We start from the raw sequence: 57671 nt of genomic DNA on the forward strand, positions 1-57671 counted from the left end.
CATGGTCCTCATCGTGATTCCACTCTTCCAGGGTGATATGATATTTGGGCGCGATATATTCAAAGATTTCTCGTGCGCGACCCGAGATCGGATCATTCAGGACCTTTTTCCGGTACTTTACGACCAGGATCAGATGATAATAGAGTAAAAATACTGAATGTGCATTATTGTCAAGTTCTCTCATATTTATCAGTCTTTCTTTCTATTTCGACTGATTTAATTATATCACAAATGAAATCATTTGTCTATTACATTTCAGAACATTTGTTCTGCTCAATCTGCAATCTATTTTCCCTTCAGGCTTCAGGCTTATTCATTGTATGCAGGATTGATGATATAGCACGACTGCAAAAATCAATATATGAGAAGTTTACAACACACAGCACAACTATGTGCAATAATCTGATATTTACATGCCAACTATGGCACTATGCAAGAGATGGCAATTCATCTCACCACCTATAGAGGTGGGAGAATTCTTGCTGATTCTTGTTAAATTTGCCAGAATGAAAATCCGACTGGCGGAACTGATACCTGTATCATAGCATAGATGGTGTCCTATAAAATCACCAGCCATCATGAAAAAGCAATTTTCTGCTACTCATTTTCTCAGTTTTATGTTAATATAAGGACAGTGTTTCGGGATGGAGCAGAATCATGGAGGAATGAGCAAATGGAACCAATGTATCTGTCAATCCGGCCAGTAGAAACCGGGAAGCGGATCAAACAGTTACTCTCGGAGCAGAACTATACGATCCGTGAAATCCAGGGAGCTTTTGGTTTTGAAAACCCGCAGGCGATCTATAAATGGATCTCCGGAAAATCTCTGCCGAGCCTGGATAACTTTATCATCCTCAGCAGACTGTTACATACCAGTATCGAAGATATCCTCGTCATTGACGGGGATATTTCTTTTTCACGGATCTTCTTAAACTACAGGTTCAATGACATTCCGGCTCGTCTCTCTTATAATCATACTATAAGAAAACGATACGGAAAAAGTGTAAGGAGAGAAAAAATTATGAAAAATTTTTTGAAACTGGGCGGACTTTCCATCCTCTCTTGCCAGTACATGTACGTCGACCATGAAGACTATCTTGCAGATGCTCTGTTTGCGCAGAATCAGGTTCCCGTACGATTCGGTCATGAATTTAAACGAAATGGTTCTCCGTACTGCATTATTACCTGCCGGGTATGGAAGAAGGACATCGCCGGTTTTGAGAGGACCATGGAATCACTGTATAACAAGATGCTCCTGCTCGGTCATAGCGATTATGCGGAATTCTGTGAAGAACTTATGGGAATGATCGAAAAGGAACGAGGTGCTGCATGATAAAAATTTACGAGTCCTTTTTAATTCTAAAACAATTGTGGATGGACTTTTTTAAAGAAAATATCTCTCAATTTAAGAAAATAGTGTTCTATAGCAAACTTTAAATTTCTTTTTGTATTTGATAGGACTAATTCACAATATTAACTCTACTATTACAATGCAATCGGCTATTTTTCTTTGAATTGACACTCTATTTCAATAAAAGTATAGTCAACTTGCATCTTCCATTGTTCTGTATCTCTCACCCCATATTATTGCGTAAAACTCGGGTTTTGCGAAATAATATGGGCCGTTTCGGCGGGTTATGAGCCAAATTGTTTTAATTGTGTGCGCACACCTTTGAATTTTCTGACGTTTTATCTGCTTTTTTACACCTTTTCCCTGTATTCAACTCTGTTCTCTCCGCTTTTGCCTGCTTTTTCTCTGGCTTTTGTCCTTTAATAGTTATGTATAGCAATATCTATGTATAACATGTATATCATTCGCATGATCAAGTTGACTCCTCTCCCATGCCATGCTATACTAAGAACAATTCAGGAGGTACGGTAAAATGAGCACAGAAAAGAATGAAAAAGAGATCCGGCAGGTCAATTTTCGTATCGACCAGGCATCTGCGGACGCGTTCAGGTCGTTCTGCACTGCAAATGGAATGAATCAGGCACAGGGATTCGATCATCTGATCCAGGTGTTGGAGTTAAATAACGCAAAGGCAGCGACCCCGGGGCGTGCCGTTGAGATAGAAAATTTTGAGCGGTTGACAAAAGATCTTCTTGCCGCATATCTCACAAGTCTTGAACTTGGAAACACGACGGAGGCCCGCGTGGCGGAGCGTTTTAAAACGGATCTGCAGCGGAAAGACCGGACGATCGATGAACTGCGGGAAAAGGCCGATCAGGCTGTGGACGAAAAAGAGAAACTTGCCGGATCGTTTGAGACGTTGACCAAGGAGAAAAAACAAATCGAAGAAAATGCTCTCAGTATGAAACAGGCGATGGAGGCTGCCCGGAAGTCGGCCAATGATCTGGAAGAACTGAACCATGTGCTGAGAGACCAGGTGGAACAGCTTCAGAAAAAGGCGGCCCATTATGACGAGATCGTTAAGATCAGTGCGGCGATCAAATCAGAAAATGAACAGCTGAGCAGGCAGCAGGAAGAACTCTCTCGTCAGCTCGCGAATGAAACTGCGGCAAAAAAGGATTACGAAGAGCAGATCGGGAAACTTACAGCCATGGTCCGGGATCTGGAACATGCGGCTGCTGAAAATAAAATGCAGCTTGCCGGGTTAAACAGCCAGTTAAAGGAACAAGAGACGGACTGCCAGAACCGTTTAAAGCAGGCACAGATGCAGGCGGATCTTGCGATGGAACGGGCTGTTGCAGCCAAAGAACGGGAAATGCAGGAAGAATTCCGCAAGCTTGACCGGGAAAATGCCCGCCTCATCGCGGAACTTGAACATTTCCGGGCATCTGCTGATGCTTCTTCCGGCAAAAATTCAGGGAATATTAAGGAGCAGACAGTATGAGTGAGTCGCAGTACTTTGCACAGCGGGATCAGAAAAATGAAGAAAAGCTGAAGGCAATGCTCTCTGCTCTCCCATCCTGCTGTACAGACTTTTTTCGCGGGATCGAGCCGTCGACATCTTCCATGACCCGGCTGTCCTATGCGTATGATCTGACGATGTTTTTTCATTTTCTGAAGGAGATAAAGGAGGAATGGAAAGAAATTCCGTTGGAGCAGCTGCAGACGGAAGCTCTCTCGCAGATTTCCGTGCAGGATATCGAGCGTTACCTGGAAGATCTCAAATACCGCCCGAATGATCCGGAACACAAGAATATGAACAGGGAACAGGGGATCAAACGGAAGTTCTTTTCACTGAAGAGTTTCTTTGGATATCTTTGCCGCGTGGGACTTTTAACGGTAAATCCGACACTTTCCATGCAGATGCCGCGGACTCATGCCAAAGAGATCGTCCGGCTCAATTCGGAGGAAATGAAGGAGCTGCTGGCGGAAGTTGACAGCGGATCCGGCCTGTCAGGCAGACAGAAAGCGTTTCATGAACGGACCAGACTCCGCGACAGCGCTCTCCTGGCACTGATGCTGGGAACCGGGATCCGCGTATCGGAATGTGTCGGACTGAATCTGGATGATGTAGACATGAAAGAAAGCGGGATCCATATCCGCAGAAAAGGCGGCAAGGAGACGACCGTGTATTTCAATGCGGAGGTGGCAAGGCGCCTGAATGAGTACCTGTCGGTCCGGACCGGCATCGAGACATTGCCGGAACAAAAAAATGCCCTGTTTCTCTCCCTGCGCAATCAGCGGATCACGGTGCGGAGCGTGGAATACCTTGTAAAGAAATACGCATCGATCATCGCACCGAAAAAGAAAATAACGCCGCACAAGCTGCGGAGCAGCTATGGCAGCGCTGTTTATAAGGAGACCAACGATATCTACCTGGTTGCAGATATTCTTGGCCATAATGATGTAAATATTACAAGAAAATTCTATGCGGCGATCGAGGAAGACCGGAGAAAGAGTGTGAAGAACCTGGATATTCTGTGAGTATCCGGGTTTTCCGTATTTCTGATCATTACGTCGTCTTTTAGACTTCTGTCTTTTTCGAGACCATTTCAAAAATCGAAAAGCGTCTTCGAGACGCATTTCAGAAATTGATACCGTTTTTCGGATATTCTCTACGCATCCTATACCAATGCCCCCTGCTTTTTCAAAACCTCCTGAACGTGTTTTATCTCTGCCGTTCCCTCCAGGGCATGACATGCGGCGGCAACTCCGGCGGCGTGTCCGGTTGCAAAGCAGGTTCCCATGACGCGGACTGCCGCAAATGCTGCTTCATCGGAAGAAATCATACGGCCTGCACCGTATAGGTTTTCGATGTTTTCTGACTGCAGTGCACCAAGTGGAATGTCGAAATAGCTTCCTTCCTTCACATCCAGATAAGTTGCCATCTTGTCAACATCTTTATGGATCTCCGGTTTCCACCCACAGCGGGCTACACTGTTCTGGCACTTTTTTCCGGTAAGCACATCATCCACGGTAAGGGTTTCTTTTCCGACCATTCTTCTCGTTTCCCGAAAACCGATGGACGGTCCGATGACCGCTAACTCTGCGTGCTCCATGCCAGGCATGTAGGTTTTTAAGGCCTGTACATAACTGAGCACCTGTTTTCTGGTTTCCCGCTCCATATGGGTAAGGTCTGCGGCTGTCAGTCCCTCCGGAATTACACTTGGAAGAAGCACACTGACAATATCAGAATGCTCTTTTTTCAGGATAAATCCCTTTTCTCTTGTAAGGTTCGGGATTCCTGCCTCCTTGGCCTTTCTTACTGCACGCCCCACAGCTTCAGGTGACATGTCACAGTTCGTGTTGACACCGCTTAACCGGAATGGCATGGTTGCCGCCTGCGGGTGTCCGTCGTCTCCGCCCCATATCAGTTTTGCCCCGGAGCGATGAGCGAGATTCGCATCTCCGGATGCATCCACAAAGGTTTTTGCCATTACGGTAAAGCTTCCCTCATCATCGGAACACTGAATAGAAACAATGGATCCAAGTTCCACCTTCGCACTGGTCATGTATGTATGCAAAAAGTAATCCACATGTTCTTTTTCCAACAGATTGTCCATCGCACATTTTAAGTATTCGGGCTGGAAATTGACATTGTAGTTTCCGGTCGCGGAAATGACATAGTCCACGGTCGGCCCAAGTGCCCCCATCTCATCTAACACGAGCTGCCCTACGCCCTCAACGACACGAACCGGATTCTTTCCGCAGGTAAAAAAGCCGCAGAAGGTGCTGACCCCGGAATGGGTCGCCTCTCCGCCAAGATAAGCATTTCTCTCGATCAAAAGTGTTTTCGCTCCGGTTTTCGCAGCGCCGACCGCAGCAGACACACCGGCTGTCCCGCCTCCAACAACAACGACATCATACTGATATAAACGTTCCATAGTAAGCTGTACTCCTTTTTCTGTCAATATCCTAATATTACATTGAAACATGCGATCATGCATGGATTTGAAATCAGCGGATAAAAAATGTGCCGCAGCACCATGAAAAGGTATCTGCGGCTTTTTTGAGCTGCCGGCGGCAGTTATACGTTTGGGCTCTTTTCTAATAAAAGCCGGTAAAGCGTCGGCTCCGCATGGATCGCCTCCAGGATCGCTTCGATCTCCTTCCGGTTCTCCTTCTTCTTTTCCTGCTTTACAGCCCGGATCAGGAGGTTCTTTGGCGTGTGTTCCATGTCGATGAATTCCAGGATCTGGACCCGGTACCCCATGGCCTAGAGGATCTCCGCGCGCAGGGCGTCTGTGTAGAGGGCGGCCATGCGCTCTTTGATGATCCCGTAGCGGAATACCGGGGCAAAGAGATCGCTCTTCATCTGCTTATTGACCTCATGCTGGCAGCAGGGAACAGATAAGATCACCTTTGCGTTCCAGCGGACTGCCTTTTCCAGCGCGTAGTCCGTCGCTGTGTCACAGGCGTGCAGTGTCACGACCATATCCACCTGGTCAGTGCCCTCGTAGGAAGCGATATCGCCGTGAAGGAATTCCAGGGAGTCATAGCCGAACTTCTTTGCAAGCTGCGAGCAGTGCTCGATCACGTCTGTTTTCAGATCCAGACCGGTGATCCGCACCGGGTATCCCTTTAAGACCTTGAGGTAATAATACATCGCGAACGTCAGATAAGACTTTCCACAGCCGAAATCGATGATCCTCGTCTCTTTATTCTTATCAAGCTTCGGGAGCACGTCCTCGATAAATTCGAGGAAACGGTTGATCTGGCGGAATTTGTCGTACTTCGCATGGACGATCGCCCCGTCCTTCGTCTGGACACCGAGCTCCACGAGGAACGGGACCGGGATCCCCTCTTCGAGGATGTAGCGCTTCTTCCGGTTATGGGAAAGTCCGTTCGCCCAGGCAGCCTGAAGAGCCGCGTCGGAAGCGTCGGAACCATTCGTTCCGGAAGCTGATGCCCCATTTCCGGAGGTATTCCCGGAAACCGGCTTTTTCTTTACCTTAACAGTCACCTTTCCCTTTTTGCTCACAAGAACGGAACCGCTCTTATCTCTCGCCTCGAGCTGGAGCTGGCGGAAACTTGTTTCCATGAGACCTTCCAGATAGGCAGCCGCTTCTTCGGCTGTCAGATTTTTGTGGAAAGCCTGTTTTCCGATAAATTCCTCCGCCTGAAAATGCAGGACGCCCTTTGCCAGTACCGGGCGGATCCGTGCCTTCAGAAAATCATTTTTCTCCGCCTGACCGCTGGCAGTCGCCTGGATCAGGTTTTCATTTAAAAAATCAGTGAGTACACTGTGAAGTTTTCTCTTTTCCATCACTTTTTCTCTCCCCAGCCGCCGCGCAAAAGTTCCGGATGATCCGTCAGATGGGCAAAATCGTTAAAACGGTTTAACAGCATTTCGCCGTCGGATTCCCGGTAATAAAATTCCGTGATGCCGCAGTTTTCCAGATGTCTCGCAAGAAGCGGAACATACGCCCCGTCCATGTGAAGATAGTGGGTCACAAGACTCCGGATCACGCCTCCGTGGGTGACGACAGCGACCGTCTCCGCGCCGGACTTTGCGATTTCGTCCATGACCGGAACGGCACGACGGATCACATCCGCCGCACTCTCTCCGCCCGGATATGGAAGATCCTGTTTCATGGACGCTCTCGCGGCGAAAAAGTCCGCGTAGCGCTCCATGATCACATCGTCCGAAAGTCCCTCAAGATCACCGAAAGAGATCTCGCGGAGTCCTTCCCGGATGATCCTCGGTGCACGGATCTTCTCATTGATGATATCAGCAGTCTCGCGGGCACGGATCAGGTCACTGGACCAGACGGCGTCGATGGATTCCTTTTTCAGTCTCTTGCCGAGGAGCTCGGCCTGCCGCCTTCCTGCATCGGAAAGCGGCACATTTACGTTGCAAAGCGGGCTGTTCTGCCTGCCGTGACGGATCAGATAGATTCTCATAGTTTCTCCTGTTTAGTTCTTAAAGCTGTGGATCGGTGCCGGGATCCTTCCGGTCCTGTTCACAAATTTCTCACAGCTGAATGAGTTGACCGGCATGATCGGCGCATGTCCTAAAAGACCGCCGAACTCGACCGTCTCGCCGACGCCCTTTCCAATCACCGGGATCAGGCGGACTGCTGTCGTTTTCTGGTTGACCATACCGATCGCCGCCTCGTCTGCGATGATGCCGGAGATCGTCGCTGCGCTCGTATCTCCAGGAACTGCGATCATGTCAAGACCTACAGAGCATACGCAGGTCATCGCTTCCAGTTTTTCGATCGTAAGAGCGCCCTCGTTGACCGCATCGATCATTCCCTGGTCCTCGCTGACCGGGATGAAGGCGCCGGAAAGTCCGCCGACGTAGGAGGAAGCCATAACGCCGCCTTTCTTTACCTGGTCATTTAACATGGCGAGAGCGGCTGTTGTACCCGGGGCACCTGCGCGTTCCAGACCGATCTCCTCCAGGATCTCAGCGACAGAATCGCCGACAGCCGGTGTCGGAGCCAGGGACAGGTCGATGATGCCGAACGGGATCCCGAGACGCGCGGATGCCTCTTTCGCTACGAGCTGGCCGACACGGGTGATCTTGAATGCCGTCTTTTTGATCGTCTCACATAAAGTTTCGAAATCAGCGCCGCGAACAGACTGGAGAGCCGTCTTTACAACGCCCGGTCCGGAGACGCCGACGTTGATGATCGCGTCTGCCTCTGTAACGCCGTGGAATGCTCCCGCCATGAACGGGTTGTCGTCCGGTGCGTTGCAGAAAATAACAAGCTTTGCGCAGCCTAAGCAGTCGTTGTCTTTCGTGTACTCTGCGGTTCTTACGACCATCTCGCCCATTAAGCGGACTGCATCCATATTTAAACCGGTCTTTGTGGAGCCGACATTGATGGAGCTGCAGACAAAATCGGTCTCTTTTAACGCCTGCGGGATGGAGCGCATCAGGTTCTCATCAGCTGTTGTCATGCCCTTGGATACAAGAGCGGAATATCCGCCGATAAAGTTGACGCCTACAGTCTTTGCCGCACGGTCCAGGGTCTTTGCAATCGTCACAAAGTCCTCCGGGCTCTTGCAGGCTGCTCCGCCGACAAGGGCGATCGGTGTCACGGAGATCCTCTTGTTGACGATCGGGATCCCGAAATCGCGCTCGATCTGTTTTCCGGTCGGGACCAGGTCCTTTGCGAGTGTCGTGATCTTGTTGTAGATCTTTTCGTTTAATTTTTCGAGATCGGAGTCACAGCAGTCCAAAAGGCTGATGCCAAGAGTGATGGTGCGGACATCCAGGTTCTCGTGCTCGATCATATTGTTAGTCTCGTTGACTTCCAGATGTGTAATCATAATTGTTTCCCTCTCCTCAAGCTGTCATTAGATACGATGCATTTTTGTAAAGATCTCTTCACGCTGGCACTTGATGTTGACGCCGATCCCGGCACCGATCTCATCGAGTCCGGAAGACATTTCATCGAAGGAAACGTTTGCTCCGCTTCCGTCCACGATCATCATCATGTTGAAGTATTCCTGGACGATGGTCTGGGAAATATCAAGGATATTAATTTTATGGTCCGCAAGATATGTACATACCTTTGCGATGATGCCTACGGTGTCTTTTCCTACTACGGTGATAATAACTTTATCCATGGAAATTTTCCTCCTTGTGTTGTGCCTTCCGCGTATTGTGATCCGGATCCGTCCGGACTGAGATCGTTGCCGGAACATATGGATCCCGGGGAAAGGTAGCTTTATGCAGTGATAAAGCGTAAAATTTTCTTAAAATATATCATTATAGCCGGTATGATGCAAGTGTTTTTTCGCAGCATCAGCAAAATCTGCTACAGACTGATGATCTCCGACATCTCATCTCTCTTTGCGACTGCCAGGTGAAAATCATCCGCATGGTATGGGCAGTCTCCCATGTCGATCTCCAGCCGGACGGTCTCATAGGCCAGCTCCGGCATGTTGTTCTCCTTGCTCAGATGTCCCAGCAGGATGTGCTTTAATCGGCCGCTCAGGATGCAGTTTAAGAGGCGTCCGGCGTTCTCGTTGGAGAGATGGCCGAAATCTCCCATGATCCGGCGTTTTAAGTAGTATGGGTACGGTCCCGTCTCCAGCATCCGAAGGTCATGGTTGGACTCTAAGAGCATCGCGTCGAGATCGAGGAGATGGTCGATCGTGTACTGGTTGAAATGTCCAAGGTCCGTTGCGACTGCCACAGACTTATTTCCCGACTGGATCCGGTAAGCGACCGGGTCGGCCGCATCATGGTCGATGTGGAACGGCTTGATCGTCAGATCCCCGAGGGAAAATTCGGTGTCCGGCAGGATCGGGTGCAGCAGCTCCTCCGGGTATTCGCCGAGGCCTTTGATCTTCCGGATCTCGTCGAGTGTCCCTTCTGTGGCGTAGATCGGGACTTCATATTTTCGCGCAAGGACGCCCAGCCCCTTTACATGGTCGGAATGTTCATGGGTGATGCAGATGCCGTCCAGTTCGCTCGTCTTTAAGCCGACCTCGTTAAGACCCTGCTCGATCCGCTTTGCGCTGATGCCGGCGTCGATCAGGACGTGGCTCTCCTCCGTCCCTGTGTAGATGCAGTTTCCGCTGCTTCCGCTGGCAATACTAACAAATCTCATGGTCAAGGATCTCCTTCAGCTGTCGTTTGATATCGGATTCGTCCCCGTTGTTGTCGATGACACGGCTGCAGAGCGCGCGGTATTCCTCCTCCGACGCCTGCCTTCCGATGATGTCCTCGCATTTTTCACGGCTGTAGCCGCGGTTTTCCATCAGGCGGACGATCCGGTTCTCTTTTGTCGTGTAGACGTACCAGAGCTCGTCAAAGAAGTTCTTCGGCGCAGTGTCAAAGACCGCTGCCTCGATGATCACGAGGTTTTCACTGGCGGCCTCCGCCTCTTCCTTCATCGTCTTCCAGACTAACGGATGGATGATGGAGTTCATCGTCTTTAATGCTTCTTTATCCCGGAAGATCAGGTCCGCCAGCGCTTTTCGGTCCACGGCTCCGTCCGGGGTGAAAAATGACGTTCCAAGCGCCTCTGTGACCTTTCTGAGTCCCAGACTTCCCGGCTCCATGAGATCGTGGGCCACAAGATCCGCGAGAATGATCTTCGCCCCGAAATCGTTCTTCAGTACCGCGAGCACACTGCTCTTTCCGGCTCCGACTCCGCCGGTGATCCCAATAATTTTCTTCTGTTTCATCTATTTCGCCTCAAACCAGTTTTTTCCGTCATGCATGTCGATCTCCAGCTCCACTTTTAAGGATGCCGCATGGTGCATTTCTTCGGAGAGGATCTTCATGACGATCTCTTTTTCGTCCTCCGCCGTCTCGACGAGGAGTTCATCGTGCACCTGCAGGATCAGTCTAGAACGGAGATTTTCCCTTCTTAACCGCTCGTCCACCCGGATCATCGCGATCTTGATGATGTCGGCAGCCGTTCCCTGGATCGGGGAGTTCATGGCTACACGTTCTCCGAAAGAACGCTGCATGAAGTTCGAGGACTTTAACTCCGGTACCGGGCGGCGTCGTCCGAACATCGTGGTGACATATCCCTGCTCCTTCGCGTGGGCAACAAGGCTGTCGAGGAAGGTTTTTACCTGCGGATATGTCTCAAAATAGCGAGCGATGTAATCCATGGCCTCTTTTCTGGAGATGCTCAGGTCCTCGCTGAGTCCGAAGGCGCTGATCCCGTACACGATCCCGAAATTCACGGCCTTCGCGTTGCGTCGCTGTAACGGTGTGACCTCATCAAGCGGGATGTGGAATACCTGGGAAGCTGTGATCGCGTGGATATCCTGGGCGGTCTTATACGCCTCGATCAGGCGCTCATCGCCGGACATGTGGGCGAGGACGCGCAGCTCGATCTGGGAGTAGTCGGCATCCAGGAAGATAAATCCATCGCGCGGGACAAAGACTTTCCGGATCTCTCTTCCGAGTTCCATGCGGATCGGGATGTTCTGGAGATTCGGCTCCGTGCTGGAAATCCGGCCGGTCGCCGTGATCGTCTGGTTGAACCGGCTGTGGATCCGTCCGTCTTCCCGGATATAGGTTCCGAGACCGTCCGCGTAGGTGGAATTCAGCTTTGTATACTGTCTGTAGTCCAGGATCTTCTGAATCACCGGATAATCCGGGGCAAGTTTCTCCAGAACATCGGCCGCTGTGGAGTAACCGGTCTTCGTCTTCTTTCCACCTTTGATCTGCATTTTTTCGAACAGGATCTCGCCGAGCTGTTTCGGGGAGTTGATGTTAAACTCCTGTCCGGTCATCTTCCAGATTTCCCTCTCGAGGACTGCAATCTGTTTCTTTAACTTTTCTCCGTAAGCGGCAAGTTCTTCCCTGCGGACTGCGATCCCCTCCGCTTCCATATGGAACAGGGTATAGATCAGAGGGAGCTCGATCGTGCGGTACAGCTCTTCCATTCCATCTGCCGTCAGACGCTCCAGGAGCGGTTTCCCGGCCGCAAAGGCTGTGTAGGCCATAAGTCCCGCCATACGGGTGAAATTCTCCGGTTCCTTCGCGTATGCGTCCTCACAGGACAGCTTTTTGATCAGGTCTGCCCTGGACGGGACCGTCATCCCGAGAAGATCTCTCGCAATGTCGTCATAGCCGTAGGAATCCTTTAACGGGTTTAAGAGATATGCCGCAACCCCGGCGTCATAGACCGTGTCCCCGTAGGAAAGATCCGCGAACGGCAGGGAGTGCTTGAGATCCAGGACCCAGGCATGACCCGTTCGGCAGAGTTCCTCATATTTTCCGGCGATATAGCTCTCCGTCATAAAGCCGCCGACCGGGAAGATATAGCTTCCGGTCTCCTCAAAACATAAGGCGAGGGCTGTCACGGAACCGTTTTCTGCAAGAAGTTCCATTCCGATGCGGTCCGCCTTTTTTGCTTTTTCAAAGAGCGCATCCGCCTCGGAAAAATCCTCCACAAGAACAAACTGTTTCTCCGGTCCGCTTTCATGTTTGATCTCCTCGCCGAATCTCGCCGCGATCGACTTGAATTCCAGGCGTTTCATATATTCATACGCTTCCGGCGTGTAGAGATTTTCCAGTTTCGCATCCGCCATGGAAAATTCGATCGGGGCGTCAATGCAGATCCTTGCGAGCTTTAAGGAAAGATCTGCGAGATCCTTATACTCTTCCAGCGCCTTTTTCGCGCGCGGCGGTTTCACTTCGTCGAGATGCGCGTAGATGTTTTCCAGGTTCTGGTACTGGACAATGAGGTTTGTCGCCGTCTTCTCACCGATGGACGGGACGCCCGGGATATTGTCGGACTGGTCGCCCATCAGGGCTTTCACCTCGATAAACTGTTCCGGCGTCACCTGGTACTCCCGGATCACGTCCTCCGGGTAATAATTGTGGACCTCCGTCGTTCCGCGGCTCGTCTTCGGGAGACAGATCCTGATATGGGTGTCGGAAAGCTGCAGAAGGTCCCGGTCTCCGGAGAGGATCGTCACCTCATAGCCCTCTTTCTGCTCCCGCTTTGCGATCGTTCCGAGGATATCATCCGCCTCATAGCCTTCTTTTGTGAGGATCGGGACACCCATGGCGGTCAGGACCTCCTTCATGAGCGGTACCTGTTCATGAAGTTCCTCCGGCATCGGTTTTCTTGTTCCCTTGTAGGCATCAAACATTTTGTGGCGGAACGTCGGGGCTTTCAGGTCAAAAGCCACCGCAAGGTAGTCCGCTTTCTCCTCATCGAGAACTTTAAATAAAATATTTAAAAAGCCATAGACCGCGTTCGTGTGGAGACCTTCCGAATTTGTCAGGTTCGGCACACCGTAGAATGCGCGGTTTAAGATACTGTGACCGTCGATCAATACGAGTTTTTCCATGTTCACTCCTCTAAAATCTATAGATATCCCATCGTTGTCCAGATGCGGAGCTGCAAAAGGATCATGACGATGAGTGCCATTCCGCACAGAGTCGAGATCGCGTAGGATGCGATCTGGAATGTGGAGATATGGCGCAGGGACCGGTAGGATTCCGCTACCTTTCGTTTCAGATCCCCCACGATGTCATATGTTCCATCCGCTTCATCCAGCTTTTTTAACCCCACATCCACCATGTAGTGGATCTCCAGTTCTTCCCTGCAGTTTTCACACGTTTTGATATGGTCCAGGAAATCTTCCAGCTCCGTCGGGGACAGTTCGTCCTTCATATACGGAACTACCATCTTTTCTGCTTCCATACAGGTCATGGAACACACTCCTTTCAGCCTGAATATACGCGGATCCCGGTTCATTGTCCGCGTAAACGCAAAAAGACACGACCATCTAATGAGAGTCATGTCTTTTCGTTTCTGCCGGCGGCCGGACTTGAACCGGCACGAAGTTACCCCCGTCAGATTTTGAGTCTGATGCGTCTGCCATTCCGCCACGCCGGCATATCTTCGCGGCTGTATATTTCAACAGCCGCATATAAGTTTATCATAAGAACATGAAAATTGCAAGCAGTTTTAGTGATGGAACAGACGGATGCCTGTGAATGCCATCGCCATTCCGTACTTATTGCAGACTTCGATCACATTGTCGTCACGGACAGATCCGCCCGGCTGTGCGATATATTTTACGCCGCTCTTGTGTGCGCGCTCGATATTGTCGCCGAACGGGAAGAAGGCGTCAGATCCGAGAGCCACATCCTGCATCTTGTCGAGCCATGCGCGCTTCTCTTCTTTCGTGAATACCGGCGGCTTCTCCGTGAAGACTTTCTGCCATTCGCCGTCAGCAAGAACATCCATGTACTCGTCTCCGATGTAAACGTCGATCGCATTGTCGCGGTCCGCACGTTTGATCTTGTCGATAAACGGAAGATTTAATACCTGCGGTGCCTGGCGGAGGAACCAGTTGTCCGCCTTCTGGCCTGCAAGGCGTGTGCAGTGGACACGGGACTGCTGGCCGGCGCCGATACCGATCGCCTGTCCGCCCTTTACATAGCAGACGGAGTTGGACTGGGTGTATTTTAAGGTGATCAGGGAGATCATAAGGTCGATCTTTGCGGAATCCGGGATCTCCTTGTTTTCTGTCACAACATTGGATAAAAGGTCTTTGTCGATCTTTAAGTTATTTCTTCCCTGCTCGAAGGTCACGCCGAATACCTGCTTGTGCTCGATCGGAGCCGGAACATAGGACGGATCGATCTGGATCACATTATATTTTCCATTCTTTTTCTGTTTTAAGATCTCAAGAGCTTCCGGTTCATATCCCGGAGCGATCACGCCGTCGGATACCTCGCGTTTGATAAGCTTTGCGGTGTCAACATCGCAGACATCGGAAAGGGAAATAAAATCTCCGAAGGAAGACATACGGTCTGCGCCTCTTGCTCTCGCGTAAGCACTTGCAAGCGGGGAAAGCTCACCGAGATCGTCCACCCAGTAAATCTTTCTTAAAACTGCATCCATCGGAAGACCTACTGCGGCACCTGCCGGGGAAACATGCTTGAAGGAAGTAGCTGCCGGAAGACCTGTCGCTTCCTTTAATTCCTTAACGAGCTGCCAGCCGTTCAACGCGTCGAGAAGGTTGATGTAGCCCGGTTTTCCGTTTAAGACTGTGATCGGAAGATCACTTCCGTCTTCCATGTATACACGGGACGGTTTCTGGTTCGGGTTGCATCCGTATTTTAATTCCATTTCATTCATGATTTGTTTTTCTCCTTTTGATACGACTAGTGATTTTTATTTACGATTCTTGTCTCATACTTTCCGGTCTCGATATCAATGAATCTGACAAAGAGGGAAACCTTGTTGTCCTCATTCAGACTCTCCCATACATTCTTTGTGAAGCTGTCGATATCGCCCTCGATGGCAATGCGTTTCGGCTCACCCTCAAAGCTCGGAAGCGGATTTCCATCGTTCATGTAGGTGTGGATGAAACGTCCCTCACCGCTTAATGGCTTCTCATATGCGTATGTAAAGCGGCTGCAGCTATCCGGGTTTCCATCACTGCTCTTTAAGATGGACATTGCAAAATTGTAGTTCCCGTTCTCAATGTGCATGATTCCGGAGATGCGCGGAGTGTAGTTCGGGCCGTCCGGCTCAAACTCGCGGCAGCGCAAGGACTGCTCGAAGGTCTGCTGGCGGTCCATTCCCTCATAGATCGTATCGGTCTGGTCGCCGTTTGTCACGATGGTCTTATTTCCGAGAACGCGCACCGGGGCGTAGATAATGAGGCTCGGGTCCTCGAGCTTTGACGGATCAAACGCCTGGGTACGGATCCCCTCACCGTCCTTCACAAAGACACGGTTGCGGCTGTTGCTGCTTCTGCCCATGATAAAATATGCGGTCACAGCTGTTTTTCCATCGGCTGATTTACCGATCACGATTCCTCTTCCCGGATAAGAATTGTTTTTTAACTCCTCTGAAAGTGATAATAACTTCATGGAAGTACTCCTCCTGTTTTCGTATAAGATCACCGGAATTTGTACCGGCGACGGGTTTTAATTTTATGATAACATACTTCCTGCAGATTGAGTATTTAAAATTACTTATCAACGATCCCGGCGTTTCCTTATGAAATGCTTTCATTTATTTAACAAAATCGTAATGTGGCGTTCATGTACAAGAGGCAGGTCTTCATGATATAATATAACTGTCTTAGAAAGATAAACCTGGTACCGGACAAGCTTTCTTCCATTCGCCTATTCCGGTGCCGCATTAAAATACGATAAAAGGAGCTGATCTTCTTATGAGAAAAAATCTTTATAAATTTGCCGCTTTAACAATGTTTGCCGCATTATCCATCACCGCATGCAAAAAACACGAGGCTGTGGACATCTCTGGAATTCATACGTCCGCTGCGGAGACCATGGCGGAAACTACTTCCAATGAAACAAAGGCTGATCCGGCAGCAGACAATTCAAAAAGTGACTCCTCAAAAACTGATGCTTCAAAAGCCGGATCTTCTGAGGTCGAGACGCAAAAGGATTCCAACGCCTCCGACGCGTTAAGCGTGAAATCGAAGATCGCGACCGAAAAGACCGGAAAGGTCTCCATCGAATACCCGATCCTCTCCAATCTCCGTGATGCATCCATGACCCAGGCCGTCAATGAGCTTTTAAAGAAAGAGGCGACCTCGATCATCACTGCCTGGGAACTGGACACCGAAAAGGATGAGGTTTCCATCAACTGCGATCTGGTATCCCTCGATAAAAACAAGGCGGTATTTACATTCCACGGAATGGTAAACGTTGCAGAAACAGCCCATCCGTCAAATGTGCGCTATGCCGTCTCTGTGAACTTAAATACAGGATCACCAATCGGTCTGACTGCGTATGCAGATGCGGATTCCATCGCGGAATATCTTTCTTCCGATAACGTTGTGGTGGTAGAACCGGCGGACACAGCAGCTGAAGTAAAGGATTCCATCAAGTCCAGTGGAAAAGAACTCTGGCAGACGGTTTTTGCAGAATGTGATTTTACTTCCGTAAAGGACGGGACATTCCCACAGGCGTTTTCCTACGAAAAAGACGGAGATATCTACCTGATCGTTCCGGTGAGCCATGCGGCGGGTGATTATGCCCTTGTAAAATATTCACCGGAAACAAAATAACAATAGATGATCTGAGAAACGATCCGGTTGATTTCTATCCTGCGTTTTGGTATGATAAAGGGAAGGAAAAAACATGATCTGCCAATCGGTCTATAGGCTTTGGCAGATCACAGAAAGGCTGGTATCTATTAATGGAAAATGTAACGTATATTGACCACCCGCTGGTTCAGCACAAGATCTCCATGTTAAGAAAGAAGACCACAGGAACAAATGAGTTCCGTACTCTTGTTGAGGAGATCGCAACTCTGATGGGATATGAGGCACTCCGCGATCTTCCGCTTGAGGACGTTGAGGTCGAGACTCCGATCGAGACCTGTATGACTCCGATGCTTGCCGGTAAGAAACTTGCGATCGTTCCGATCCTGCGCGCAGGTCTTGGAATGGTAAACGGTGTCCTTTCCCTCGTTCCTTCCGCAAAGATCGGTCATATCGGTCTCTACCGCGACGAGGAGACTCATGAGCCGCACGAATATTTCTGCAAACTCCCGAATCCGATCGAGCAGAGAACGATCGTTGTCACAGATCCGATGCTCGCGACCGGCGGTTCCGCAGTCGCTGCGATCGACTTTATCAAGCAGCACGGCGGAAAACACATCAAATTTATGTGCATCATCGCCGCTCCGGAAGGAGTAAAGAAGCTTCATGAGGCACATCCGGACGTGCAGATCTATGTCGGCCATCTCGACCGTGAATTAAACGAGAACGCGTACATCTGCCCGGGTCTTGGTGATGCTGGCGACCGTATCTTCGGAACAAAGTAATTGATCCGTGAATATCCGGAACATTCCGGTCTTTTCTCCTGAGAAGATCGCGAATGCCAGGCTTTAAACAGATAAAAGACAAAAACCACGATACCTGTTTTTTGGCAGGCATCGTGGTTTTTCTTTTACCTTTTTTATTTACGCGAACAACGAGCCAAAGTCTGCGCTTGCGCATGACCTTGGCGACTGTTGCGATAACAAGGGGAAACTCGCGAAGCGTGTTTTCACTTGTTTGCCGGGACTTGTTCTTTTTATCTGTTTTCAGAGAAAACAGTTATTCCTGTACTTTCTTTGCGATCTCGCCCTGTTTTTTATAGATAGAGTTCTCATCCACACATCCGCGGACGCTGGACAGCGGGTAGATATTGCAGTTTCTGCCGATCACAGTGCCGGGATTCAGGACGGATCCGCATCCAACTTCCACGCAATCGCCGAGCATGGCGCCGAATTTCTTGATCCCGGTCTCGATATCGCCGTCCTCCGCATGGACTTTGACAAGCAGTTTATCGGACTTTACGTTTGAAGTGATGGAACCGGCTCCCATGTGGGCGCGGTATCCGAGGATCGAATCCCCCACATAGTTATAGTGAGGAACCTGCACCTTATCGAACAGGATCACATTTTTGAGTTCTGTGGAGTTTCCGACAACAGCGCCCTCTCCGACCAACGCATTTCCGCGAAGGAATGCACAGTGGCGAACTTCCGTGTCCTTTCCGATGATGATATTCTCACCGAGATATGCGCTCGGCATCACCTTTGCAGACTTGTGGACCCAGACGGTCTCTCCGCGCTTTTCATATTCATCCTCCGGGAGTGTCTTTCCAAGCTCAAGGATGAACTCTTTGATACGGGCCAGTGCCTCCCACGGATAGGTGAACTGGCGAAGGAAGTCTGCAGCCTGGGTGTGGGAAAGATCATAGAGATCCACGATTTTTGTTTCTTCTTTTTTCATATCATTCTCCAATCTGCCGTCTGATCAGACGACGCAAGCGACCGTACCCGGCGCGAGAATGTGCCAAAGCACATTTTTTACAGGCATGTTCCTGCTACTTTTTATAAAATTGTGCCGCAGCGTCAAAGTAAGGGCGCAGCATATAGGCATTGTTCGTCTGTTTGACGCCGTTTGTCCGGAGTGTCACAAAGCGCTCCAGTTTTTCCATGTATTCATCCGGCGTGATCGTTCCCTCCGCCACATACGTCAGGCCTTTTTCCCAGCTCGCCGTGAGTTCCGGATTTAAGAGCTGCCTCATGGATGCCTGACAGACATCAAAGACGATCTCTCCGAGGAGTGTCGGCGTGATGACCTGGGTCTTCTTTGCCAACGCCAGATATTTGATGTTGAACAGCTTTTTCAGGATCTCCGCGCGGGTGGCGCTTGTTCCGATCCCGCTTCCCTTGATCTGGGCGCGCAGATCTTCATCCTCGATGAGCTGACCTGCGTTTTCCATTGCAAGGATCATGGAACCGGACGTATAGCGCTTTGGCGGGGAAGTCTCGCCTTCTTTTATCTCAAGCTTTAGGAGCTTTAATTTCTGTCCCTTTTTCAACCCGGAGAGCATGGCAAGAAGATCCTTTGCTTTTTCATCATGACCCGGATCCAGCTCCTCCGCCTGGGAATCCTGGGACGCACCGGAATTTTCCGCTTTGCTGTTACCGCTGCTTTCCGCCTTCTTTTTTGACGGGACATTCGCAACTTCCAGATATCCCGCTTCCGCGAGGACCTTGTAGGCTGCAAAGAACTGTTCCCCCTGTTTTTCGATCCGCAGGGAAAACTTCTGGTAGACGGCCGGCGGATAAAAAATGCTCAAAAACCGGCGTCCGATCAGCTCATACACCTTTGCAGCCAGCGGATTCAGACTTCGCAGCGCTCCGAATCCCTGACCGGTCGGGATGATCGCATAGTGGTCAGTGATCTGTTTATCATTCACATATTTTGTCTTCGCGATCTGCTTCCATGTTCCGCTGTCAAGTGCCTTCGCGGCAAAATCCGCGAGAGGAGCAAAATTCCGGAGACCGCCGATATTTTTATAGATCTCCTTCGATACTGCGGTGGAGAGGACTCGTGCATCGGTTCTCGGGTATGTCACCAGCTTTTTCTCGTAGAGTTCCTGAATGATCTTTAGAGTCTCATCCGGACTGATCTTGAACATTTTTGAACAATCGTTCTGGATCTCGGCGAGATTGTATAAGAGCGGCGGATTTTTCGTCTCTTTTTTCCGGTCCAAAGCGAGAAGTGTTCCCTCCATCGGATCGGCACTCAGGAACCGGATCAGCTCTTCCGCCGTCTTTTTCTCCTTAAATCCATTCTCCTTGTAGAGCGCCGGTGTTCCAAAATACCGGGAACCTTCCACGGCTCTCCACTCTGCCTCGATGACTGCTGTCTCGTGATCTGGGACATCGAAGGAGCCGATGACGCGGTAGAACGGAGTCTTTACGAATTCACGGATTTCCCGTTCCCTGCGGACGACCATGCCGAGAACGCAGGTCATCACGCGTCCCACAGAGAGCACCGCCCGCTTTTCCCGGAGATAGGACGCCACGGACGGACCGTATTTCAGGGTGAGCACCCTGGAAAAATTGATGCCCATGAGGTAATCCTCTTTTGCCCTGAGATATGCGGACGCCGCGAGATTGTCATACTCTGCGAGGTCCTTCGCCTCTCTCACTCCGCGCAGGATCTCCTCCTCCGTCTGGGAGTCGATCCAGACACGGCGGCGTTTTTTTCCTTTTACGCCTGCCATCTGCTCCACCAGGCGGTAGATATATTCTCCCTCACGCCCGGAGTCAGTGCAGACATAGATCGTGTCCACGTCCGCCCGGTTTAAGAGCCCGCTCACGATCGTAAATTGTTTCTTCACATCGTCGATCACCTGGTATTTGAATGTTTTCGGAAGAAACGGCAGAGTTTCCATGCTCCAGCGTTTCAGGGCCGGATCATACGCATCCGGGTAACTCATGGTCACCAGATGTCCGACACACCAGGTCACGATCGCCTGATCGGACTCGATATATCCGTCTCCTTTTCTCCCGGAAACCTTTAAGGCCTTCGCAAATTCCTGGGCAACGCTCGGTTTTTCGGCGATAAATAATGCTTTTCCCATGAAACCTCTTTCCTAGTTATCTTATTCTCTCCCACCCCGGACCGCAATTCTCCGGGATGAAAGGATCGTTATTTTTTTCTTCTGCGGAAGCTCCGACAGGATTAGTGCCGCAAACATCAGGGCGCATCCGACTAACATCTTTCCGGTCAGCACATCCTTTAAGAAGATCACGGAAAACAGTGTCCCAAACACAGATTCCAGGGAAAGAAGGATCGCCGATGTGGAGGCGCTTAAATATTTCTGACCGATATTCTGTAAGAGATACGATACGGTCGTCGAGAAAACTGCAAGGTACAGCAGGCCTACGATCAGAGACTGATTCGCCAGGACCGCGAAATCAAAGGATCCGTCGAGAAACGGCGCACAGATCCAGTTGATGATGGCAGCCGCAAGGATCTGGATCACGGTCAGTGCGATCGGATCATGGTGCTCCGTGAATTTGTCGATAAATACCATATGGACTGCGAACATCAGACCGCACACCAGTGTCAGAAAATCTCCGAAATTGATCGTGAGGTCGCCCTGCAGAGATAAAAGTGCGAGACCGATGACTGCGATAAACGCTGCAGCGATATTTCGCCCTGTCGGTCTCTTTTTGCTGACGATCCAGTAGAAAAACGGTACAATGATCACATACAGGGTCGTGATAAAGGCGTTTTTGCTGGCCGTCGTGTATTTCAGACCGTAAGTCTGGAACTGGTAGGACAGGCAGAGGAATATTCCCAGGATCGCGCCGCAGAGGATCGTCTGGCGGTCCGCTGCGAACAGATTTTTATGAAATAACAGGGCAAGCAGGACCGCAGACATGGAAAAACGGATCGCCAGAAGATACGTCGGCGGGATCAGATCCACGGAATTCTTCATCACAACGAAGGCAAAACCCCAGATCATGGTCGTCAGGATCAGCCCCAGTGATGCCAGGATCCTGACGCTGCGTTCATTTAAATTTTTCATTTTTGGTCCTTTACTCATGAATATAGAAATGGTATCCTGTCACGGATTTCCACTCTTTTCCAGCTTTTACGATCGGTGACGGGAAATGAGGCTTGTTGACTGCATCCGGGAAGTTCTGGGTCTCAAAGCAGAAAGCAGTTCTCGCATGGTAGAAAGCACCTGATTTTCCGTTCCCCTGCTCCAGCCAGTTTGCCGTATAGAACTGGACCCCCGGCTGATCCGTATAGACATCCATGGCTCTTCCGCTTTCCTCGGAGAAGATCTGCGCGGAGAGGGCAAAATCACCGCGGACGTGGGAGAGGCACCAGTTATGATCATAGCCATGTCCCTGAACAAGCTGGTCGAAATCTTCATCGATCCGCTCTCCGATCACATGAAAGTCCGTAAAGTCCATCGGAGTTCCCTTTACCGGAAGAATCTCACCGGTCGGGATCGACGTCTCATCGGACGGAGTATAAAAATCGGCAAGGATCCGCGCCTGGTGCTCCAGGACAGAACCGCCATTGTTTCCAAGAAGGTTAAAGTATCCGTGATTTGTCAGGTTCACAGGCGTATCCGCATCGGAAAGAACGCGGTAAGTCAGTGTCAGCATATCCTCGTCAGTCAGCGTGTAGGTGACGGATACGATGGCGTTTCCCGGATAGCCCTGATCCCCGTCCGGACTTAAGAGTGTAAAAGTGACGCTGTTTTCCGACTCTTCCTTCGCATTCCAGAGTCTTGCGTCGTAGTAATCAAGACCGCTGTGGAGATTATTCGGACCGTTATTGATCGCCAGTGTGTATTCGGTCCCGTTCAGGGAAAATCTTCCTTTTCCGGTGCGGTTTGCGATACGACCGACGACGGAACCGAAGTGCGGACCGTTCTTTAAATAACCGGCAGCATCGTCAAACCCCAGCATCACATCGTCCATAACCCCGTTTTTGTCCGGAACGATCATGCGGACCCAGACAGCCCCCAGATCTGTGACGGATGCCATCAGCCCGTTTTTATTTTTGATCGTGTAGAGGCTTACTTCTCTTCCATCCGGCATCTCCCCAAAATGCTCTTTTGTTACTGACATGATAATACCTCCTCTGCGTAAAAAGAGCCCGCGAAAAAGCGGGCCCCTTGTTTTTATTTTGCTGTGATATATCCCTGCTTTGTGAGAAGCTCTGCGCAGAGGACTGCTCCGCCTGCAGCGCCGCGGACTGTATTGTGGGACAGACCGATGAACTTCCAGTCGTAGACGGTATCTTCTCTTAAACGTCCGATGGATACGCCCATTCCGTTCTCGAAATCGACATCCAGCTTAACCTGCGGACGATTGTCCTCTTCCATGTACTGGATGAACTGCTTCGGTGCGCTCGGAAGCTCTAACTCCTGCGGAAGTCCCTTGAAGTTTACGAGTTTTTCGATGAGCTGTTCTTTAGATGCTTTCTTTCTGAACTTTACAAATACAGCAGCTGTATGACCGTTTAATACCGGCACACGGACGCACTGGCATGTGATCACCGGCTCTTTTGCCTTTACGATCACGCCGCCCTCTAAGTGGCCCCAGATCCTGAGCGGCTCCTGCTCGCTCTTCTCTTCCTCGCCGCCGATGTACGGGATCACGTTCTCGACCATCTCAGGCCAGTCCTTGAAGGTCTTTCCTGCTCCGGAGATCGCCTGGTATGTAGTAGCGACTACTTCATACGGCTCAAACTCTCTCCATGCACTGAGGGCCGGAGTGTAGCTCTGGATCGAGCAGTTCGGTTTTACCGCGATGAATCCGCGTGTTGTGCCGAGTCTCTGCTTCTGGAATTTGATCACGTCAAAGTGCTCCGGGTTGATCTCCGGGATCACCATCGGAACATCCGGTGTCCAGCGGTGAGCGCTGTTGTTGGATACAACCGGTGTCTCTGTCTTTGCGTAAGCTTCCTCGATCGCACGGATCTCTTCTTTTGTCATATCAACGGCGCTGAATACGAAATCAACGGTCCTTGATACGGCATCAACGTCGTTTACATTCATAACGACTAAATTTTTTACTTTTTCCGGCATCGGAGTCGTCATTTTCCAACGGCCTCCAACAGCCTCCTCATATGTCTTTCCTGCAGAACGCGGGCTGGCAGCCACGGTCGTCACTTCAAACCATGGGTGGTTTTCAAGGAGAGAGATAAATCTCTGTCCTACCATACCTGTTGCTCCAAGGATACCAACTCTAAGTTTCTTTTCCATCACACATATCTCCTCATCTTTGCCTGACAGTCATCTTCAGTTGACGGCTTGCCATTTTTCCACCCGTCACGGACATATGTCTCCATGTACGCAACATTCGTGTTGATGTCTATCCTAACTCAAAATGACAAAAAATGCAAGCATTAAATGACCTCAAGCGCTACGCGGATCATATCTGCAAAGGAAGTCTCGCGTTCCTCGGCGGTCGTCTTCTCTCCTGTCACCATGGAATCGGATACGGTCAAGATGGAGAGTGCCCGCGCTTTTCCGAGGGCAGCGTTCGCGTAGAGAGCAGCTGTCTCCATCTCCACTGCGAGAACTCCCATATCGGCGAACTGGAGTCCGTCATGCTTTTTCTTTTCCGGCTCATAGAAAAGATCCGATGTGAGGACATTTCCTACATGGTAAGGAAGATTTTCCTGCTCCGCATTGAAGACTGCCTTGATCAGAAGACCAAAGTCTGCGATCGGAGCGAAGTCTCCCGGAAGTCCGAATTCCTTCACATAGTTTGTCTGTGTGCACGCGCCCATGGCGAATACGAGATCACGGATATGAACATCTTCGGAGATCGCTCCTGTCGTGCCTACACGGATCAGTTTCTTTACTCCGTATCCCTCGATGAGCTCGTGGGTGTAAATTCCGATCGACGGGCATCCCATTCCCGTTCCCATGACGGAAACAGGTTTATCACGGTAAAATCCGGTATAACCGAACATATTTCTTGTGGTATTAAACTGTCTTGCTCCTGCAAGGAAATTCTCAGCGATAAATTTTGCACGGAGCGGATCGCCCGGAAGTAAGATGGAAGGTGCGATCTCGCCTTCTTTTGCTGCGATATGAGGTGTTGGTACGTTCATGGTAGTTCCTCCTTTTTTATCGAATGTTATTCCTATATATTATATTATTATTATAACCGAACTTTCGTCCCTTTTCCATCCCTCTTTGCGGCTTTTAACCGTCCGAGGGCAACTTCTTTTCCTTTATAGTGAGCAGTTCCGTCGACATCCGGCAGATAGACATGTTCCAGCGTATCTTCCTTTTCGAGACGGATCCCGCGAACGCCGCGGCTGTTCTTTTTAAGTTCCGGGATCTCCGCGAGCGGGAATTTTAAGAACATTCCATCCACAGTCTGGAGAACCACATCTCGCTCCCCGTCGACTTCCGTGCCGATTTCCCGGATCTCCACAAGTTTATCATCTTCGGCGAGCTTCGTTGCGACAACGGTCTTGTTTGCCGTCATAAATTCCTCACCGGGAACGATCTTTACGGATGCCTGGGATGTCGCGAACAGGAACTTTTTCCCTGCAAGGCCGGAAGCCGGAAGCATAAAGAGAAGTGTCTCCGTCTTGCCGTCAAATTTGCTGACATTCTCGATAGGGATTCCTTTATCCTTCATTTTGAGCGCAGGGAACTCGGCGACTTTCACCTGATACATGGTTCCGGTATCAGAGAACATGCAGAGTTTATCATCTGTCATCACCGGGAGGACGCGGACATTCTCGCTGTCCACCGTTTCCTGGTTTCTCTCATAGATGGAGCGGTCCATCGTCTTGCAGTAGCCGAAGCGGTCCATAACGAAGATCACTTCCTTCGCTGCTTCCTTCGCCTCCACATAGACCATCTCCTCGCCGTCCTCGATGAGTGTTCTTCTCGGCTCTGCGAACTCTGCCTTGATCGCATCGAGATCTTCCTTGATGACAACGTCCATGTTTTTCTGGTTGGAGAGGATATGCTGATATTCCCGGATCTTCCGCAGGGTCTCTTTATACGATTTCTGGAGTGCAAGGATCTCGAGGCCGATCAGCTTATAGAGGCGCATCTCGAGGATCGCTGTCGCTTGGCGCTCGGTAAAGTGAAGATTCTTTGCATCCTCCTCAAAGCCCGGCACACGGAATCTGATCTTTTCGGTATTTCCCGTCATCAGGCATTCCTTCGCGTCCTTCATGTTCTTTGAGCCGCGGAGTACGGCGATGATCAGGTCGATCACGTCGCAGGCCTCGATGAGACCTTCCTGAACCTCTTTCTTCTCCAGTTCCTTTTCGAGGAGCACATTGTACTTCTTCGTCATATTCCGGTACTGGAATTCCAGGAACGTATTTAAGATCTGTTTGAGGTTCATCGTCTCCGGGCGTCCCTCATCGATCGCCAGCATATTGACGCCGTAAGTGTCCTCCAGCTTCGTCTTCTTGTAGAGGATCGCCTTGATCTTATTGACATCGGCGTCCTTCTTGAGCTCCAGGACGATTCGGATGCCTTCTTTGTTTGACTGGTTCGAGATGTCCACCACATCGGTGAGTTTTCTCGTCTCCACGAGATCGGCGATATCGACGAGCAGTTTGTTGATCCCGGCGCCGATCATCGTGTATGGGATCTCTGTGATCACGAGCTTGTCGCGGTCCGCTTTTCTTCTTCCGAGCTCCACCTCGATCTTTCCGCGGAGCTTGATCTTTCCGCTCCCGGTTTCATAGATCTGTAAAAGATCGCTCTTGTTCGCGATAATACCTCCGGTCGGGAAATCCGGTCCCGGCATATATTCCATCAGTTCTTCCACGGTGAGAAGGCGGTTGTCGATATACGCCTTCACCGCATCGATCACTTCGCCCAGATTGTGGGTCGGGATGCTGGTGCTCATTCCGACTGCGATTCCCTCCGCGCCGTTTACGAGAAGGTTCGGCACACGGACCGGAAGGACTTCCGGCTCTTTTTCCGTCTCATCGTAGTTCGAGACGAAATCCACGGTCTTATCAAGATCTTTTAAATAAACTTCTTCCGCGAACTTCTTTAAGCGCGCCTCAGTGTATCGCATGGCTGCAGCGCCGTCACCTTCGATCGAGCCGAAGTTTCCGTGACCATCCACCAGAGCCATTCCTTTTTTGAAATCCTGGGATAATACGACTAACGTCTCATAGATCGAGCTGTCACCGTGCGGATGATATTTACCCATCGTATCGCCGACGATACGGGCCGATTTCCGGTGCGGCTTGTCGTGGTCCAGATGGAGCTCGCTCATATCATAGAGAACTCGGCGCTGTACCGGCTTTAAACCGTCTCTGGCATCCGGGATCGCTCGTGAGGTGATGACGCTCATGGAGTAGTCCAGATAGCTCTTCTGCATCTCCTCCGAATATTCAGTTCGCAATATTTTTTCAGACATGGTAACTTCTCCTTTTATGCGTCGATCTCCGCCTCATCGGCATGATCATAGATAAATTTCTTTCTCGGCGGGACATCACTTCCCATCAGAAGCTCCGTCACCTCACTCGCCATACGGGCATCTTCGATCTCCACCCGCTTTAAGACACGGTTTTCCGGGTTTAAAGTCGTCTCCCAGAGCTGGTCCGCGTCCATCTCACCGAGACCTTTGTAGCGTTGAAGCGTAAAGTCCCCGGAATGGCTCCTTCTGTACTCTTCTAACGCCTTGTCATCGTACAGATAGCGCTCTTCCCCGCGCTTCGGAACGACCTTGTAGAGCGGCGGCATCGCGATATAAACGTGACCGTCGTAGATCAGCTCCGGCATAAAGCGGTAGAGGAACGTCAGGAGCAGGGTGTCGATATGGCTTCCGTCCACATCGGCATCGGTCATCAGGACGATCTTATCATATTTCAGTTTTGTGATATCAAAGTCATTTCCATAACCTTCAGAAAATCCGCAGCCGAACGCGTTGATCATCGTCTTGATCTCGGCGTTTGCCAGAACCTTGTCCATCGATGCCTTTTCCACGTTTAAGATCTTTCCGCGGATCGGCAGGATCGCCTGAAACTGACGGTTTCTTCCCATCTTTGCGGAACCGCCGGCGGAATCTCCCTCGACGATGAAGATCTCACATTTCGACGGATCACGGCTCTCGCAGTTTGCAAGTTTTCCGTTGCTGTCGAAGGAGAACTTTGACTTGGAGAGCATGTTTGTCTTTGCTTTTTCCTCCGCTTTCCGGATCTTCGCGGATTTTTCTGCACAGGCGATGATCGCTTTTAAGGTGTCAAGGTTACGGTCAAAGAAGCGCTCCAGCTCCTCCCCTGTCATCGTGAACACGGCCTTTGTCGCATCGGCACTGGCAAGTTTTGTCTTTGTCTGTCCCTCAAAGATCGGATCCGGGTGTTTTACGGCGACAACGGCCGTCATGCCGTTTCTCGTGTCAGCACCGGTAAAGTTGCTGTCTTTCTCCTTTAAGATGCCGAGTTCCCTCGCGTAGGAGTTGATCAGCTGGGTAAATTTCGTCTTAAAGCCCACCAGGTGGGATCCGCCCTCCTGGGTAAAGATGTTGTTGCAGAATCCGAGGATATTCTCCTCAAAGGCGTCCACAAACTGGAATGCGACTTCCACTTCGATCTGGTCTACACTGCCCTTAAAATATACCGGCTCATGGATCGGTTCTTTTCCGTTGTTCAGTTCACGGACATAAGCGACGATCCCGTCAGGCTCATGGTAAGTTACGCTTTCCTCTTCGCCCGCACGTTTATTTACATAGTGAAGGATCAGCTTCGGGTTTAAGTATGCAGATTCATGAAGGCGGCTCTTCAGCCACTCCGCCTTGAATTTTGTCTTCTCAAAGATCGTTGGATCCGGCAGGAAGTTGATCTCCGTTCCCGTCTCCTTCGATTTTCCGATCACCGGAAGAAGACCGTCCTTCAGCTCAACGACCGGATGCCCTTTCTCATATTCATCATAATATACTTTTCCATCTCTGGAAATTTTGACCTTCATCCGTTCCGACAGAGCGTTTACAACAGAAGAACCGACGCCGTGAAGTCCGCCGCTGGTCTTATAGGAATTATTGTCGAATTTTCCGCCCGCGTGAAGAGTTGAGAGGACCACGCGCTCTGCGGAGACGCCTTTTTTATGCATCTCCACCGGGATCCCGCGGCCGTTGTCTTTTACGGTACAGGATCCGTCCGCCTCCAACGTTACCGTGATCTCTGTACAGAATCCGGCCAGGTGCTCGTCCACCGCATTGTCGACGATTTCGTATATCAAATGGTTTAAGCCCTTAGTTCCAACGCCTCCGATGTACATTCCGGGACGTTTGCGGACTGCCTCCAGTCCTTCCAGTACGGTGATACTGTCAGCATTATACTGTGCTTTCGCCATGTAAAGACCTCCAATTATAAGTCATAAACTGCGGCAGAGAGCATTTCCCCGCCGCAGTTTCATTTTTATTTTCGTGGCCGCTGCATAATGCTCCGGCCATGTTTTGTAGTCAGCTTTTCCTATTATACACTCAAAACTTCCAGAATTGCAAGTGTTTTCTATCGAACATATATTCGAAAAGCAGATGAAAACACGCTTCGCGGGTTTCCCCTTGTTATCGCGACAGTCGCCAGGGTCTCGCGCAAGCGCGGACTTTGGCTCGCTGTTCGCGTAAATAAAAAGCCTGCGGAAGATCCCCCACAGGCTGATGTACTGAAATTTATACTCCACCGAACCGGAGCACGATCCCGATCACAGCGGAAGCCGCGATGAACGCTACCGGGTGAAGTCCTTTTGTTTTTTTGCAGATCGCGGTGAAATAGTAGAGCACCACGAGAAGGACGATGCTGCGGATACTGATCAGGTCTGTGATCTTTCCGCTCGCCGCGAAGGCGTCCTTATGAAGAAGGACCAGTGAAAGGACGGAAAGCCCTGCCGCCGCGATCAGGCCTGTGGAGGCCGGGCGGAGACCGTAAAAGGCGTTCTGGACATATTTGTTTGTCTTAAATGCCTTTAAGAAGCCGGCAATGATCAGGATCACGATGATCGACGGTGTGATCAGACCGAGTGTGGCAATGACTGCGCCGACCGGTCCGGCCGTTGTAAAGCCGACATAGGTTGCCATGTTGACGCCCATCGGTCCCGGTGTGGACTCGGAGATCGCCACCATATCGGCAAGCTGTCCGTAAGTGAACCATCCGGTCTTGTCGGAGATATTATAGAGGAACGGCAGTGTCGCCATTCCGCCGCCGATCGCGAAGAGTCCGGCTTTGAAAAATTCGAAGAATAATCGGATCAGGATCATCATTTGGAAGCCACCTCCTTATTCTTCAGGATAATTCCAACAACCGCCGCAAAAATTACAAATACGATAGGGGAAAGATCTGTCAGCGCGGAGCCGAGGATCACGAGCACGCAGATCACAAGTGTCGGCTTATCGACGACCGCTTTTTTCCAGAGCTTTACGACCGCATTGAAGATCAGGACGCAGACACAGACACGGATCCCCGCGAAAGCGTTCTGGACGATCGCAAGGTGTGCGAAGTTCTGGATAAACGCTGCGATGACCGTGATGATGATCAGGGACGGGAATACAACTCCCAGGGTTGCAACAATACCGCCGATCGGACCTGCGAGTCCCTGACCGACGAAAGTCGCTGTATTTACCGCGATAACGCCCGGAGTACACTGTCCGATCGCGTAATAGTCCATAAGTTCTTCTTCCGTTGTCCATTTTTTTTTCTCAACGACTTCTCTCTGGAGGATCGGAAGCATCGCATATCCGCCGCCAAAGGTAAGACCGCCGATTCTGGCAAACGTAAGGAAGAGATCGAGTAATCGATTCATGTTTTTCTCTCCTTTATTTTCAAAGTTATGTATTATAATAGCTCAAACAAGAAAAAAAGGCAAGGAAAAGGTAGATCCTCTCTCCTTTTCCTTGCCTTCTGACCTGAAAAAATTTCAGAAACTTTGCAAAACAAGTCTCTTCCGCATTACTGAAGATCTTTTTCCGGGATCATTCCGTTTAAAAGATTCAAAACGACATTATTGTCGACCACCATGATCATGTTGGAACCGTCAAGCTGGATATAACGGTATGTCTGATCTGGATTTGCATAGGTTCCGACATAGACTGTGAGAGATTTCTTCTCTCCGTTTACCGTAAGCTCTGCCTGGAAGGTGTTGCGCGTATCCGTCGTCAGGTCTGCATTTGTAAGTTCCTGACTCAGGATATGATAGCTCGCATAATCAAATGCCTTGAGGTTGTTGATCCCGTCTGCGATCTTCGTCATCGCTTCCGTATCGGAGCTGCTGATGGTCGTTGTCTTTCCATCCATTGTGATGGAGACACTCTGAATATCCGATGGGGAGATCTGAAGATCAAGACCGTCACGGACAACAAGTGTAGAGTAATCGAATACCAGGGAATCCACGGTGGCAGCCTTTATCGTGTAGATCTTCTTTTCATCGGAAAGGTAATAATTGCCATCGGCGTCCTGATTTCCGATATCCATGGTGATTGCTCCTTTTTCTCCATCTGTGATCGTAACCGTATATGCCGGTTCGCTCAGCCCGTAAGAAGAAAGATCACTGCCGTCTGCATCCGCGATCTCGGAAACTGCGTGGAGATTTAAGAAGTTCCGGGCCATCGCATCAAATTTATCCTGATTGATCGGGATCGCGGAATCCATGGCATCCAGCCATACTCCGTCCTTCTTTTTAAAGATCATGTCGGTGTCCGCACTGGAATAATCGAAGTCGATCGGTGCATTTAAGGAATATACCTCGATATCAGCGCCGGAAAAGTCAGGTTCCACGGTCTCATCACGGATCTCAGCGATTTCCACCTTTGGAGAGCCGGATTCTTTTGTGCCGGAAGAAGAACAGCCGGTAATGCTTGCAGAAAGTGCTGCAGTCAGGAGCAGTGCTCCTAATAATACATGTTTTTTCATATTTTGTAATCCTCTCATCGTTAATTGTTGGCAAAGCTTTATTTGTGCCAACTATAGCACACCACTGTGTACTTTTTGTGAATTTGCCATACCTTTTCTTTCCACAGCGGCAATATCCCTGATCACGCGGTCCCATGCGGATCATTTCTGCTCTATCTGTGATCAGATTTCCTCCGCCGCCGGAACCTCCCGCAAAAAGTGGATCCGGTCCGAGACCTCTTCCCCGAACGCAGTCGTGTAGATATCCAGATATTCCTCATAGGAGCACGGTATTCCGTTCGACAGCATCTCCATCTCGGTTCCCCAGAGATCGATATCGTAGGGCAGCATCGTGAACCCATTCCGGAGATAGAACTTCTTCCGGCGTGTACGAAGGAAAAGTTCCTCCTCATCCACACATTTTGTACTCTCGATCTCAATGATGAGCCGCATGCCCTGATATTTCCCGCGAAGTGCCCTAAGGGCTGCGGATCCCACGCCATGTCCGCGCGCCTGATCAGCGATCGCAAAATAATCGAGCAGGACGCGGTCTCCCGCTTTCGCCATGATGGCGAGACCGAGAAATCCGTTATTCTCCTCGATCGCCAGGATCTCGACAAGTCCTGTCTCCTGACCGGCGGTGATCATGGAAAACGGCTTTTTCTCACATGCCGGGAAGGCGGTCTCATAGAGTGCATGGACCTCCTCCAGGCGCTTTCCTGAAAATACCTGTTTCAGTTCGATCATCATAGATTCTTTCCTCTTACTTTCAATCGTCGTTGCCGCCCGGCACCATTGGGTCCAGGCGGTTTATTTTTCGTTTTCTCCGCTCTCGAACATCAGGCGGAACAGGCGTTTTCCGCCCTCCGTCCGGAAATTCCGGATAAATACGTTTTTCTGCATATCCGGCGTGGAGCCGTCCTCAAAGAGGTTGACAAGGAAGTCCGCCTCCACGAGGATCTGGTAATCCATTCCGTCAATGTTGTCGTAGGTATGGTGGTGTCCCACGAGATAGCAGACGCGGTCAATGACCTCCTGCGGCCAGGAAAGCGCCGTGAGCATCGTCCGTGCCTCTCCCGGACCTTCCATCTCCTGATATTTTCCGGTATTCCGTCCATATTTCTCTTCCGCCTTGTGAATTCCGATATCATGAACGATCGCTGCGGCCTCCAGGACCTCCTGGGTGTATGGATCGAGGTTCTCCGCGAGACCGATCAGTCTCGCAAACTCATGCACCTTTAAAAAGTGCTGGATCCGTCGTACATCCTTATCGTCATAGCGTGTCATTTCATATAAGAGTTCATCAAGTCTCGTCATGTATGTCATTCTCCTCTTTTTCTATAAATTCAGCTTCTCGTACTTCTCTTCCATAAACCGGTCAAGCCGCTTTCTCAGTTCCCGGTTTTCTTCCTCTTCCAGGTTCTCATCCCTCGCCAGAAGCCGGTTCACATCCTCGGACACCTTTTTCAGTGTCACGGCATCCGTATAGATATCCGCCAGCTGGAATTCGAGATCGCCGCTCTGGCGGATCCCGAAGAGATCCCCCGGGCCCCTGAGTTTGAGATCCTCGGAAGCGATGTAAAAGCCGTCGTTGGATTTATTTAGGACCTCCAGACGCCGGTTTTTCTCCTTGTTTCCGGACGCGTTGACCATGATGCAGTAGGACTGCTTGTCTCCGCGCCCGACGCGCCCCCTAAGCTGGTGGAGCTGTGCAAGACCGAACCGTTCGGCATTCTCGATCATCATCACCGTTGCGTTCGGCACATTGACGCCGACCTCGATAACGGTGGTGGAGACCAGGACCTGGATATTCCCTGCGGCAAATTCTTCCATGATCTTATTCTTCTCTTTTCCCTTCATCTTTCCGTGGAGGTATTCGACCCGGATCCCCGGCAGATTTTCCCTTAAAATCTTCGTGTAGTCCAGGACATTCTCCGCCTCGATCATCTCGCTCTCCTCCACCATCGGGCAGATCACGTATGCCTGGCGCCCATTTTTTACCTCGTTTTCGATAAAACGGTAGGCGCGCGGGCGGTAGCTCTTGTTGACCACGCAGTTTTTGATCGGGAGACGGTTCGCCGGAAGTTCATCAATTACAGAGATGTCGAGATCTCCGTACAGGATGATCGCCAGGGTCCTCGGGATTGGCGTCGCGCTCATGACGAGCACATGCGGCAACTGTCCCTTGCTTCCAAACATTTCCCGCTGGGCGACGCCGAAACGGTGCTGCTCATCCGTGATGACGAGCGCCAGATTGTCATAGACGACCTTCTCCTGGATCAGGGCATGCGTGCCGATGATGATATCCGCTTCGTGCGAAGCAACCTTTTCGTAGGCAAGCCGTTTTTCCTTTGCCGTCATGGATCCGGTGATGAGCACCACTTCCTTTTCGACTCCATGTGCGGCAAACAATTCCGCCACAGACTCATAGTGCTGTCTCGCGAGGACTTCAGTCGGGACCATCAGCGCGCCCTGATACCCATTTTCACAGACCGCCAGGAGTGCCAGGACCGCGATGATCGTCTTGCCGGAACCAACGTCACCCTGGATCAGGCGGTTCATGACGGAGCCGCTCTTTAAGTCTCCCAGCACCTCCTCCAGGGTCCTCAGCTGGGCATTCGTGAGCCTGTACGGCAGATCTTTCAGGAGTCTTCTGCATTCTTCCTGCTTTTCTACATGAAACGGGCTCCGGATGTTCTGGCGTTTTTCCTTTAAATGGCGCACAGCCAGAAGAAAGAAGAAGAACTCGTCATAGACGAGCCGCTTTCTCGCAAATCTCAGGTCTTCCTCGTTTGCCGGAAAGTGGATGTGCTCGATCGCAAAATTATACTCCGCAAGTTCGTTGGAGATCCTTAAGCTGGCCGGAAGATAATCCCTCTCCAGGGTGCGGATCGCGAGCGCCTGTTCGACTGCGGAGGTGATCGTCTTATTTCCAAGACCTTTTGTCTGTGCATAGACCGGGCGCATGCTGGATAAAAGTTCCTCATATGCCTCCGGTTTAAACATCTGGGGCTGTTCCATTGTGAGACCGTTCTTCTTCCGGATCACACGTCCGCGGAAAATAAAGTGACTGTCCGGACGGAGCGTATTTTTCAGGTACGGCATATGATACCAGACAAGGCGCAGTTTCCCTGTCATGTCGCTGATCGTCGCCTGGACGATCGAAAGCCCATTGATATGGACGCCGGTCGCTCCGCTCTTTAAAAAGCCCTCTACAGCGCCGGTCTCATCCTCGGAGAGCTCGCCGATCGCCTTCGGCTCCCTGTACGTGTCATATCCCTTCGGATAGTAATGGAGCAGGTCATCGATGGTGCGGATCCCGACTTTCTCAAAAAGTTTTGCTGTTTTTTCTCCGATCCCTTTTAAGGTCTCTATGGACTGGTCGTTTGCCATCGGTTTCATGCTCCTTTCTCATTTCTTCTGGCCTCATATCTGCATGCCAGGATCCGCCGCGGACTATTCCTTTCAACCGGGCGGCAACGGAAAAAGCTGCCTCGTCAGGTCTCTTGACCAAAAGGAGCAGCTTTTTCTGTCGTTGTACATATGTCGGGAAATACAGGATCGTACAGAAACACTCTGAGCGGTTCCTGCAATTTCCGGGACACTTTTCTGCTTACTCTACAGAGAGCAGGTAATAATAGATCGGCTGACCGCCGTCGTTTAATTCCACTTCACAGTTCGGGAATGCTTCCTGCGCCTTCTTTACGAGCGCTTCGGCTTTCTCTTCCGTCACATCTTCGCCGTAGTAGACGCTGATGAGTTCTGATTCATCATCCACCATGCGTTTTAAGGTTTCAAGAACCGTCTCCTCCACATCCTGACCGACTGCCAGCATGCCGGAATCGCCGATTCCCATGATATCGCCCTCGTGGATCTCCATTCCGTCAATGTTTGTATTGCGGACTGCGTAGGTGATCTGGCCGGTACGGATATGTCCCATCTCAGCAGTCATGTTCTCAAGGTTCGCTTCCGGAGAAAGATCCGGGAGGAAGTTGATGAGAGCTGCGATTCCCTGCGGTACGGTCTTTGACGGAACGACGAAGATCTTCTTATCTTCCACAAGACTCTTTGCCTGCTCTGCGGCAAGAATGATGTTCTTGTTGTTCGGAAGGATATAGATCACGTCAGCGTTGACCTTATCGATGGCATTTAACATATCTTCGGTACTCGGGTTCATCGTCTGGCCGCCCTCGATCAGATAGTCGGCACCGATCCCCTTAAAGATCTCGCCGAGACCTTCGCCGATGGAGACAGCGATAAATCCGTATGGCTTTCTCGGCTCATCTGCAGCCGGAGCTTCTTCTTTTGCCTCCGCCGGGGCATCCGGTGTCTGGGCAACGTTCGACGCGTTCTGGATCAGACGCTCGTGGTGCTCCTCGCGCATATTGTCGATTTTCATTCTGGAAAGGGAACCGTAGGTTAAGCCTTTCTCGAACGCGAGACCCGGATGGTTCGTGTGAACATGGACTTTGATGATATCGTCATCGGAGACAACGACAACACAGTCACCGATGGATTCCAGATATCCTTTAAACTTCTGCTCTTCCTCCATATCGTACGGTTTTTCCACGTTTACGATGAACTCAGTGCAGTAGCCGTATTTAATATCCGATGTGGAAAGATCATCACTTCCTGCAGCCACCTTCGGCTTTGCGGATCCTTCATTTCCGGAGGCCGGAGCGACCGCATCAAACGGGATCCCTTTTCCTAAAAGACCGTCAAGACCGCCTTTCATGACCTGCATCAGACCCTGTCCGCCGGAGTCAACTACACCCGCCTGTTTTAATACCGGGAGCATCTCCGGAGTCTGGCTTAATACATAGTCACCTTCCTCGATCACCTGGGTCAGGAAGTCGATCACATCGTCAGTCTGTGTCGCAAGATCAACGGCCTTTTCTGCCATTCCCTTTGCAACTGTTAAGATCGTACCTTCCTTCGGCTTCATAACTGCTTTATAAGCAGTCTCAGTCGCGCGGGTAAACGCGTTTGCCAGAGTTGTTACGGTAATCTCATTGGATTCCTTGATCTCCTTTGTAAAGCCGCGGAATAACTGGGATAAGATAACGCCGGAGTTACCGCGGGCGCCTCTTAAGGATCCGGATGAGAGAGCCTTCGCGATGGACTCCATTGTCGGATTCTCGATCGCAGCCACCTCTCTTGCTGCGGCCATGATCGTCATAGTCATATTCGTACCCGTATCACCGTCCGGAACCGGGAATACGTTTAATTCGTTAATCCATTCTTTTTTTGCCTCAAGGCCTTTCGCTGCGGCCAGAACCGCTTTCTGTAAGAGAGCGGCATCTACGGACTTTAATTCCATGGATTTTACTTCCTCCTTAATCTATCACTCGAACGCCTTCAACAAAGATATTGATCTTTTCAACCGGCATTCCCGTGAACTCTTCTACTTTGTATTTCACACTCTCGATCAGGTTATCCGCTACGGTCGAGATGCTGACGCCATAGGATACGATTACGTGGAAGTCGATTTCAATTGCATTATCATTGATCGTTACATTGATTCCGTGAGTCAGGCTTTCTCTCTTTAAAAGCTTTACCAGACCGTCTTTCATACTTACTGCAGCCATTCCCACGATTCCAAAGCATTCTACCGCTGTCGTGCCGGCATAAAGAGCGATAACATCGGTGTCGATCTGGATCTGTCCCATTTTATTGTTAATACATCCCTTCATACTCTAAGCCTCCATTCCTACTGATAATAAGCGCCGTATCCTGATATCAAGGCGCAAAAGTTCCTTTCTTATTGAACTTTGATAACCTTAATATACCATATCCCGTTTTCTCTGTCCATGGGATTCCACCTATTTTTCAAAAAAATGTGAAATTTTTAAAAATTTTGCTTGCAAAATACGCAATCTTCTGCTATGATATCCATGTTATGGATTTTTGCATCCAACCGTATGAATGATTAAGGAGGTGGAATCATGGCTAAATGTGCTATTTGCGAAAAGGCGGCTCACTTTGGTAATGGAGTAAGCCATTCCCATAGAAGATCCAATAAAATCTGGAACGCGAATGTAAAATCTGTAAAGGTTAAGGTTAACGGCGGCTCCCGCAAGATGTATGTATGCACTTCCTGCTTAAGATCCGGTCTCGTTGAGAGAGCTTAATCCTCCTTTTACAAGATAGGGAAATGAAATGAAGGCATCCTCATGTGAGGGTGCCTTTTTCATGTGCCCGCATATTTTTTTATTCAGATCTGCATTCCCAACAGAACGATTCAGATACCTTTTCCAATAAAATTCCCGACCAGCTCTCCAAGCAGCGAAGCGACCGTAAGGGCCACTACTCCTCCCACGAAAATTTTTTTCGAGATCCGCTTTGGTTCCGGCCCGTAAAACAGGGCAAAAATCAGTGAGATCATCACGATTCCCGGGAGTCTCAGTTGATCTGACAGCCAGGGAATATCCGCTAAAAGCTTCGAAACAATGATCGCTATCACGCAGAACCATCCATCACCCTCAAAAATTGGTCCCATAAAAGTCCTCCTCTCCATCTTTATACTTCCGTGTTGTAACTATTCAGTACCTTCATAGTTACACGCAAAAATCCATTCCAAATCAGCTTCGCTGATGGGATTTTTGCCCTCCAGCCTATGTTTTCTTACGGTCAGCGCAGCAAGTGCGCAGACCTACTGAACAGTTACTCCGTGTTTACATTATATCAAAAACATTCCTATATATCAAACGTCTTCTCTGCGTCTTGATAAAAAATTTTGGCACACCTGCTCATCACGAAAGTAACAAGAATGGGGTGTGCCGTTTTTCGACTCCTTTGCCCGAAAAATCAGAATTGAAGATCCGGCATCACTCATCTGTCCTGTTTTACCCGCAAAACAGATTATATCCCACGATCATAAGCGCTGCCGCCGTAATCACAAGAAAAAAGGTTGTCGGCAATATCAAGGCCCAGGTCATGCCGAAACCCACGCAGAACAGCATGAGACCGCATAATCGCTTCATATCCATTCTCCCTAAACAAGATAGGGAATCGAAATAAAGGCATCCTCAAATGAGGGGGCCTTTATTTTTCGTATCTATAAAACTTCTGTGAGCATCTATTATTAGTAGCTCGATCTTTTTATTCATTCTTTACCAGTATTCGCGACTTTCCATCGCAAAACCTATTATATTATCCGAAGGATATATGATATACTCTTGTTTCTGCACTCATATCCGAGTTATTGTCAGGCATTCCCTTACTTTTCTTTTTTTGCTTGGAGCATTAATGGAAATATTTCTATGCAGTATACTAATAACGGAAATATTTCACACATTTTCGTTGGAAATCCTTTATAATATAATAATAAACATGCTATCGATACACCAAAAGTGAAAAACAGAAGTTTTCTTTGATATTGTAGAAGTTCTATCCATAAAAAAAGCGCTATTAATATTATAGTTGCCATATAACCACTAGGAATATCCTTATCTAAATATAGCATATATGGAATTATTGTACCAAATAATATTAGAAAATACGAAAACCATTTAGTACGATTTGCATATATCCGTTTCCATATCATCGTCTGTATAATTTCTTGAAGCAATACAATTATAATTCTCGTTATTGTGAACTTTGTTTTTGCAAGCAAGAAATGGACAATAGGTGTGATTATTAATAAAAAAAGCATGTGTCACCTTCTTAATTAGATTTAGAAAAACTGATTTTTGCTTTAATAGCCTTCATAGAAAACTAATATCATATCAGCAAAACAGATCTCAATAGGAATAAATAATTTTGCGATATTAGCAGTTAGCATAAGCGTTTTAATTAATAGTATATTTAAAATATGAAGAGTCTGTCACATATCCCAAAAACCAAAATCCACCATCAGAATAAGATGGATCAGACTCCCACACCTCTTTGCATTTATAACGAAAAGTCATTGTAACCACGTCATCATTAGCAGCTACGTCAATCAGTGCTTTTATAGATGCCGCACATTTGCTGACTTTACTTTTGGCCACACCGGTAAAGGCTGCAACTCCGGCATATCCTACAATCACTGCTGTTATAGATATAACAGAAACAGTTACAGTTATCATACTTGTGTCTTTTCATAAACACGTCCTCCTTTATCTTTTTCATCTATATAACGGTCAAATGAGACTTTAGGGACATGTCAATTACAATAATTTATATTTTCCACAATTTTGAATACTTCATTAAATGGAAGTTCTGTGACAACGCTTATCAGCCATTCCCCTTCCTTAATCACACACATTCGGACTCCATCTTTTTCCCAATATAATACATTTTTCTCTCCGATCATACATGACTTTATTTCTGAATTCTCCGTATTATAATTATTTGACCCATTCCCAGGTGAAACTTGTATTGTAATACTGGTATTTTCTGAATTTTTATATCTGAATTTTTTCATTAATGGGAGATTGCTCTGATATACCAATTGATATCCATCTGGAATATAGTTAATCTGGAAAGAACCTAAATTATTCCCTTCCTCTATGACATGCTTATTTTGTATACCTTCCAACCCGATTTTAGAATACTTCGGATATGTCTCCACGATCCATTCCAAAATTTTTCCACGAAATTCCGCATTTGTGACCATTGCTGTTGAAAATCCGAGAGAAATCGCAAGAAAAACAGCTGCAGCCCGCAAAATTCCACGAAATAAATGATCTGTCGGTTGTTGTGTAATATGGATTTTCCGTAATTGTTTTCTGAAATGTCTAGAATACACATGTTGGATATCCTCTGTTGTATTTATCTCAGCCATTAGCTTTGTCAGTGATATTGTGCATATCTGAGAAATGCTTTCTGGACATGCAAATATTTCTGGAGTACTTGTCCATTTTTGAAGGTAATTCAACATACTAATCCGCATTCCATGAGCATACGGAATCATGAGAATTTCATTAATCTGCGAGTCATCTAAGTGAAAAGCATAATAAAGATGAAATACAGCCTGTTCCGGGAATGGGAGTGCAAGAATTTTATTTGCTGCCTTATCCAAAATGTTTTTTCTAATTTCCCCTTCGTCAATCAATTTACTTTCTTTTGACATCACATTTTTGTAATTATCTAGACTCTTATCAGCTTGTGCCCACTCTTGATTCAATCTTTCTCGACAAACTTCTCTTAAAATACTTGTCACTTTTTACCTCTCAATTTCTTCCAGTTTTTTCTTCAGTTTTTTTATTGCCCGCTGGCTCCTCTTTTTAGCTGTCTCTTCCGAGATTCCCATCAGCACTGCGATATCTTTTAATGACATGTTACGACCAAATCGAAACATAAGAAGTGTTCGATCATTTTCTTCTAAATGTTCTAATGCCACCGCCAACTGCTCCTTCTTGAATTTTTCAAAGAAAGCTTCTTCTACTCCAGAATCCGTCCTTGTTTCATAAAACTCTTCCACCGGAATCATCTTTTTCTTCTTACGAAGAATATCATAGGATGCATTCTTTGCAATAATAACACTATAGGGAATCTGGTCGCGGCGTGGTAACTGGCTGATTTTTTCAAAATGTTCCATTATATTTAAAAATGCCTGTGCAACAGCGTCTTCCGCGTCTGTTTCTGATTGAAGCAACTGATAAGAAACTTTATATAAAAGGGTGTGATTTTCATTAAATAATTGTTCGATCCAAACCTGCTCATCTTCTGAAAAGGTGCATAATACTAAGAATAGCATAAATCCATCTCCTGTGCTTCTTGTTATTTATTTAATATATAAGGTGCAGTGCATTCAACAAGGGACAATATTTTGTTTGGTTTTTATGTCGACAAAAATAAGAATCTAATACTAACGGGCTTAATATTTTTACCCACAAAACAGATTATACCCCACGATCATCAGCGCCGCCGCCGTGAGTACAAGGAAAAATGTCGTCGGCAGCACTAACGCCCAGGTCATACCGAAACCTACGCAGAACAGCATAAGACCGCATAATCGCTTCATACCCATTCTCCCAAAAAGGAATGTCTATGACAGATTATGCGGTCTTTTAGATAATGATTCGCAACAGTTCTGTATCTTTCCAGTAATCATGAATTTCACGAGTTCACGAGTGAATTTTCTTTACCAGACAGCGTTTCTTATAGAAAGAAATTCCATAGCAGAGAACCTGATCATAGCTGTCTTCAAACTCTTTTGCATACATGCGTTCATCGATCTGGCGCAATGCCGTTTCACAGCTTTCTTCCATTTTCTCAAGTGCGGCAGAACACTTAACCTCAAAGACAGCGAGCCGTCCGTTTTCCGAATCGCATACGATCACATCACTCCGTCCCTCACCGTGTTCTCGGTTGGATTCCACCATATACCCCGCACCGGCGAAGATTCCAGCAAGGAATGCATGATAAAAATCTTCTTTATAATCATGATAGCTGATGGTCATTCTCAACAGCGTGCTCATCTCACGCGTCAAAAGTTCACTGTCACCATTCCATACTGCATGGAACAGAGTTCTTCGGTCAGTTCCTTTCGCTTTGTCCTGAAACCACTTTACGACAGTCGACTCGAAGATCTCCCGGATCTCCGCGTTCGGAATCATAAGTTTTGTAGTCTGATCTTCTCCGCGAACCCCTGTCAGATAGCCAGTCAGATAAAGAATGCTCCACAAATTTTCTTCTGAGGAGTGCAGAAGATCGTATGTGAGGTTTTCTTCAACCTTCTGTGAGATCGTTCCTCCCGCTAACAATGTTTCCAGTTTTCCGGTAATACTGCTCCCCGAATAATCGATAAAGGAGCGGATGATTGCGTTATCGCTCGTATTCTTCCAGTAACTCGCAGGTCTTGCCTTCGGATCGTTCGAAAGATCAAACAGGTAATTCATCACATCCCACGGACAATATACATCAAAATCGCCAAAATGATATCCGTCATACCAGTATTTCATCGCCTCTGCATGATCTTTGGCATCCGCATCCCGTAAAATCCTGTCTACATCATCTTGCGTAAATCCAAAGTATTCATTCAGCCTGGAAGAAGTGATCGTATCTGACACGAAATTATTTGTTCCGGTGAAAATACTCTCTTTCGCGATCTTCAGGCAGCCGGTAATGATTGCAAATTGAAGGGCATTGTTGTCTTTTAATGCAGTGCTCATCATCGCTTTCACTACTTCTAACATTTCCTGATAATAATGGTGATTGCTCGCCTTGGCTACAGGAACATCATACTCATCCAGCAACAGCACCACTTGTTTTCCATAATGATCACTCAGCATTCGCATGAGAAGAGAGAGACTTTTCTTGATTCCGGTCGTACCGGCTTCGCCTTTTAAGATACGGCGAAAAGCTTCTTTGTCATAATCATTTACATTTTCGCTGTCCAGAAGGTCTGTATATTTTCGAAATAATTCAGCAATCGTTGCTTCCAACATTCCGTAGGCACTATCGAAAGTCAGGCCATCCACATCTTTAAACGAAAGGAAGATCGTCGGACACTGATTCATCCATTTCTGACAGAGCGCCGAAGCATTCATGATCCCCAGTCCCTGAAACAATACCGCACTGTCTTTTCGGATACTAAAGAAATTTTCCAGAGTACTCATCCCCAATGTCTTTCCGAATCTCCTTGGACGGGTAATCAGTGTCACTTTTACTGCCTGAGCTTTTAATACCTCGGCAATAAGGCCTGTCTTATCGACATAATAATATCCATTCTGCCGGATCTCAGCAAAATCAGAAATTCCTACCGGGATATTTAAATGTGTCACGCTTATTCCCTCCTCTCATACCCCGAAATCGTTAAAACCATTTTATCATAAATGGCGTTCAGATACAACAATTCCCCGGATCGCTCCGAGGAATTGTGTTCATTTCTCTTTCTCCATCTCAGCTGCCATCTTCTCCGCTTTTGCCGCCGCGTCCGGAGTAATATCATTGCCGCCGGTGAAGCGGTTTACGATATCCGGGACCATGTCGAGGACTTTGGTGACTGCATCCTGATGTTTGATATTTACGAGCTTTGTCATGCCGTTCTGGATCACGAGGATGGCACTGGGGCTCATCTTCGCGCTCATACCGCCGCCGCCATTTGTCTTTGCGGACTGTGCAAAGGAACCGGCTGCCATGCCGCAGGTCACATCCACAAGCGGGATGATCGTCGTGTTCTCATCCACCTTCACAGGCTCGCCCACAACGGTTTTTGATGTAATGAAATGATCCATCCCCTTAAACAGTGCATCCACGGTAGATGGAAACTGATTTTCTGCCATACCGATTCCTCCTAAATCTATGCTTTTTTCATCCCAGAATCTCTTTTCCTCAAGAAACGAAGTAATCTCCTGAAATCTTTACTGATAAACAGTCTTGCTGCTGTCCAGAGCGGATACCACAGGGCAATCCGACCCTTAAAATGAAGTTCTCCGTCAAGCGCCGTTCCGGTGAAATCCGGCTCCAGAGTCAGCGTTCTCGCGTATAAGCCATAAAACGGACTGACCACCGTGAGAATCTGCCCCGTATCGTAGGGATCATCGAAACCGAAGTGAATCCGTCCCTGCACCTTTTTCGGAAGAACGTAGCGGACAAGTTTTTTTGCGCGCTTCCAGACAAGATGGAACGCTTTCTGGTTCTGCCTGTCGTGCCAGAACATCGAGATGCTGTTCCAGGTCTTTTCCAGAGAAATCTTCTTCTTTGATATTCCATCAGCCAGCTTCCGGATCTTTCCGGGCAGTTCCCGGATTCTATTCCAAAGAGTTCTGGCTTTTTTTATAAGTCGAGCCAATTTTTCTTTGATCTTTGCACCGAAACAGTTCTTAACCTCCTCCACGCGCTCCTCTTTCACAACGGATTCCTTAAAATTTTCCTTTGAGGAGTTTTTTAAAGCATCCGCCGGCAGTACGCTGGGAGAAGAAGATTCATTCGATTCTGAAATAAGCTCCGTTGCATGGACAACGAGTTCATCATCTTCCGCCGGGACAGCTGTCCCGTCATCCACAGCAGTTTTTTTCTCTTCCGCTTCCGATGCCTCCACAACTGTTTCCAAAGGTATTTTCTGCTGCTCGTTTTCAGTTAAAACAGATACCTCTGTCTTTCTGATTTCAGAATCATTTTCTGACAGTACCGGTGTTTTTTCAAAGTCCGCAAAAACCGGCTCTGTTTCTGATTTTGTTTTTTGTTCTTCCTCATCCTCCGGCGGCCACAATCTCACATCAAACAGCTTAAACCACAGCACCCGCCCGGATACATCCGCGTGTTCGTGATAACTCACCCGGATCCGCACGAGATGTAGAAGCCAGCTCACCGCCGCCTCCCCGTCCGGTTTTCCTTCAAATAAGACATCCGCCCGGTACCGGACCGGAACAAACAGAATGAGCAGAACTGCTGTGAGCAGCAGTGCCAGGATCACCAACAGGATGATCCCGATGACCTTTAAGATCATCAGCAATATATGGATCACTCACAGCACCCCTTTCTGAAAAGAAAGGAGTTCACGTCATACCCGCCGGTCTTTTTGTATGCCTCGCAGATGATCCGCCCCGCAAGCGCCGCCGCATCCTCAAAATCCGCAGCGATCCCTATGATCAGAAGATCCTGCTTTTCATAGTAAGGAAGCCTTAATGTCAGCGCCGGATAGATATCTAAAAGGTTCCGCTCCCCAGCCGCCGGAGTCAGGACATAAAAGCCCATTGGTCTTCCATTCCGGACCGCCTGGATCGTTTCGTATCTGTGCTTTTTCGCTTTTTCCCCGACATACAGTTTTTCATACCAGCGCATGATTCACCTGCTCATCCCTTAATATTTATGGCCAGATCCCGCCTGGACCCGGTCTACTGTCTGGATCTGATGATCATTCTTCTCAAAAGGTCCAGCGCCGTGACCGCGGCATGTTCCCGGATCTCCTGTCTTGTACCGTTGAAGTGGCATTCCTCCACAATCACTTCGTCCTTCATGCAGCAGGAAACGTATACGAGTCCCACCGGCTTCTCCTCTGTTCCACCGTCCGGACCAGCAAGCCCCGTTACAGCAACACAGGCATCCGCATCAGCCGCGAGAACACCGCCGAGTGCCATCTCCCTTGCGGTCTGCTCACTGACTGCCCCGTATTTTTTTAAAGTTGCCTTGCTGACATCGAGGATCTTTCTCTTTGATTTGTTCGAATATGTGATATAACCCTGATCAAATACGTCAGACGCACCCGGCACATTGATGATCTTTGCAGCCACCATGCCGCCGGTGCAGGACTCCGCCGTTGTCACCGTGAGTCCGTACTTTGTGAGGAGGCGCACAACGGTCTCTTCCATCGTCTCATTCTCTTTCGTGGAATAATACATGTCGCCCAGTGCCTTTTTGATCTCCTTGGCAACAGGTTTTAACGCCGCCTTGGCGGACTCCTCATCCTCCGCCTGTGTCTCCGCGAGAACATGGACATCTTTTCCGCGGCGTCTCGTGTAGATCACGACAGCGCCGCCGCACTTTAAGAGGTCCTGAAGCTTTTCCTTTACTTCCGTCTCGCTCTTTCCGTAAATTTTAAATATCTGGGCATAACCCTGTTCTGTTCGAATCATCACATTTTTCCTTCCGTAAGAACGCCGGCGTTCTTCACAATGTAGTCAACAAGTGAAATTACTGTCAATGCAAGAGCGATCCAGACAATGATCGTCGTCAAAGTTGACAACGCCGGAATATTAAAGATCAGAAGAACCACCCCAATCATCTGGAATGTGGTCTTAAATTTTCCCCAGTAGCTCGCTGCAATGACAACACCGTTGTCGGATGCCACCAGACGGAAGCCGCTGATAATGAACTCACGGCTGATAATGATGATGACCATCCAGGCCGGAAGCTCACGAAGCTCGATCATACAGATCAGTGCGGAGCAGACAAGCAGTTTATCCGCCAACGGATCCATAAATTTCCCAAAATTTGTTACCAGATTATACTTTCTCGCGATCTTTCCGTCCAGCATATCGGTCAGGCTCGCGATGATAAAGAGCGCCGCCGCCACATAACGCATGTTCTGGTTTGCGCCGCCGTCATAAAGAAGCGCGGCTACGAAAAACGGGATCATGATCACTCGTAATATTGTCAGTTTATTCGGTAAATTCATCCTCTGCCTCCCCAATCAGATCATATTCGGACGCGCCTGTGACGCGTACCTTAAGGAAATCTCCAGACATCAGGGAAAGTCCGGTATTTACAAAGATCAGTCCATCCACGTTCGGGCTGTCCATATAAGTGCGGCCCACATAGGCGTTCTCGTCGGCAACCTTGCCCTCGATCATCACTTCCAGAGTGCGTCCCTTCATCGCCTCGGACTTCTCGAAAGCGATCTCCTGCTGGAGTTCCATAATCTCATCGCGGCGCTCCTGCTTTACCTCCTCCGGAACCTGATTTTCAAAGCTGAATGCCGGGGTATCTTCCTCCGGGGAATATGCGAATACGCCGAGACGGTCAAATTCCATATCATCGACAAACTGCATCAGGATCTCGTGGTCTTCCTCCGTCTCACCCGGAAATCCGGAGATCAGAGTGGTGCGGAGCGCGATGTCCGGAATCTCTCTTCTGAGTTTCGCAATCAGCCCGCGGATCTCTTTATTGTTTGTTCTTCTGCCCATTCGCTTTAAGACCGCATCACTCGCGTGCTGAATCGGGATGTCCAGATAGTTACAGACTTTTTCCTCGGTCTTGATCGTTTCGATGAGCTCATCGGTGATCTCCTCCGGATAACAGTACTGGAGACGGATCCACTGGATTCCGGATACAGCTGCCAGACGTCTTAAGAGCTCCGGAAGCTTCTTCTCGCCGTAGAGGTCTTTTCCGTAAAGAGTTGTCTCCTGGGCTACCAGGATCAGCTCCTTCACGCCTTTTTCTGCAAGCTCCTCCGCTTCCTTCACAAGCTGCTCCATCGGAACGCTGCGGTATTTTCCGCGAAGATACGGAATGATGCAGTACGTGCAGCGCTTGTCACAGCCCTCCGCGATCTTTAAGAACGCATAATGTCCGCCTGTCGTCACAAGACGGTCTGTAGTCTTGCTCACCGGCGCATCGATGCTCTCGAAGACCTCCGGTGTTTCTCCGTGCATGACTTCTTTGATCGCCTCCCCGACTGCCTCATAGGAAGTCGTTCCAAGGATCGCATCTACCTCCGGGATCTCATCAATGATCTCCTGCTTGTAGCGCTGTGCGAGACATCCGGTTACGATCAGCGCCTTTAAGCGGCCTGTTTTCTTTAACTCCGCCATCTGAAGGATCGTGTTGATGCTCTCTTCTTTTGCATCGCCGATAAAGCAGCAGGTATTGACAACGACGATATCTGCCTCATTTTCATCATCCACGAAGGAATAGCCCTCTTTCCCGAGGATTCCCAGCATTTTTTCCGTATCGACAAGGTTCTTATCACAGCCCAGTGATATGAAAAGTAAATTCATTCTGTTTGTTTTTCCTTTCTCTGTATAACTTCGCGGTCCGCAGCTGTATCCGGCATTTTTGGAACCGCCAGCGAAAAAAAGAGGAAACTAAAGCCAGATTCAGCCGTTTTCCTCCCCTTTCTAACATATTTCTCCGGTTCGTCCGTCCGTGGCTTGGCATCACACGGCCGGGCGGATCGCTTTTATTCTTCCGCGTACTCTTCTTCTTTTTTGATCTCTTCCGGAGTTCTCTCCTTCACCTCGAAATCAGTCTCGATCTCCGGCTCCTCGTCCTCTGTGAGGATCTTTACTTTCTGCTCATAAAGCTCCTGGACAGCGGTGGACAGCGGTTTCTTTCCGGCAGCACCTGCTACGAGCGGTTTGTCACCAGCGATCAGCTGTCTCGCACGCTTGGATGCTGCGATGACGATGGAATAACGGCTCTGAACGACCGGCTGCTCGCCCGGCTCAACGTCGCTGTTTACGGCTTCGATTAAGTCTGTATAAGACGGATGTAACATAAAATATACCCCTTTCAGATCATGAGTTTCCTGGTTGCAGCTTTCCTCTCCATCTGTAAAGATGCGAGAAGTTTTGCTGTTTTTTGTTATAAATTTTAAATATCTGAAGTATCCGGTTTTGCATGTAGCATTTTTACGGATACATTCTTTATTTTGTCATATCGTGCAGCTCCTGCTTCATTCTCGCCACAAGATCCGTATTCGCGGACTCTTTAAAGTGGCTGGAGCGGATCAGGCTGTGGAGATCTTCCACGCAGGTATCAATATCGTCATTGACTACGATATAGTCATAGGAATCCATTCCGTCGGACTCCTCCGCGGCACGGCGGAGACGTTTTTCGATCACTTCCGCGCTCTCAGTTCCGCGGCCGGTAAGACGTTTTTTCAGGTCCTCCGCAGTCGGCGGTACGATAAATACGAGAAGCGCGTCTGGGAATTTCTTCTTGATATTGAGTGCTCCCTGGATCTCGATCTCAAGGATCACGTCTTTTCCTGCAGCCATCTTTTCTTCCACATATTTTTTCGGTGTTCCATAATAATGATCTACATAACGTGCATGTTCGATCAGCTCGTCATTTTTGATCATATCCTCGAACTGGGATTCGGTCAGGAAAAAGTACTCTCTTCCATTTTCCTCCCCCGGTCTCGGATTTCTCGTGGTCGCCGATACAGAAAGCGCGTAATTATCATATTTATTCAAGAGCGCCTTCATCACGGTTCCTTTTCCTGCTCCGGAAAATCCGGAAACTACAACGAGGACTCCTTTTGTCTGCATTACAAATGCCTCCTGATTACTCAATCATGTATTCTGCTGGTTTCGCGGACCGCGGATTGCTCCGCATTCCGTACTAACACAATCTTTATTCGATGTTCTGGATCTGCTCTCTTACCTTCTCGACCTCTGTCTTTAAGAGGATCGCGCGGTCGGAGATCTCGAGATCCGTTGATTTTGAGAGGATCGTGTTTGCCTCACGGTTCATCTCCTGGGCGATAAAGTCGAGCTTTCTTCCGACACTTCCGCCGGCTAAAAGTTCCTTCTTCATTCCCTCAATGTGGCTTCTTAAGCGGACGGTCTCCTCATCCACACAGATCTTATCTGCAAAGATCGTAACTTCCGTTGCGATCCGGGACTCGTCCACGGATGCAGTCGCGAGAAGTTCTTTTACCTTGTCTTCCAGCTTCTGGCGGTACTCCGCGATCACCTTCGGGGAGCGCTCCTCGATAAAGTCGACAAGTGTCAGCATATATTCGAGCTTTCCTACGAGATCGTTCTTTAAATTCTCGCCCTCGCGGATCCTGGACTCCACGAATCCCTCACAGGCTCTTGAGAGCGCATCTTTCAGGAGCTCCCACATATGGTCTTCATCTTCCGGAACTTCCTCCATCGTGAGGACTTCCGGGCATCTTGCCAGCATGGACACTTTCACATCATTGTCGATATCAAAGTCATCAGCCATCTTTTTAAAGCTGTCCATATATTCCTGTGCAAGAGACTTGTTATATTTGAGGAATACCTTTGCGTCGGTATAATCCTCGTATGTCACAAATATATCTACTTTTCCTCTCTGGATATAATCCTTTAAGAGGGTACGCATGGATGCTTCGAAGTAATTGAATTTCTTCGGCATCTTAATTCCCAGATCAAGATACCGGTGGTTTACCGCCTTTATCTCTACTGAAATCTTACACTCGTCCGTCACTAACTCGTGGCGGCCGAATCCGGTCATGCTCTTAATCATCAGACATGCCTCGCTTTCCCATAGATAACTTTTATTATACGGCAAATAAAAAATACAGTCAACCAGATTCTGTAAATCAAAAGATTTATGAACGGGAACCTTATGAACATGAAAACACTCCAGAGATCCGATCGAAGCTCCGGGGTGTTTGAAAAGAGGGTAGTTTGCAGCCGTCTGTGGGGTAAGAAGAGCGGCCGCTCAATTCTATCTGAATTCAAGAAAATTGTCGTTTATAACGGAAGGATTCCGATCAGTACTGCAAACAGCATGCAAAGGATCGAGAAGATCCATACATAACCGAAGCTGGACTTGATGTGATCCTTGATGTCCACTTCGGCAAGTCCGATACCAAGCAGAGTTGCCGGTACCATCGGGCTGATGAAGGTTGCGCAGTTACGGCAAACAACCATTGCAACGGCGATCGGGAATGCCTCAACTCCGAAGGAAGCACCGATTGCGATCATGACCGGAAGCATGGACGGAACAACGATCAGGAATGTGGATGCTCCGCCACCGTCAAGATGACCGGTTTCTCGCAGAATTACTGCACATCTGAGGTAAACTCATAATCCTTGATCTTTCTGACTACATCAATGATGGTGCCGTCACGTGCCTCGATGACACCGACAATGCGGTCATCAAACTGTACCGGATCCGGTGTTCCGACCATGGCGTACGCCTTATCGCGGAGCTCTTCGATCGTGCAGAACGGAAGGTCAACGCCTTTCATGCACTCGATGAGGTCCTGTCTTCTCGGGTTAATGGCGATTCCGTAGTCTGTGATGACAACGTCAACGGACTCACCAGGGGTCGTTACCGTTGTAACATTTGTACAGATTGCCGGGATTCTTCCCTGAAGCAGCGGAGCAATGACGATCGTACACTTCGCTCCTGCTGCCGTATCCGGATGTCCACCCTGGGCACCTGTGATCATGCCGTCGGAACCGACAACGACGTTACAGTTAAAGTTTACGTCAACCTCAAGAGATGCAAGGATCACGAAATCCAGCTTATTGACATAAGCGCCCTTGTTGAACGGGTTCGCGTACTCGGACGCAGAGATCTCGAAGTGGTTCGGATTTGTCTTGATGGACTCGATGGCACCCTGATCGAAATCCTGGGTATCAACGAGCTTGTTTACGAGGCCTTTCGCCAACAGCTCACACATCGGAGTTGTGATTCCGCCGAGGCCAAGTCCCATATGGATGCCTCTCTCTTCCATGATCTTTCCAAGGGAGATCGTGGAGGCGATGGAAGCTCCGCCGACACCTGTCTGGTAGGAGAAACCTTCCTTAAAATATGGGGTGTTGACAACAAACTTTGTGCAGTAATCCGCCATCATGATCTTTCTGACATCTGTTGTCGGTTTTGCAGCACCTGTCGCGATCTTTGCCGGATTTCCAATCTCATCTACGACACAAACGTAATCCACATCTACCATGGAGATGCTTGCCGGAATGTTCGGGAACGGAACGAGGCAGTCTGTCACGGCAACAACCTTATCCGCATACTGGGCATCGACCATCGCGTAAGATAATACACCGCAGTCGCTCTTTCCACCGTTTGCGCGCATGTTTCCATATTCATCACATGTCGGAGCACCAATGAAGGCGATATCGATATGGACTTCGCCAGACTCGATAGCGCGGACACGTCCGCCGTGAGAGCGCATGATCGCAAGGTTTTTTAACCGTCCTGTGGAGATCGCCTCACCGATCTTTCCGCGGACACCGGAGGACTGGATGCCGGTGATGGTGCCATCCTCGATGTACGGAACGATCGGATCGTGAGCTTTTCCTAAGGAGCTTGCACAGATCGTGATGTCCTTGATGCCCATCTTATGGACCTCTTCCATGACCATGTTTACCACATAGTCACCCTCACGGAAATGATGATGGAAGGAAAGGACCATGCCGTCCTTAATGCCGCATTTTACAAGGGCATCATGGATGTTCTCGACAAGCTTGCTTCTTGTCGGATCGTTTAATGTACGGACGGTCGGAGCCGCCTTTGTATATTCGTAATTATCATAGGCATAGACGCCCTTGAACGGCTCCTTGCCTGTTGCTTTTAAGATCTCTTCGGGAATTTCTCTTCCAACTGCATTGATCATCTTATAAATCCCCCTTATAAACGCCTGCTGCTTTCGCCATGGCGAGTGTTCTCTGTGCTCCGTCGTAGAATGCGATGTCGATCATCTTTCCGTCAACAGTGAAGACTCCGATTCCCTTTGCCTTCTTGTCATCGATCTCGCGGACAACCTTTTCCGCGAAGATGATCTCTTTTTCCGACGGTGTGAAGACCTTATGGACGATGGCGATCTGTCTCGGGTTTACGAGAGACTTTCCGTCGAAGCCCATCATCTTGATCATTCTTGTCTCATTCTCGAAGCCTTCCATGTCGTCAAGGTTTGTGAACACTGTGTCCCAGCACTGGACACCTGCCGCTCTCGCCGCCATGATCATGTGCTGTCTCGCTCCCATGAGCTCCACTCCGGTTCCTGTGATCGTTGTCTGGAGGTCCTTTGTGTAATCTCCGCCAGATAAAGCGATTCCGATAAGTCTGTCAGAAGACTGACATACCTCCAAGGCATTTAAAACACCTTTGCAGGACTCTAAGGCTGCCATTAAGAGCGTGCTTCCCTCCGGGCGTCCAAACTCTTTCTCTGCCGCAAGGACATGTTCCTCAACAGTCTTAACATCCTGTGCTGTCTCGGTCTTTGCGATACGGATCGTATCAGCACCTCCGGCAACACAGACACGGATATCCTCTTTCCAGTGCGGGGTATCAAGACCATTGATTCTTACGACTCTCTCAACACCGCGGTAATCGATCTCCTGAAGTGCATGATATAAGGAATATCTCGCTGCGTCCTTTTGGTTCTCGGCAACTGCGTCCTCAAGGTCTAACATGATGGAGTCCGGTTTATAGATATACGGATCCTTGATGAGGCCCGGTTTCTGGCAGTTTAAAAACATCATGGATCTTCTTAAGCGTTTTTTATTCGGATGCATTATTTGATGACACCTCCCCACGGAAGATTTTCGGTGATGCCGTTGGAACGGTAGACCGCACACTCAACTCTCGCCTTTAAGGTACAGTCGAGAGCTCCCTTATCGAAGATCGTGACCTTCGCGTTGTCAACACCGAGACGGTCCAGCGTCTCTAATGTGACTTTTCTGATCTGTCTGCCGTACTGATGGATCACGCTGCTCTCGATGGTGAGCTCGATCGTTCCATCGCCCGGTTCAACAGTGACCTGGGCGTCACTGGATTCCAGTGTGCCGGCCATGGCTGTCTTCTTGATTTCCATATATTCCCTCCGTTTCTCATTATGCAGGATGCACAAATTTCGTTTGTTTTCCCGCCTGAGTTCTATAACTTTCTATGGCATTACTATATCACTTGTATTTTTTTTAATCCAATACATATCCCTCTATAGCGAATATAGGGAAATTCTTATGGGGCATCGGCTCGGTCCGGCGGCAGGAACGCTCCGGTTTCCCCGCGTTGTCTTTTCCGACCGGATGTGATAGAATAGAAAGGAAAAACAGGAGTTTTATCTAACTGAGATAAAAAGTCAGGGGAGGACGCCTCTATGAATGAAAAACACATGCAGTATGTTCTGACCGTCCTGAAGGAAGGCAGCTTTACAAACGCGGCAAAAAAGCTCTACGTTTCCCAGCCCTCTCTGAGCCAGATCATAAAGACCGCCGAGAGCAATCTCGGCGCCCCGATCTTTGACCGCTCCACCGATCCGATTACCCTGACGCCGGCCGGACAGCTCTACGTGGAGGCGGCGAGGCAGGTGACAACGATCTCCACAAACTTGAGAAAACAGGTCGAGGAGCTGAGCAAGGAAGAATTCGGGACCATCCGCCTCGGGATCTCGGTCCAGCGCGGCATGGAGCTGTTACCGGAATTATACCCGCGTTTTAAGAAACGATTCCCCCATGTGGGGCTGGAACTCCATGAGCAGGGATCTGCGACCATGGAAAAAAGCGTCCTGGAGGGGGAAGTCGGGATCGCACTTCTCACGACATTCCCGCGCCACGAGGAACTGGTCTACGACCTGATCCAGGAGGAAAAGCTTGTCCTCATCGTGAACCGCGAATGCGAACTTGCGAAACGGATCGCGCCTGGGACACCGATCGATATCCTGGAGGCGCGCGATGAGACCTTCATCTCCAGCCAGTCCGGTCACTCCGTCCGGACGATCCAGGACTCCCTCTTTATCACGAGGGACATGAAGCCGAAGATCGACCTTGTCACGATCAGCATCGAGGTCGGAAAACATGTCGTTGCGGCGAGTCCTGTCGTGATGGCCTGTCCGGATTCCTATGTCGAGACTGATAACTCGCCGGATTCCGCCTACTTCTCCTATCCGATCCTCGGTGTGGAGAATCCAAGACATTTTTACGCCTGCTACCGGAAGGACATGTATCTCACAAAATATATGAAAGGATTTCTTGAGATCCTGCATGAGATCTGAGGTTTTTATGGAAAAATTTTTATGGAATGATCCAGAAATAGAACAGTTATTATTAAATGACGCAGAAAAAGAAACATTAGAAAAATTCATCGGTGCCGATGCCGAGCTTCCGGATATGTTAAACGCCAGGGAACGGCGCGTCTGGATGCAGGAACAGCTTCTCTCCGAATTTCCCGGCGTTCTCGTCTCCTTCACCTTAAATATTCCGGGGCAGGTCAAGGTCCTGCCGCTTGTTCCGGAGGCATTTGCCTTTGCACTTTCGGAGATCGTTTCCGCGTTGGATACCGCAAAGATCCCGGTCTTAAAGCGCAGCCTAATCCTCGATAAGACCGGTCCGGAGGCATTTCTCTGCGTGGATGCGGATGCGCTCGCTGTAAAACGCCTTCTCGTGCCGTTAGAGGACGCGTCCGATCTCGGAAGACTCTACGACATCGATATCATCGGGCGGGATGGAAAAAAGATCTCAAGAAGTGACATCGGGCAGCCGGGCCGGACCTGCCTCCTCTGCGGCCGCCCTGCGCGGGAATGTTCCAGAAGCCGGGCCCACTCGGTCGCAGAGCTGACGGAACGGATCAACGCGATCTTTCATGAACACTTTTCATGAAGCAGATCCGATCCGCCCATTCCCACACTCGGGAGATACTCTTAGAGAGTCTCCCGAGCGTACACCTATCAGACAATCTTAGAATTTATGATCGATAAAACGAAAGGAACTCATACACCATGGCATTTGACGGAATCGTGATCGCGAACCTTGTCCGCGACCTGAACGAAAAGATCGCCTCCGGCAGGATTTCAAAGATCGCCCAGCCGGAAAAGGACGAATTACTCTTTACCATTAAAGGAAACCGGGAGAACGTGCGTCTGCTCATATCGGCAAACGCCAGTCTCCCACTCCTCTATTTTACATCAAACAACAAACCGAGCCCGATGACGGCTCCGAACTTCTGCATGCTTTTAAGAAAGCATATCGCAAACGGCAGGATCATCTCCGTGACCCAGCCGGGACTGGAGCGGATCGTCCGGATCGAGGTCGAGCATCTCGATGAGATGGGCGATCTCCGGAGAAAATTCATCGTGATCGAGCTCATGGGAAAACACAGCAACATCATCTTCTGCGATGAGAACAACGTGATCCTCGACAGCATCAAACATATCTCCGCACAGGTAAGCTCTGTCCGAGAGGTACTCCCGGGACGCGATTACTTTATCCCGCACTCCGGGGAGAAGAAAGATCCGCTGACGATCACGGAGACAGAATTTAAGGAACTCCTGCACAACACCCCGCAGAACCTCTCAAAGGCCCTCTACATGGATCTCACCGGTTTAAGCCCGGTCGTTGCCGCCGAGATCTGCCACCTTGCATCACTCGACGGGGATGTCTCCGCGAAGGAATTTTCCGATGCGGAACTCACACATCTCTTCCACGCGTTCACCTGGATCATGGACGATGTCCGCGAAGGCAATTTTACGCCGAATATCATCTATGAAGGCGAGAAACCGGTCGAATTCGCATCGGTACCGCTCACGATGATGGAAGGCGGCAATTATAAGACCGTGAACTTTTCCTCCATCAGTGAACTTTTAGAGCGCTACTATGCGGAAAAGAACATGGTATCCAGGATCCACCAGAAATCCACGGACCTCAGAAAGATCATCTCCAACGCATTGGAGCGCAGCGTCCGGAAGCTGGATCTGCAGACTAAGCAGTTAAAGGATACGGAAAAGCGGGAAAAAAACAGGATCTACGGAGAACTTTTAAATACCTACGGGTACGGTCTCTCCGGCGGAGAAAAGAGTTTTAAGTGTCTGAATTATTACGACAATACAGAGATCACGATCCCGCTGGATCCGACGATGACAGCCCAGGAGAACGCAAAGCGGTATTTCGATAAGTACAATAAACAAAAACGGACCTACGAGGCCGTCACGGAACAGCTCGCGCAGACAAAGGCGGAGATCGCCCACCTGGAATCCATCAGCACATCGATGGACATCGCAAGACTCGAGGAGGACCTTGTCCAGATCAAGGAAGAGCTCACGGAGTATGGCTATATCAAGCGCCACTACACAGGCGGCAAAAAGGTGAAGATCACAAGCCGCCCGTTCCACTACCTTTCCAGCGACGGATTCCACATCTATGTCGGAAAAAACAACTACCAGAATGAAGAACTCGACTTCAAGTTTGCCAACGGCGGTGACTGGTGGTTCCACGCAAAAGGAATCCCGGGCTCCCATGTCATCGTAAAGACTGAGGGAAAAGAGCTCCCGGACCGCGTGTTTGAGGAAGCCGGTGCGCTGGCTGCCTACTACTCCAAAGGCCGCGGGAATGAGAAGGTCGAAGTCGACTATATCCAGCGGAAGAACTTAAAAAAAGTTCCCGGAGCCGCACCAGGTTTCGTTGTCTATCACACCAACTACTCTCTGATGGCAGTTCCGGGAATCCCGGTGCAGGAAGTAAAGTAGCGAACCGCTATCGTCCTCCCGCCTCATATAACAGTGCGTTGCAGATCGCCGCGGCGATATTGCTCCCGCCTTTTCGTCCTCTGGCGACGATCGCCGGGACATCCGTCCGAAGGATCAGTTCCTTTGCCTCGACTACGTTCACGAATCCGACCGGTACTCCGATGATGAGCGCCGGCCGGATCTTTTTTTCTTCGATCAGCTCATAGAGGCGCATTAACGCCGTCGGCGCGTTTCCGACTGCATAGATACACTCCGAATAAAGTCGTGCCGCCTTTTCGGCGCTGACCGCGGATCTCGTCATCCCGCTCGCCTTTGCAGCTTCCTTCACATCCTCATCCCCGATAAAGCAGTGCACATCGATCCCGAATTTTCTGGCCGCCGTCTTGTTGATCCCGGATGCCGCCATCGTCGTATCGGTGATGATCGGAAGCCCCTGATGGATCGCCTCTTTTGCCAGTCCGATCGCGCCTTCTGTGATCGTGAGGGTGTCGCGGTAGGAGAAATCGGCGGTGGTATGGATCACACGGCAGAGAACCGGAAGTGCATCAGCCGGATACCGGGAAACAA

General features: G+C 49.2%; 59 protein-coding genes and 1 tRNA gene (1 of these 60 running past the window's edge). 9 read left to right on the forward strand and 51 right to left on the reverse strand.

The window, feature by feature from the left end; genetic code table 11:
- Window positions 1-184 (reverse strand): transposase (locus V2546_RS13480; RefSeq protein WP_215703475.1); only part of this gene is annotated, 184 nt, incomplete at its 3' end.
- A gap of 489 nt (window positions 185-673) precedes the next feature.
- Here V2546_RS13480 and V2546_RS13485 point away from each other — a divergent pair.
- From V2546_RS13485 to V2546_RS13495, 3 genes are all read left to right on the forward strand, one after another.
- The gene (locus V2546_RS13485) at window positions 674-1333 is read left to right on the forward strand and encodes a helix-turn-helix domain-containing protein (protein ID WP_252197360.1); all 660 of its coding nucleotides are present in this window, start codon (window positions 674-676) and stop codon (window positions 1331-1333) included.
- A 550-nt stretch (window positions 1334-1883) separates the two neighbouring features.
- Window positions 1884-2855: a hypothetical protein gene (locus V2546_RS13490; protein ID WP_329752600.1), complete on the forward strand. Its 972-nt coding sequence runs from the start codon at window positions 1884-1886 to the stop codon at window positions 2853-2855.
- On the forward strand, window positions 2852-3895 hold the full coding sequence (locus V2546_RS13495) for a tyrosine-type recombinase/integrase (RefSeq protein WP_329752601.1): 1044 nt from the start codon (window positions 2852-2854) through the stop codon (window positions 3893-3895). Before V2546_RS13490 ends, V2546_RS13495 begins: the two co-directional genes overlap by 4 nt.
- Window positions 3896-4035: 140 nt before the next feature.
- On the opposite strand, the gene V2546_RS13500 is transcribed toward V2546_RS13495, so the two are convergent.
- The 13 genes from V2546_RS13500 to V2546_RS13555 form a co-directional block, all read right to left on the reverse strand.
- Window positions 4036-5295 carry an FAD-dependent oxidoreductase gene (locus tag V2546_RS13500; protein ID WP_329752602.1) on the reverse strand — a complete coding sequence of 420 codons (1260 nt, stop codon included), beginning with the start codon at window positions 5293-5295 and terminating at the stop codon, window positions 4036-4038.
- Between the two features lie 143 nt (window positions 5296-5438).
- Window positions 5439-5624, reverse strand: coding sequence for a hypothetical protein (locus tag V2546_RS15760; RefSeq protein WP_486463596.1), 186 nt, complete (start codon window positions 5622-5624; stop codon window positions 5439-5441).
- Window positions 5625-5627: 3 nt separating this feature from the next.
- Window positions 5628-6677 (reverse strand): class I SAM-dependent methyltransferase, encoded by a 1050-nt coding sequence (locus V2546_RS13505; protein ID WP_486463597.1) that lies wholly within the window; start codon window positions 6675-6677, stop codon window positions 5628-5630.
- Complete coding sequence (locus V2546_RS13510; protein ID WP_118532709.1) at window positions 6677-7315, reverse strand: histidine phosphatase family protein; 639 nt, start codon at window positions 7313-7315, stop codon at window positions 6677-6679. Before V2546_RS13510 ends, V2546_RS13505 begins: the two co-directional genes overlap by 1 nt.
- Window positions 7316-7327: 12 nt before the next feature.
- Window positions 7328-8692, reverse strand: a complete 1365-nt coding sequence (locus V2546_RS13515) for a PFL family protein (protein ID WP_118532711.1) — start codon at window positions 8690-8692, stop codon at window positions 7328-7330.
- A 27-nt stretch (window positions 8693-8719) separates the two neighbouring features.
- Complete coding sequence (locus V2546_RS13520; RefSeq protein WP_118298173.1) at window positions 8720-8992, reverse strand: ACT domain-containing protein; 273 nt, start codon at window positions 8990-8992, stop codon at window positions 8720-8722.
- A 191-nt stretch (window positions 8993-9183) separates the two neighbouring features.
- Window positions 9184-9981, reverse strand: coding sequence for an MBL fold metallo-hydrolase (locus V2546_RS13525; RefSeq protein ID WP_329752603.1), 798 nt, complete (start codon window positions 9979-9981; stop codon window positions 9184-9186).
- The gene (gene coaE / locus V2546_RS13530; RefSeq protein WP_329752604.1) at window positions 9968-10561 is read right to left on the reverse strand and encodes a dephospho-CoA kinase; all 594 of its coding nucleotides are present in this window, start codon (window positions 10559-10561) and stop codon (window positions 9968-9970) included. Before coaE ends, V2546_RS13525 begins: the two co-directional genes overlap by 14 nt.
- A complete protein-coding gene (polA, locus tag V2546_RS13535; RefSeq protein ID WP_329752605.1) occupies window positions 10562-13195 on the reverse strand; it encodes a DNA polymerase I in 2634 nt (877 codons plus the stop codon).
- 17 nt (window positions 13196-13212) lie between these two features.
- Window positions 13213-13560, reverse strand: coding sequence for an anti-sigma factor family protein (locus V2546_RS13540; protein WP_118532717.1), 348 nt, complete (start codon window positions 13558-13560; stop codon window positions 13213-13215).
- Window positions 13561-13663: 103 nt separating this feature from the next.
- A tRNA-Leu gene (locus V2546_RS13545) sits at window positions 13664-13746 on the reverse strand.
- Window positions 13747-13818: 72 nt separating this feature from the next.
- Entirely contained in the window at window positions 13819-14997 is a 1179-nt protein-coding gene (locus V2546_RS13550; RefSeq protein WP_329752606.1) for a phosphoribosylaminoimidazolecarboxamide formyltransferase, read from the reverse strand.
- Window positions 14998-15023: 26 nt separating this feature from the next.
- Window positions 15024-15737: an IMP cyclohydrolase gene (locus V2546_RS13555; protein WP_118298167.1), complete on the reverse strand. Its 714-nt coding sequence runs from the start codon at window positions 15735-15737 to the stop codon at window positions 15024-15026.
- Between the two features lie 305 nt (window positions 15738-16042).
- On the opposite strand from V2546_RS13555, the gene V2546_RS13560 reads away from it, so the two are divergent.
- Both V2546_RS13560 and upp read left to right on the forward strand, forming a co-directional pair.
- A complete protein-coding gene (locus V2546_RS13560) occupies window positions 16043-16906 on the forward strand; it encodes a hypothetical protein (protein ID WP_118298166.1) in 864 nt (287 codons plus the stop codon).
- 131 nt (window positions 16907-17037) lie between these two features.
- A complete protein-coding gene (gene upp / locus V2546_RS13565) occupies window positions 17038-17667 on the forward strand; it encodes a uracil phosphoribosyltransferase (protein ID WP_117470249.1) in 630 nt (209 codons plus the stop codon).
- 274 nt (window positions 17668-17941) lie between these two features.
- Here the strand turns inward: upp and V2546_RS13570 are convergent, their stop codons facing one another.
- The 16 genes from V2546_RS13570 to V2546_RS13645 form a co-directional block, all read right to left on the reverse strand.
- On the reverse strand, window positions 17942-18619 hold the full coding sequence (locus V2546_RS13570) for an acyltransferase (protein WP_118532721.1): 678 nt from the start codon (window positions 18617-18619) through the stop codon (window positions 17942-17944).
- Window positions 18620-18713: 94 nt separating this feature from the next.
- Window positions 18714-20768 (reverse strand): DNA topoisomerase, encoded by a 2055-nt coding sequence (locus V2546_RS13575; RefSeq protein WP_118532723.1) that lies wholly within the window; start codon window positions 20766-20768, stop codon window positions 18714-18716.
- A gap of 21 nt (window positions 20769-20789) precedes the next feature.
- Complete coding sequence (locus V2546_RS13580) at window positions 20790-21722, reverse strand: DMT family transporter (RefSeq protein WP_118532803.1); 933 nt, start codon at window positions 21720-21722, stop codon at window positions 20790-20792.
- 10 nt (window positions 21723-21732) lie between these two features.
- Entirely contained in the window at window positions 21733-22782 is a 1050-nt protein-coding gene (locus V2546_RS13585; RefSeq protein WP_118532725.1) for an aldose epimerase family protein, read from the reverse strand.
- Between the two features lie 53 nt (window positions 22783-22835).
- A complete protein-coding gene (gene asd / locus V2546_RS13590; RefSeq protein WP_118298162.1) occupies window positions 22836-23921 on the reverse strand; it encodes an aspartate-semialdehyde dehydrogenase in 1086 nt (361 codons plus the stop codon).
- A 143-nt stretch (window positions 23922-24064) separates the two neighbouring features.
- Window positions 24065-24778, reverse strand: a complete 714-nt coding sequence (gene deoD / locus V2546_RS13595; protein WP_329752607.1) for a purine-nucleoside phosphorylase — start codon at window positions 24776-24778, stop codon at window positions 24065-24067.
- Window positions 24779-24828: 50 nt separating this feature from the next.
- Entirely contained in the window at window positions 24829-27075 is a 2247-nt protein-coding gene (locus V2546_RS13600; protein WP_329752608.1) for a DNA topoisomerase (ATP-hydrolyzing), read from the reverse strand.
- Window positions 27076-27089: 14 nt separating this feature from the next.
- A complete protein-coding gene (locus V2546_RS13605; protein WP_118298159.1) occupies window positions 27090-29009 on the reverse strand; it encodes a DNA gyrase/topoisomerase IV subunit B in 1920 nt (639 codons plus the stop codon).
- 319 nt (window positions 29010-29328) lie between these two features.
- Complete coding sequence (locus tag V2546_RS13610) at window positions 29329-29913, reverse strand: chromate transporter (RefSeq protein WP_118321109.1); 585 nt, start codon at window positions 29911-29913, stop codon at window positions 29329-29331.
- Window positions 29913-30455: a chromate transporter gene (locus V2546_RS13615; RefSeq protein WP_118298157.1), complete on the reverse strand. Its 543-nt coding sequence runs from the start codon at window positions 30453-30455 to the stop codon at window positions 29913-29915. The genes V2546_RS13610 and V2546_RS13615 overlap by 1 nt, the downstream gene beginning before the upstream one ends.
- Before the next feature lie 146 nt (window positions 30456-30601).
- A complete protein-coding gene (locus V2546_RS13620) occupies window positions 30602-31561 on the reverse strand; it encodes a DUF4340 domain-containing protein (RefSeq protein WP_182426842.1) in 960 nt (319 codons plus the stop codon).
- A gap of 162 nt (window positions 31562-31723) precedes the next feature.
- A complete protein-coding gene (locus V2546_RS13625) occupies window positions 31724-32290 on the reverse strand; it encodes a GNAT family N-acetyltransferase (RefSeq protein ID WP_329752609.1) in 567 nt (188 codons plus the stop codon).
- A 60-nt stretch (window positions 32291-32350) separates the two neighbouring features.
- Window positions 32351-32857, reverse strand: a complete 507-nt coding sequence (locus V2546_RS13630) for an HD domain-containing protein (RefSeq protein ID WP_118298154.1) — start codon at window positions 32855-32857, stop codon at window positions 32351-32353.
- A gap of 21 nt (window positions 32858-32878) precedes the next feature.
- Window positions 32879-34942: an ATP-dependent DNA helicase RecG gene (gene recG / locus V2546_RS13635; RefSeq protein ID WP_486463598.1), complete on the reverse strand. Its 2064-nt coding sequence runs from the start codon at window positions 34940-34942 to the stop codon at window positions 32879-32881.
- A gap of 211 nt (window positions 34943-35153) precedes the next feature.
- Window positions 35154-36860 (reverse strand): DAK2 domain-containing protein, encoded by a 1707-nt coding sequence (locus V2546_RS13640; protein ID WP_329752610.1) that lies wholly within the window; start codon window positions 36858-36860, stop codon window positions 35154-35156.
- Between the two features lie 16 nt (window positions 36861-36876).
- Window positions 36877-37233 (reverse strand): Asp23/Gls24 family envelope stress response protein, encoded by a 357-nt coding sequence (locus V2546_RS13645; RefSeq protein ID WP_015554579.1) that lies wholly within the window; start codon window positions 37231-37233, stop codon window positions 36877-36879.
- Window positions 37234-37485: 252 nt separating this feature from the next.
- On the opposite strand from V2546_RS13645, the gene rpmB reads away from it, so the two are divergent.
- Window positions 37486-37671, forward strand: a complete 186-nt coding sequence (gene rpmB, locus V2546_RS13650) for a 50S ribosomal protein L28 (RefSeq protein ID WP_015554580.1) — start codon at window positions 37486-37488, stop codon at window positions 37669-37671.
- Between the two features lie 110 nt (window positions 37672-37781).
- Here the strand turns inward: rpmB and V2546_RS13655 are convergent, their stop codons facing one another.
- The 20 genes from V2546_RS13655 to citD all read right to left on the reverse strand — a co-directional run bounded on the left by V2546_RS13655 (window position 37782) and on the right by citD (window position 53459).
- The gene (locus V2546_RS13655; protein WP_329752611.1) at window positions 37782-38039 is read right to left on the reverse strand and encodes a hypothetical protein; all 258 of its coding nucleotides are present in this window, start codon (window positions 38037-38039) and stop codon (window positions 37782-37784) included.
- A gap of 346 nt (window positions 38040-38385) precedes the next feature.
- Complete coding sequence (locus V2546_RS13660; RefSeq protein WP_021904979.1) at window positions 38386-38523, reverse strand: hypothetical protein; 138 nt, start codon at window positions 38521-38523, stop codon at window positions 38386-38388.
- A gap of 807 nt (window positions 38524-39330) precedes the next feature.
- Window positions 39331-39609: a hypothetical protein gene (locus V2546_RS13665; protein WP_329752612.1), complete on the reverse strand. Its 279-nt coding sequence runs from the start codon at window positions 39607-39609 to the stop codon at window positions 39331-39333.
- Between the two features lie 77 nt (window positions 39610-39686).
- Window positions 39687-40685 (reverse strand): DUF4367 domain-containing protein, encoded by a 999-nt coding sequence (locus V2546_RS13670; RefSeq protein WP_329752613.1) that lies wholly within the window; start codon window positions 40683-40685, stop codon window positions 39687-39689.
- Window positions 40686-40688: 3 nt separating this feature from the next.
- Window positions 40689-41222, reverse strand: a complete 534-nt coding sequence (locus V2546_RS13675; RefSeq protein ID WP_117469642.1) for an RNA polymerase sigma factor — start codon at window positions 41220-41222, stop codon at window positions 40689-40691.
- 129 nt (window positions 41223-41351) lie between these two features.
- Window positions 41352-41489, reverse strand: a complete 138-nt coding sequence (locus V2546_RS13680; RefSeq protein WP_166462275.1) for a hypothetical protein — start codon at window positions 41487-41489, stop codon at window positions 41352-41354.
- Window positions 41490-41592: 103 nt separating this feature from the next.
- Window positions 41593-43251 carry an AAA family ATPase gene (locus V2546_RS13685; RefSeq protein WP_117503873.1) on the reverse strand — a complete coding sequence of 553 codons (1659 nt, stop codon included), beginning with the start codon at window positions 43249-43251 and terminating at the stop codon, window positions 41593-41595.
- Between the two features lie 99 nt (window positions 43252-43350).
- Window positions 43351-43752, reverse strand: coding sequence for a GerW family sporulation protein (locus tag V2546_RS13690; RefSeq protein ID WP_015554583.1), 402 nt, complete (start codon window positions 43750-43752; stop codon window positions 43351-43353).
- 17 nt (window positions 43753-43769) lie between these two features.
- Window positions 43770-44936, reverse strand: coding sequence for a hypothetical protein (locus V2546_RS13695; protein WP_329752614.1), 1167 nt, complete (start codon window positions 44934-44936; stop codon window positions 43770-43772).
- Complete coding sequence (locus tag V2546_RS13700) at window positions 44933-45253, reverse strand: hypothetical protein (RefSeq protein WP_329752615.1); 321 nt, start codon at window positions 45251-45253, stop codon at window positions 44933-44935. The genes V2546_RS13695 and V2546_RS13700 overlap by 4 nt, the downstream gene beginning before the upstream one ends.
- A gap of 53 nt (window positions 45254-45306) precedes the next feature.
- Window positions 45307-46044 carry a nicotinamide-nucleotide amidohydrolase family protein gene (locus V2546_RS13705; RefSeq protein WP_021904975.1) on the reverse strand — a complete coding sequence of 246 codons (738 nt, stop codon included), beginning with the start codon at window positions 46042-46044 and terminating at the stop codon, window positions 45307-45309.
- Entirely contained in the window at window positions 46044-46586 is a 543-nt protein-coding gene (pgsA, locus tag V2546_RS13710; protein ID WP_015554586.1) for a CDP-diacylglycerol--glycerol-3-phosphate 3-phosphatidyltransferase, read from the reverse strand. The genes V2546_RS13705 and pgsA overlap by 1 nt, the downstream gene beginning before the upstream one ends.
- Window positions 46570-47907, reverse strand: coding sequence for a 30S ribosomal protein S12 methylthiotransferase RimO (rimO, locus tag V2546_RS13715; protein ID WP_329752616.1), 1338 nt, complete (start codon window positions 47905-47907; stop codon window positions 46570-46572). The genes pgsA and rimO overlap by 17 nt, the downstream gene beginning before the upstream one ends.
- A gap of 182 nt (window positions 47908-48089) precedes the next feature.
- Window positions 48090-48407, reverse strand: coding sequence for a DNA-directed RNA polymerase subunit omega (rpoZ, locus tag V2546_RS13720; protein WP_118298144.1), 318 nt, complete (start codon window positions 48405-48407; stop codon window positions 48090-48092).
- 148 nt (window positions 48408-48555) lie between these two features.
- A complete protein-coding gene (gene gmk / locus V2546_RS13725) occupies window positions 48556-49182 on the reverse strand; it encodes a guanylate kinase (protein WP_118298143.1) in 627 nt (208 codons plus the stop codon).
- 85 nt (window positions 49183-49267) lie between these two features.
- On the reverse strand, window positions 49268-50146 hold the full coding sequence (locus V2546_RS13730) for a YicC/YloC family endoribonuclease (protein ID WP_118298142.1): 879 nt from the start codon (window positions 50144-50146) through the stop codon (window positions 49268-49270).
- Between the two features lie 230 nt (window positions 50147-50376).
- Window positions 50377-50610, reverse strand: coding sequence for a hypothetical protein (locus tag V2546_RS13735; protein ID WP_329752617.1), 234 nt, complete (start codon window positions 50608-50610; stop codon window positions 50377-50379).
- Window positions 50611-50687: 77 nt separating this feature from the next.
- Window positions 50688-52259, reverse strand: coding sequence for a citrate lyase subunit alpha (gene citF, locus V2546_RS13740; RefSeq protein WP_329752618.1), 1572 nt, complete (start codon window positions 52257-52259; stop codon window positions 50688-50690).
- A gap of 1 nt (window position 52260) precedes the next feature.
- Entirely contained in the window at window positions 52261-53160 is a 900-nt protein-coding gene (locus V2546_RS13745; RefSeq protein ID WP_486463599.1) for an aldolase/citrate lyase/malate synthase family protein, read from the reverse strand.
- On the reverse strand, window positions 53160-53459 hold the full coding sequence (gene citD, locus V2546_RS13750; RefSeq protein ID WP_015554593.1) for a citrate lyase acyl carrier protein: 300 nt from the start codon (window positions 53457-53459) through the stop codon (window positions 53160-53162). The genes V2546_RS13745 and citD overlap by 1 nt, the downstream gene beginning before the upstream one ends.
- A gap of 285 nt (window positions 53460-53744) precedes the next feature.
- Between citD and V2546_RS13755 the strand changes: the two genes are divergently transcribed.
- From V2546_RS13755 to V2546_RS13765, 3 genes are all read left to right on the forward strand, one after another.
- Window positions 53745-54638, forward strand: coding sequence for a LysR family transcriptional regulator (locus V2546_RS13755; protein ID WP_118532785.1), 894 nt, complete (start codon window positions 53745-53747; stop codon window positions 54636-54638).
- A gap of 7 nt (window positions 54639-54645) precedes the next feature.
- A complete protein-coding gene (gene citX / locus V2546_RS13760; RefSeq protein WP_329752619.1) occupies window positions 54646-55242 on the forward strand; it encodes a citrate lyase holo-[acyl-carrier protein] synthase in 597 nt (198 codons plus the stop codon).
- Window positions 55243-55361: 119 nt separating this feature from the next.
- Window positions 55362-57104 carry an NFACT RNA binding domain-containing protein gene (locus V2546_RS13765; RefSeq protein ID WP_329752620.1) on the forward strand — a complete coding sequence of 581 codons (1743 nt, stop codon included), beginning with the start codon at window positions 55362-55364 and terminating at the stop codon, window positions 57102-57104.
- Window positions 57105-57111: 7 nt separating this feature from the next.
- Here the strand turns inward: V2546_RS13765 and V2546_RS13770 are convergent, their stop codons facing one another.
- Window positions 57112-57671, reverse strand: the 3' portion of a protein-coding gene (locus tag V2546_RS13770) for a precorrin-8X methylmutase (RefSeq protein WP_329752631.1). Its footprint extends 124 nt past the window's final position; only the last 560 of its 684 coding nucleotides appear in the window; its start codon lies beyond the right edge, outside the window; it ends in the stop codon at window positions 57112-57114.

It is taken from the genome of Clostridium sp. CM74B_53 (assembly GCF_036318045.1).
Classification (GTDB): Bacteria; Bacillota; Clostridia; order Lachnospirales; family Lachnospiraceae; genus Pilosibacter.

What these genes read in the sequence shown, in the direction of transcription:
- upp (WP_117470249.1), top strand. Translation starts at nt 17,038, where the DNA reads ATGGAAAATGTAACGTATATTGACCACCCGCTGGTTCAGCACAAGATC.
- deoD (WP_329752607.1), bottom strand. Translation starts at nt 24,778, where the DNA reads ATGAACGTACCAACACCTCATATCGCAGCAAAAGAAGGCGAGATCGCA.
- recG (WP_486463598.1), bottom strand. Translation starts at nt 34,942, where the DNA reads ATGAAACCGATGGCAAACGACCAGTCCATAGAGACCTTAAAAGGGATC.
- V2546_RS13570 (WP_118532721.1), bottom strand. Translation starts at nt 18,619, where the DNA reads ATGAAAAAAGAAGAAACAAAAATCGTGGATCTCTATGATCTTTCCCAC.
- V2546_RS13675 (WP_117469642.1), bottom strand. Translation starts at nt 41,222, where the DNA reads ATGCTATTCTTAGTATTATGCACCTTTTCAGAAGATGAGCAGGTTTGG.
- rpmB (WP_015554580.1), top strand. Translation starts at nt 37,486, where the DNA reads ATGGCTAAATGTGCTATTTGCGAAAAGGCGGCTCACTTTGGTAATGGA.
- asd (WP_118298162.1), bottom strand. Translation starts at nt 23,921, where the DNA reads ATGGAAAAGAAACTTAGAGTTGGTATCCTTGGAGCAACAGGTATGGTA.
- citD (WP_015554593.1), bottom strand. Translation starts at nt 53,459, where the DNA reads ATGGAAATCAAGAAGACAGCCATGGCCGGCACACTGGAATCCAGTGAC.
- V2546_RS13755 (WP_118532785.1), top strand. Translation starts at nt 53,745, where the DNA reads ATGAATGAAAAACACATGCAGTATGTTCTGACCGTCCTGAAGGAAGGC.
- rpoZ (WP_118298144.1), bottom strand. Translation starts at nt 48,407, where the DNA reads ATGTTACATCCGTCTTATACAGACTTAATCGAAGCCGTAAACAGCGAC.
- V2546_RS13620 (WP_182426842.1), bottom strand. Translation starts at nt 31,561, where the DNA reads ATGAAAAAACATGTATTATTAGGAGCACTGCTCCTGACTGCAGCACTT.
- V2546_RS13560 (WP_118298166.1), top strand. Translation starts at nt 16,043, where the DNA reads ATGAGAAAAAATCTTTATAAATTTGCCGCTTTAACAATGTTTGCCGCA.
- V2546_RS13705 (WP_021904975.1), bottom strand. Translation starts at nt 46,044, where the DNA reads ATGATTCGAACAGAACAGGGTTATGCCCAGATATTTAAAATTTACGGA.
- V2546_RS13690 (WP_015554583.1), bottom strand. Translation starts at nt 43,752, where the DNA reads ATGGCAGAAAATCAGTTTCCATCTACCGTGGATGCACTGTTTAAGGGG.
- V2546_RS13680 (WP_166462275.1), bottom strand. Translation starts at nt 41,489, where the DNA reads ATGAAGCGATTATGCGGTCTTATGCTGTTCTGCGTAGGTTTCGGTATG.
- gmk (WP_118298143.1), bottom strand. Translation starts at nt 49,182, where the DNA reads ATGCAGACAAAAGGAGTCCTCGTTGTAGTTTCCGGATTTTCCGGAGCA.
- V2546_RS13510 (WP_118532709.1), bottom strand. Translation starts at nt 7,315, where the DNA reads ATGAGAATCTATCTGATCCGTCACGGCAGGCAGAACAGCCCGCTTTGC.
- V2546_RS13515 (WP_118532711.1), bottom strand. Translation starts at nt 8,692, where the DNA reads ATGATTACACATCTGGAAGTCAACGAGACTAACAATATGATCGAGCAC.
- V2546_RS13640 (WP_329752610.1), bottom strand. Translation starts at nt 36,860, where the DNA reads ATGGAATTAAAGTCCGTAGATGCCGCTCTCTTACAGAAAGCGGTTCTG.
- polA (WP_329752605.1), bottom strand. Translation starts at nt 13,195, where the DNA reads ATGGAAAAACTCGTATTGATCGACGGTCACAGTATCTTAAACCGCGCA.
- V2546_RS13505 (WP_486463597.1), bottom strand. Translation starts at nt 6,677, where the DNA reads ATGGAAAAGAGAAAACTTCACAGTGTACTCACTGATTTTTTAAATGAA.
- citF (WP_329752618.1), bottom strand. Translation starts at nt 52,259, where the DNA reads ATGATCAATGCAGTTGGAAGAGAAATTCCCGAAGAGATCTTAAAAGCA.
- V2546_RS13700 (WP_329752615.1), bottom strand. Translation starts at nt 45,253, where the DNA reads ATGCGCTGGTATGAAAAACTGTATGTCGGGGAAAAAGCGAAAAAGCAC.
- V2546_RS15760 (WP_486463596.1), bottom strand. Translation starts at nt 5,624, where the DNA reads ATGGGGTACCGGGTCCAGATCCTGGAATTCATCGACATGGAACACACG.
- V2546_RS13745 (WP_486463599.1), bottom strand. Translation starts at nt 53,160, where the DNA reads ATGCATCCGAATAAAAAACGCTTAAGAAGATCCATGATGTTTTTAAAC.
- V2546_RS13485 (WP_252197360.1), top strand. Translation starts at nt 674, where the DNA reads ATGGAACCAATGTATCTGTCAATCCGGCCAGTAGAAACCGGGAAGCGG.
- V2546_RS13495 (WP_329752601.1), top strand. Translation starts at nt 2,852, where the DNA reads ATGAGTGAGTCGCAGTACTTTGCACAGCGGGATCAGAAAAATGAAGAA.
- V2546_RS13615 (WP_118298157.1), bottom strand. Translation starts at nt 30,455, where the DNA reads ATGAATCGATTACTCGATCTCTTCCTTACGTTTGCCAGAATCGGCGGT.
- V2546_RS13765 (WP_329752620.1), top strand. Translation starts at nt 55,362, where the DNA reads ATGGCATTTGACGGAATCGTGATCGCGAACCTTGTCCGCGACCTGAAC.
- V2546_RS13630 (WP_118298154.1), bottom strand. Translation starts at nt 32,857, where the DNA reads ATGACGAGACTTGATGAACTCTTATATGAAATGACACGCTATGACGAT.
- V2546_RS13605 (WP_118298159.1), bottom strand. Translation starts at nt 29,009, where the DNA reads ATGGCGAAAGCACAGTATAATGCTGACAGTATCACCGTACTGGAAGGA.
- V2546_RS13520 (WP_118298173.1), bottom strand. Translation starts at nt 8,992, where the DNA reads ATGGATAAAGTTATTATCACCGTAGTAGGAAAAGACACCGTAGGCATC.
- V2546_RS13585 (WP_118532725.1), bottom strand. Translation starts at nt 22,782, where the DNA reads ATGTCAGTAACAAAAGAGCATTTTGGGGAGATGCCGGATGGAAGAGAA.
- citX (WP_329752619.1), top strand. Translation starts at nt 54,646, where the DNA reads ATGGAAAAATTTTTATGGAATGATCCAGAAATAGAACAGTTATTATTA.
- V2546_RS13625 (WP_329752609.1), bottom strand. Translation starts at nt 32,290, where the DNA reads ATGATGATCGAACTGAAACAGGTATTTTCAGGAAAGCGCCTGGAGGAG.
- V2546_RS13500 (WP_329752602.1), bottom strand. Translation starts at nt 5,295, where the DNA reads ATGGAACGTTTATATCAGTATGATGTCGTTGTTGTTGGAGGCGGGACA.
- V2546_RS13610 (WP_118321109.1), bottom strand. Translation starts at nt 29,913, where the DNA reads ATGATCCTGATCCGATTATTCTTCGAATTTTTCAAAGCCGGACTCTTC.
- rimO (WP_329752616.1), bottom strand. Translation starts at nt 47,907, where the DNA reads ATGAATTTACTTTTCATATCACTGGGCTGTGATAAGAACCTTGTCGAT.
- V2546_RS13540 (WP_118532717.1), bottom strand. Translation starts at nt 13,560, where the DNA reads ATGACCTGTATGGAAGCAGAAAAGATGGTAGTTCCGTATATGAAGGAC.
- V2546_RS13655 (WP_329752611.1), bottom strand. Translation starts at nt 38,039, where the DNA reads ATGGGACCAATTTTTGAGGGTGATGGATGGTTCTGCGTGATAGCGATC.
- V2546_RS13730 (WP_118298142.1), bottom strand. Translation starts at nt 50,146, where the DNA reads ATGATTAAGAGCATGACCGGATTCGGCCGCCACGAGTTAGTGACGGAC.
- V2546_RS13555 (WP_118298167.1), bottom strand. Translation starts at nt 15,737, where the DNA reads ATGAAGTTATTATCACTTTCAGAGGAGTTAAAAAACAATTCTTATCCG.
- V2546_RS13660 (WP_021904979.1), bottom strand. Translation starts at nt 38,523, where the DNA reads ATGAAGCGATTATGCGGTCTCATGCTGTTCTGCGTGGGTTTCGGCATG.
- V2546_RS13645 (WP_015554579.1), bottom strand. Translation starts at nt 37,233, where the DNA reads ATGAAGGGATGTATTAACAATAAAATGGGACAGATCCAGATCGACACC.
- V2546_RS13550 (WP_329752606.1), bottom strand. Translation starts at nt 14,997, where the DNA reads ATGAATGAAATGGAATTAAAATACGGATGCAACCCGAACCAGAAACCG.
- V2546_RS13525 (WP_329752603.1), bottom strand. Translation starts at nt 9,981, where the DNA reads ATGAGATTTGTTAGTATTGCCAGCGGAAGCAGCGGAAACTGCATCTAC.
- V2546_RS13735 (WP_329752617.1), bottom strand. Translation starts at nt 50,610, where the DNA reads ATGATCGCAATCGGTGCTTCCTTCGGAGTTGAGGCATTCCCGATCGCC.
- coaE (WP_329752604.1), bottom strand. Translation starts at nt 10,561, where the DNA reads ATGAAACAGAAGAAAATTATTGGGATCACCGGCGGAGTCGGAGCCGGA.
- V2546_RS13490 (WP_329752600.1), top strand. Translation starts at nt 1,884, where the DNA reads ATGAGCACAGAAAAGAATGAAAAAGAGATCCGGCAGGTCAATTTTCGT.
- V2546_RS13575 (WP_118532723.1), bottom strand. Translation starts at nt 20,768, where the DNA reads ATGGGAAAAGCATTATTTATCGCCGAAAAACCGAGCGTTGCCCAGGAA.
- V2546_RS13600 (WP_329752608.1), bottom strand. Translation starts at nt 27,075, where the DNA reads ATGTCTGAAAAAATATTGCGAACTGAATATTCGGAGGAGATGCAGAAG.
- V2546_RS13665 (WP_329752612.1), bottom strand. Translation starts at nt 39,609, where the DNA reads ATGATAACTGTAACTGTTTCTGTTATATCTATAACAGCAGTGATTGTA.
- V2546_RS13580 (WP_118532803.1), bottom strand. Translation starts at nt 21,722, where the DNA reads ATGAAAAATTTAAATGAACGCAGCGTCAGGATCCTGGCATCACTGGGG.
- pgsA (WP_015554586.1), bottom strand. Translation starts at nt 46,586, where the DNA reads ATGAATTTACCGAATAAACTGACAATATTACGAGTGATCATGATCCCG.